The sequence below is a fragment of the Bacillus cereus group sp. N12 genome, assembly GCF_016483575.1.
Classification (GTDB): domain Bacteria; phylum Bacillota; class Bacilli; order Bacillales; family Bacillaceae_G; genus Bacillus_A; species Bacillus_A toyonensis.
Window position 1 is genome coordinate 1 of record NZ_JAEHBO010000007.1, and the last position, 57,671, is coordinate 57,671.

Consider the following 57,671-nt stretch of genomic DNA (forward strand, 5'->3'; position numbering starts at 1 on the left):
CGATTAATGAGTGAGCTTAACATTCAGTCTATTATTCGGAAGAAGCGTCGCTTCTTTAAAGGGAATTATTCTAATACTTTTCCAAATGTTTTAAACCGTGAATTCAAAGATCGCCAACAAAATGAAGCGCTTGTTACAGACATTACCTACCTACGATTTCAAGAGGGCTTCCGCTATCTTTCTGTTGTACAAGATATTTATAATAACGAAGTTGTTTCTTGGAAAATATCCAAGCGTAATGATAATGAACTTGTATTAGATACAATTGAATTGTTGGCACAAAAAAGAGATGTGCGTGGAACCATTCTCCATTCAGATCAGGGGTTCCAGTACACATCTTATGCCTACAACAAACGACTTTTAGATTTAGGTATCATCGGCAGCCACTCTCGCAAAGGAAACTGCCATGATAATGCCTGTATCGAGTCATTTTTCTCCCATTTTAAATCGGAGATGTTGTATTTGAATCATTTTAAAACAGAAGCGGATTTAATACAAGCAATTGAAGAATATATTTACTTTTATAACTATAAACGTTTCCAAAAACGACTCAACCATCGAGCTCCGATAGAATATCGAATCTCGATGGCTGCTTAGTCTTTTTAATACTGTCTACTTGACAGGGATAAGACCATTCAGCGTCGTCTTTTTTATAAATTTTACTTTCCTCCATTAAATGATGATAAGTCCCGTAATTAAACAAAAGTGTTAATATAATAAAAAAGGAGAAATGAGAAATGTATAGAAAAATCGTTGAGTATGATTCTAAAATGTTTTTAAAAATGTGGTGAGTGAAAAAAAAGAACCCTTTATAAAAGGGGTTCTAATGGTGAGTGAATCTATTAATTGCAATCTTGATAATATTCATCACATGAATCGTTATTCTCGTTACAGCAAATACAAAATGTTTTTTGGACAAATAAACTAACTATACTAGTAGAACCTTCCTGTTTTGTAAGAGTAAGACTTTGAAAATCTTCAACTTGAAATATTTTTGTTTGAACAGGTTGTAATGTTGTAGTAATTGGGCGACTAGATTTTCTTGTGAGAATAGTTACTTGAACGGGTGCACTCATGCCGACGACGAATAACTGAATTAATGTTTTATTATGATTGTTTGTAAAATCCTCGAATACAGTTTGTGGAGCAGTGGTTTCAAGGAAAACAGATACAGGTATATTTCCATTTGCATTTTCTGCAGAACCAGCAATTGTATGGGTTTCAATAAAACAGTTATTTTTTTGATCGTCCGAATGTGATTGTTTTTTATAATATTTTTTACCATCTTTATAAAAATAATTTGCCATACTTATGTTACTCTCCTTTCTTTGAGATATCAATATATATTATTAAACAAAAGGAAAAAGTGCTTGTACAAAAGGTTAACATCCGCTATCGTAAATAATTGAAAACGCTATTTGATATGTATATAATTTGAGAATGTTTTAGTTTTTAAGTAAAAATAAAGCACACATTAAAGTGTGCTCCTATGAAAGCTTTAAATTTGTATGACTAAATAGTCACCATACAATAAAATATGCTTATTTAATATAAATGTGTGTCGAATCTATAATAATATATTTCGGCTCACATTGCGTTTTTATTACCGAATTTGTGCAACCGTTAACGCTGCCGAACGAATGTCTACAGTACCAATTACTTCAACGGGTACAATTTGAATTAAATCACCAGGGTTTAAGTTAATGAGAATGACACCACTGGATACATCAACTTCACCAGTGCCAAAAATATTAGAACGGACTGCGGTTCCAGATCCTGCAATGATATTAGTTGATGAGTTTAGTGTCAAGAAAAATCGTGCTGCTTCCGGTGCTACGGGAACATTATCAAGGCTAATTGTTAGTGTATAACTAATTTGATATATACCAGCTATTTGAATTCTAATACCAGTTCCAATACTAATTGTATCATTTATTACGGGAACGGTAATATTAGGATTTGGCCCTGTACTAGGTAATAGTAGTGGGGTGAATAATGTTGCAAATTGAGGTGAAGTAGCATTGAAAGCAAAACCAAGGGCAGGTAGTGTACTAGGGGCTTGTGCACCACAATTAAAGTGCGTGAATTTACGACTAGATGAGAGCATATTTTCACTCCTTTCTTTCATTTAGATAACGTAAGTAATAATCTCACGTTTTGGACAAGCATAATACAATATATGAAAATTTATAGTACAAAGTGCAGAAGTGTTACTATTACGGATAATTTTTAATTTTATATAGAAAAAAGCAGCTAGCCGAATTAGCAAACTACTTGGTAGGTTTTTAAAGAGAAAACAGGAGAATATTGACGGGATATAGATCTTTATTCAGAGGGTTCAAATACCATTAAAGAAAAAAATATAGCATACCGCATTCCAAATCATGCAATCTAAATAATTGTAAAGGTTATATATTATAAAACCTATATAAATAGTCCTCTTGAAAAATTTTGAAATTGGCTAGCAATACAGGGGTAGGTGTAATAGTATCAATTTTAAATTTTATATAGAAGTCACTATTAGGTACATGAATGTATGACTCTCAATACATGGGGATTAAATTTTTTGTACAAGAATTTCATCTTGCGGGTCGTTGTTTTTAATAACTCGAAAGCGGTAGGAACATTATACTGCCAGCAAATTGAAAGTTTATAGATATGATATTAGAATATCCACCAAAAATAATTCAAAACGAATAAGATACAAAAAAGGTTACTATAAGAATACTTCATGTAAATTCATATAGTAACCTTTCTATTATGATAATACTTTCGTCATAAGTATATGTGGAATGCTATCTTCCATAAATACATTGGAAGAAGTTTGATAGTCTAATTTTTTATAAAATCCTTCAGCTTGTGTTTGCCCGTGTAGTTTCACTTTTGTAGCTTTTTTGCTACGGGCAATTTCTTCTAACGTTTGAATAATTACTTTACCTAATCCGTATGTACGATAATCTTTTAAAATACAAATGCGTTCTAGTTTTCCGGCACCATCAACAAATCGTATACGACCTGTACCTACAGGAAGCTCATTATAATAAACTAAAATATGTTTACATTCTTCACCGATTTCATCAAATGTATCGAATTCATCTTCAAGAGGAACACCTTGTTCTTTTACAAATACTTCTTTTCGAATGTGAAAGGCAGTTTCTAAATCTGTAAGTTTTGTTATGAGTTTGGATTGCAAATTGTTCAGTCCTTTCTAGTGTAATCAGTTTTTGTTTTCATAGTATATCATAATAAATAGCTATAAAGAGAAGAAGAAAATAATAAAAAGCCGACTTTAAAAAGTCAGCTTTCATTATAGTTCCTTTATCCCGTTTTTAGTACCGATAATCGCTTTCCTTGTCATATTTATAAACAATCCTGAATCAACTACACCAGTAATCATTTTTAATTGTTCGTGTAAATTAGCAGGATTAGATATATGATTAGGAAATATACAATCGATAATCATGTTATGATTATCGGTAATAAAGGTTTCATTATTTTTTATACGTAACGTTGTTTGACACCCTAAAGATTGAATTTTACTTTCGGTTTGTTTCCATGAAAAAGGGATAATTTCAACAGGCAATGGGAAATTACCTAAACGAGCCACAAGTTTTGATTCATCAGCAATAATAATGAGTTCTTTAGAGGAGGAGGCAACAATTTTCTCACGAAGTAATGCGCCACCGCCGCCTTTTATAAGCTGTAAATCGGAATCAATTTCATCCGCTCCATCAATTGTAAGATCAAGACTTTGTACGTCATTTAAAGAAATCAGCGGGATGTTTAGTTGCTTTGCTAAAGCTTCAGTTTCCTTTGATGTTGGAACAGCTTGAAAGTATAGTCCTTCTTGTACAAGTTGACCTAATTTTTGTATCGTCCAATATACGGTAGATCCTGTGCCTAGTCCAATGTTCATTCCATCTTTTACAAAGTTAGCAGCATATTCGCCAACAAGTTGTTTTAAATTCATCATTTTACTCCGCTGGGCGTGGACCGGCAGCTAATCCTGAATTTTCAACTGTAAGTACCGGACGAACGACTATATCTTTATGTACACGCATTTGACAAGATAATCGTAAATGATCTTCAATCCCTTTTTCTGTCATCGCATTTTTTTCATTCGCACTCGCTTCACAGAAATCACCCGCTATAATTTCTACTCTACAAGTTGTGCAACGTGCATTTCCACCACAACGATGAAGAATGTTTACACCGTTATCTTCAATTGCTAATACTAACTTTGTTCCTTCTTTCACATCAAAAGTGCCAGCACCTTCAATTGTTAATTTTGGCAAATTTGTTCCTCCTCACGTAAAATTGTACATAACATATTTATGACCGCGAATTATTGAACATAAACATTATTTTTTTATAAGTCCCGTAACTTTTTCGTTTCATCAATCGTTTATTAAGTAAGCGCTGAAAAGGAGTGGTTATTTTGTGCACAAAAGTAACGCAATTGTTTAAGAAAGATATCGATATGAATCATTCAAATATAAATTTTTTGATTGAAAATTATGCAGAGTTAAAAAGGTATTGTACGTTTTTAACGAAAAACAGATGGGATGGGGAAGATCTCGCCCAAGAAACAGTTTGTAAAGTTCTTCAAAAATATAGTAATAAAGATATTTGCATGACACTTGTATATAAAATAGCTAGAAATCGTTGGTTAGACCAGATAAAGTCAAAATCAGTTCATGAAAAAATAAGGGAACAAATTACTTTCGAAGAACCACATGAAAAAATTGCAAATTTGCATGAAATGGTAGGGAAAGTATTATCTTCATTAAATGTACAACAATCCACAATTTTATTATTAAAGGATGTTTTTCAATATAGTATCGCTGATATCGCTAAAGTATGTTCTGTATCGGAAGGAGCAGTGAAAGCTTCTTTATTTCGGAGTAGAAATAGGCTGAAAACTGTAAGTGAAGAAGGGCTTGAAATCGTTGAATTCACAGAAGATATTGATATTGTTGTAACGTCTATTCGTGAAGAAAGGCCGGAATTGTTAACTAAGCTTCTTCCAACAATAGATTTTACGAAGTTACCAACTAAACAACCTGTCTTATTACTCAGTGCGAAAAACTCTTCTTCCTACAGTTGTATGCTTTGTGCGGCATAACAATTATTGGAGGGATTTAAAATGAATGCAATTCCATATGTAGTAGAGCAAACGAAATTAGGAGAACGTTCCTATGATATATATTCAAGGTTATTAAAAGACCGAATTATTATTATCGGTTCAGAAATTAATGATCAAGTAGCGAGTAGTGTTGTAGCTCAATTATTATTTCTAGAAGCGGAAGATGCAGAGAAAGATATATATTTATACATTAATAGCCCAGGTGGATCAACGACAGCAGGTTTTGCAATATTAGATACAATGAACTTAATTAAACCAGACGTGCAAACGCTTTGTATGGGATTTGCAGCATCATTTGGTGCGTTGTTACTCTTATCAGGTGCAAAAGGAAAACGATTTGCATTGCCTAACAGTGAAATTATGATTCATCAACCGCTTGGTGGTGCGCAAGGGCAGGCAACTGAAATCGAAATAACAGCAAAAAGAATATTAAAGCTAAAGCATGATATTAATAAAATGATTGCAGAAAAAACAGGGCAACCGATTGAAAGGGTAGCACATGATACAGAAAGAGATTATTTTATGACTGCAGAAGAAGCGAAGGAATATGGGATTGTAGATGATGTTGTTACGAAAAAATAAGATAAAACAGGCTAGAGAATATGCGAATTCTCTAGCCTGTTTTATTAATCTTTTATCCATTCATCAACTAACGATTGATTCTTTTCAATCCATTTTCGTGCTGCTTCTTCTGGATCTTTCGTTTTATTTAGCATGACCATTAACGTACCAAGCTGCTCATCGTTCATTTTCCATTTATCAAAGTATTTCACAATATCCGGATGATCTTTTTCGAAACCTTTACGAACGGAGTAATAAATGTCATCTTTTTCACCATATACTTTCTTAGGGTCTTTTAAATATTTTAAATCAAATTCTGAAAAACCCCAATGAGGATTCCAAAGCGTAACAGCGATTGGTTTCTTTTTCGTATATGCCTTTTTTAATTCACTCATCATCGCAGCTTCTGAAGATTGGACAAGTTTTAGTTTAATATCATATTCCTTCATCGCCTTATTTGTTAAATTCATTAGGCTGCTGCCAGGTTCGATTCCGACAATTTTGTTATCTAGTTCATCTTTATGTGCATTTAAATCCTCGATACTGTTTATGTTTTTCAAATAAGAAGGAACGACAAGGCCAAGCCCTGTACCTTCATACCATTTTGATTTTAAGACAATGTCATTTTTATATCGATCATTTAATGGTTTATCCGTAACAGGCAGCCATACTTCTAAATTTGCATCAACATCACCACGAGCGACACCAGTCCAAATTGCAGCTTTTTCTAAATACATGAGTTCAACTTTGTAGCCTTTTTGTTCTAATAACACTTTCCACATGTTTGCAGTTGCAATATTTTCTTTCCAACTTGTTACACCAAGTTTAATTTTTCCTTTCGAATTTGCATTTGTTGCATTACATGAGGTGAAAATCATAGTAATAAATAATGCAAGGCATATAAGCCATATTTTCTTTCTCATTGAAAACCTCCTAAGAAACGTTTGCCTTTTTAAATAAATGTATAAGTAAGCATTCTTATTATGAACGGAAACGAGAATTTTAAAGAAATCTTATGAATGTCATTTTTATGTAATATTTCTTTGTAAAATCGCAACACTATGTAAATAGATGGGTAGAAAAGGAGTAGTGACATGGATAATACAAAGGTGCGTGTTGAAAACGTAACAAAAGTATTTGGGAAACACCCGCAAAGAGCCCTTTCTTTATTAAAAGAAGGAAAAAGCAAATCCGAAATTTTAAAAGAGACCGGAATGAATGTTGGTGTGAAAAAGGCAACGTTTGAAGTATACACCGGAGAAATTTTCGTTATTATGGGTTTATCCGGTAGCGGGAAATCAACGCTAGTTCGAATGCTAAATCAATTAATCAAACCGACAGCGGGGCATATATACATAGATGGTGAAGACATCGCAACGATGGGAAAAGAAGAGTTACGAAGAGTAAGAAGAACGAAAATGAGTATGGTGTTTCAGAAGTTTGCTCTATTTCCGCATCGTACTGTTTTACAAAATGTTGCATACGGATTAGAAATACAAGGAGTTCCAGTAGAGGAACGAGAGAAAAAAGCGTTAGAGTCACTTAAGTTAGTGGGACTCGATCATCATAAAGACAATTATCCAAGTCAACTTAGTGGTGGGATGCAACAGCGAGTTGGTATTGCGAGAGCACTTACGAATGATCCGGATGTTTTACTTATGGATGAATCATTTAGTGCATTAGATCCGCTTATTCGAAAAGAAATGCAAGATGAATTGTTAGAGCTACAAGATAAAATGGAGAAAACAATAATATTTATTACTCATGATTTAGATGAAGCACTTCGAATTGGAGATCGTATTGCATTAATGAAAGATGGAGAAATTGTTCAAATTGGAACGCCTGAAGAAATTATGATGAGCCCTGCTAATGAATTTGTAGAAAAATTTGTTGCGGATGTGAATTTAGGAAAAGTAATTACGGCGGAGTCTATATTAAAACGACCGGAGACTTTATTAATTGACCGTGGACCTCGTGTGGCACTGCAAATTATGAGAAATGCGGGCGTTTCTACAGTATATGTTGTAAACAAAAAGTATGAGTTTTTAGGTATATTAACCGCAGATGATGCAAGTAAAGCAGTACAAAAACAGTGGCCGATTGCTGATTTATTACTTAACGATATTCCGCACGTTTATTTAGATACTTTACTTGAAGAGACGTATGCAAAAATGGCAGAGATGAAATATCCGTTACCCGTTATTGATGAGAAGAAAAGGTTAAGAGGAATTATTAAACGTGAAAGTGTCATTCAAGCTCTTGCAGGTAACATTGAGGAAGAGGTGAAAGACGATGAATAGTATACCGCGTATTCCATTAGGGGAATGGGTCGACTCGTTTGTTGCAAGTTTATATGAGAACTTTGAAGGTTTGTTCCGAGGATTCTCGTATATTATCGGAGGATTCGTTGATTTACTCACTAATTTTTTAACAATAATACCAGCCATATTGATGATTATTATCCTATGTTTCTTCATTTGGTACACAACGAGAAAATTATCTTTAGTTATTTTTACACTCATCGGATTGTTATTTATTTTAAATATTAACTATTGGGCACAAACGATGCAAACATTAGCACTCGTACTTACGTCTGTTATTATTTCGATTATTGTCGGAATTCCAATCGGTATTTTAGCATCTCAAAATGAGCGTTTCTCAAAGTTTTTAAAACCAACATTAGATTTTATGCAAACAATGCCCGCATTCGTATATCTCATACCAGCGATTACATTTTTCGGAGTAGGTGTAGTACCTGGCATAATTGCATCAGTAATCTTTGCGATGCCACCAACAATCAGATTTACAGACTTAGGAATTAGACAAGTTCCGGAAGATTTAATTGAAGCAGCGAATGCATTTGGATCCACAGCATCACAAAAACTATTTAAAGTACAATTACCACTCGCAACTGGGACGATTATGGCCGGAGTGAATCAAAGTATTATGCTTTCGTTATCGATGGTTGTAACAGCGTCACTTGTAGGAGCACCAGGACTAGGAGTAGATGTGTACCGTTCTGTAACACAAGTTAATATCGGAATGGGATTTGAAGCGGGACTAGCCATTGTTGTCATCGCGATTATATTAGACCGCATTACACAAGGATTTCATCAAAAAAGAAAATAACAAAAAAACACACTTTATTATAAAAAGTGTGTTTTTTTGTTCGAAAAGATTACATACGAACAATAACAGAACCGCCAGCTGGTGCACAAACTTGATTTTTTTCTTGTTCCATTGATTTTATTAATTGATTATTTTCTTCGATTAATGAGATTAATTTCGCTAATTGGCTTTCAAGACTTGCGATGCGCTGCATCATATATTGAGAATCGTGATGCAGCGTATTTCTTACGGGATGGGGGGAGTAAGCATATTGTTGATTTATATTTGGATTCCAATGAGGATACATTTGAATCGTTCCTCCTTCAATGAATAACTGATCTTTCTTATAGTAAATGCCTATGTAGATGTAATGGTGACTTGAAAATTCTTTCATATAAAGAGGATTAAATAGGGGGAATGGAAAAGTAATAAAGTACATTTTTTGGAAATTTTCAAATGGGATAGAAAATATATTAGGAAATAGCAACATTCATGTAAATATTAAATTGGGAGAAATGATGAGAGGAGATGCTATTTTGGCTAATAATAAAAAAAGAAATAATGCAATGACAATTGGTGTCGCTATAGGCGTTGTAATCGGCGTAGTACCTGGCTTATTTACTGATAATGTAGTAATTGGAATTGCGATTGGGATTGTAATTGGAATGGGGATTGCGGTTTTGAAGAAGGAATGAGGTGCAAATTATTAAAATGAAATAATGTAAAAATTCCTAATTTAAAAGATTGAATTTTCGGAATGAAAAACCTGTTTTTCCTTTTTTTATGATATTATATATAAAAAGGATGGTGATGGATATGTCAATAAACAATCCAGCAGAACAAAACTGCTTCATTTGTGAAAAACATAAAGGAAACATTATAGTTCCAGGTGGCGCTATTTATGAAGACGATCTTATATACGTTGGACATGTCCATTGGGATACAGAAGAAACATATCTCGGTTACGTAATGATTGATATAAAAAGACATGTACCTGGTCTTGCTGAATTAAATGAAGATGAGGCGAAAGCATTTGGACTTATAACAAGTAGAATAAGTAAAGCGCTAACAGAAAACGAAGGTGCAGAACATATTTACACGTTTGTTTCGGGTAATGGTGTACCGCATTTACATATGCATATTATTCCCCGTTATCCGGATACACCAAGAGAATTTTGGTCGCCTACTGAAGTAGCAAATTGGACTGGTGCACCATATGGAGGTTCTGAAGAAATTAAAAAACTATGTGAAAGAATACGAAAGTATATGGTAAATGAGTATGTATACAACAAATAATAACCAATATTCATGGGTTGGAAATACGGAAATGTGTTTAGGGGAAATCTCAGTTAAGCAATATGATGACATTGTACTTGGTAAATACGGTGGGAATATAAGTGCCGGAGCAAAAAAGAATGAAGACGGTGCGTTAGTTTGGTCAAATGATGATTGGGAATTTGCAGCTATTTTAGACGGGCATAATAGCGCAGAAAGTGTTGATTTAGTTATACATACAATCGAAAAAGAATATGTAAATATAAAAATAATGATGAATGAACGAATTGAAACAGTTTTTCAATCAGTTGCAAATCATATACTTACAATTTTTCAATCCTCCTCATTTAAAGAAAAGTGCAAAAGAGTTAAAGGTGAAACAGCTTTTTTACTATGTGTAAGAAAAGAAAACTACATATGGTGGCTATCTATTGGAGACTGTCTCGTTTATGTATTTCATGATGAATTACATAAATTAGGGCAATACGCACTAAATCAACGTCATTTTTACGAATGGATTGGCAATGTAAATACATTTGAATTACCTGTACCTTGCTATTCATCAGGAATTCGTGAATTACGTACTGGCAACAATCGAATTGTAATGGTGACAGATGGGGTATTAGAATGTGGGGAACGTCGTTATGAAACGCCATTAAATCTGTATAACGATATGAATGAAAATAAGATAGAGCTTAAAGAAAATGTTCACAATGTTTTAGAACACGTGCATCATCAATTGGGGCGAGATAGTGCAACAATTATTAGTTGGGATGTTGAAAATAAAAAGAATGCTACGTATCCGAGTGATCAGCCGGAGAAAATGAAAGTAAGAAAATAAAAGGAGGGGGGTCCGTCAATTACAAAAATGGCTCTATTAATTTTATAGGTACTATCCATATTCGCTTATGAAAGAATAGCAAGAAAAAAGTTAAACATCCTGAAACAAAAAGGATGAGAAATAGATTGTTGTTGTACAATACATAAAACATGTCTTGATAAAACTACTACTTAAGCATAAAGAAAATGAAAACATTATCGAAACATGGAAAAATTATATAGTCTACTTTATTAAAAATATAATTAATTTAATAGGAGGGAATGCAATGGGCAACTCTACTATTTGGATTATAGTTATTAGTATGATAATTGGAGGGTATTTTTTAGAAAAGTTTTTAAGAAGAAAATTAAATATGCCAAAGGGCAATGTTTGGATATATAAGCATGTAAATAGTTTACATGTAAAATTAGAAATAGGTCTTTTTATCGTATATCTTATATTAAGTTTTATTTATCTGTTCAAAGCAGAAAATGCTAATATAGGAATTGTTGTACTTATTTATTTTGGAGCAATTTCCTTATTACGCGTATGGATGGAATGGAAGTATAACAGAGAGACAAAGGAATATATTCTTTCTATAATTGGATTCTTTGCATTTGTTTTTATGGTTTCAATGTTGTTTTATTTTGATCCTCTTTCTACATATTGATATCGTTTGGGTTTTTAATGATGAATATTTAATAAGAGTAGCCACCATTATTTATCTTGATAGTTACTCTTTTTATTTACATCTTCCTAAAACTCCTCAAAACAAGAAATTCCCACAATCTCCAAGGAAGAATCTTCTTCGCAAAAATCATAAATTTCACACTTTTTCCAATTGGATATCGTAAATTAGTACGCTTTGCTTCAGCAATTTCAACGATTTTATTAGCAACATCTATCGGGTTACCAAATGTATCACTACCGCTATTAATATGTTTTTGTATTTTATCCATATATTCTTTGTAAGGAGATGTTGTATCAGATTGGTTTCCAGCTAGTTGTTTACCAACCTCCCATATGTTTGTGTTATAAGAACCTGGTTCAAGTAAAGCAACATCAATTCCGAAAGGTTTTACCTCTAAGCGAAGGGATTCACTCCAGCCTTCTAATGCATATTTTGAAGATACATAAGGAGATAAACCAGGGAATCCAACTTGGCCGCTAATGCTGCTTATATTAATGATTTTTCCACTTTTTTGTTCTCTCATATATGGTAAAACAAGCTGAGTGATTGATATAGCGCCAAAAAGATTCGTTTCAAATTGTTTACGATATTCCTCTACTAGAATTTCTTCTACAAATCCTCCATTTGCATATCCTGCATTGTTTATTAGGAGGTCTACTCTATTAATTTCTTTTAAAAACAATTGGAAGTTATGTATAGAGTTTTGATTTGTTACATCTAATTGTTGAATTTTTATGTTTTGTTGTAAGTTTAGTTTAGTAGCTTGAGATAGTAAGTTTACTTGTTTTTCAAGGTTTCGCATTGTAGCAATGACAATATAGTCTTTTTTTGCTAGTTCAAGTGTCGTTAATAGTCCGAATCCACTGGAGGCTCCTGTAATAACCGCGATTTTTTTATTCATTGGTCGCTCGCTTTCTTTTTCTTTTATCATAACGAGTTATAGGAATAAAATCTATTAATGATACATGTTGTTTTAATAAGATTATATGATAAAGTGCTTTAGTTTTTTCATTTATATATGTATTGGAATGATTTAAAAAGGGAATTGTGTAGACTCAGCGTATATAGAGAAGTAAGTATTATATAAGCCAATGAAATGAGGGAAGAAAAATGGTCCATGTGAAAGACGTATTAGCAGATCAGTTGTTAGCAAATGCGAATGATCCTAGTTGGTATATGCCATTTTCAGATGCAGTGAAGGATTTATCTGAGAGAGAAGCTTTCTGGAAACCGAATGAAGAGAGTAATAGTATAGCAGAAATTGTACAACATTTACTGTATTGGAACTCAACGTGGCAAACTAGGTATAAAGAATCAAATGTTAATGCGGTACCCGCTATTGGTGACAATAACAAAAGCTTTATGCTATCAGATAATCAAACATTCGAAGAGTTAAGGGAAAAATTATTAGAGAAATTGTTACAATGGCAAAATCTCATTAATGAAGACAAGGTTGAAAGTGATGTAGTTGGATTTCCTGTATCCGCGAAGTGGTGGGAAGTGCTAGGTAATGTAACTACTCATAATGCGTATCATATTGGTCAAATTATTTACATCCGGAAACTACAAAAAAGTTTTGATAGTGAATAAGGGAATGATTCTCTAGTAAGGTGAACAAAAGTGGACAAAGCGAGACAGCTGTCTCGCTTTGTCCACTTTTTTATTTTTAAAAAGAAGAGAAAGTCTATTAAATCAAGGTTAGAGTTTGGCACGCTTCTTGCAATATAAAAGATGAACAAGAAAATAGGAGGGCTGGACATGTTAAAAACAACTGAAAGTAAAGGGAATGAAATTACGAAAGAACAAGCTCGCTGGATGTATGAAAAAATGTTAGAGATTCGTAAATTTGAAGATAAGGTACATGAATTGTTCGCGCAAGGTGTTTTACCAGGTTTCGTTCATTTATATGCTGGAGAAGAAGCGGTAGCAGTTGGTGTATGTGCCCACTTAACGGATAGTGACAGTATTACAAGTACACATAGAGGTCACGGACATTGTATTGCAAAAGGGTGTGATTTAAATGGTATGATGGCTGAACTTTTCGGGAAAGCGACAGGATTATGTAAAGGTAAAGGCGGTTCCATGCATATTGCCGATTTAGATAAAGGAATGCTTGGTGCGAATGGCATTGTAGGCGGGGGTTTCCCACTTGCTTGCGGTTCAGCATTAACAGCTAAATATAAAGGAACAAAAGATGTAAGTATTTGCTTCTTCGGTGACGGAGCAAATAATGAAGGAACATTCCATGAAGGGGTTAATTTAGCGGCGATTTGGAAGTTACCAGTTATTTTTATCGCTGAAAATAATGGTTACGGTGAAGCAACTACATTTGAATATGCTTCAAGTTGTGATTCTATTGCTGATCGTGCAAAAGCATATAACATTCCGGGAGTTCAAGTAGATGGAAAAGATTTACTAGCGGTATATAAAGCAGCGGAAGAGGCTGTTGAACGTGCACGTAATGGCGGTGGCCCAACTTTAATTGAATGTATGACATATCGTAATTACGGCCATTTCGAAGGAGAAGCACAAACGTATAAAACTTCAGAAGAAAAAGAAGAACATTTAAATGAAAAAGATGCGATTGTGAATTTTCGTAAGCATTTAATTCATGAAGGTTTATTAACGGAATCTGAACTTGTTGATATGGAAAAAGCAGTAGATGAAGCAGTGCAACGATCAATTGATTTTAGTGAAAATAGTCCATATCCAGAGGATGAAGAATTATTAAAAGATGTATACGTTTCTTACAAATAAGAGGAGGGTGAAAAATAATGACTAGAACAGTAAGTATGTCAACTGCTATCAATGAAGCGATGAAAATATCAATGCACCGTGATGAAAATGTAATTTTAATAGGTGAAGACGTTGCGGGTGGTGCACAGGTTGATCATTTGCAAGATGATGAAGCGTGGGGCGGTGTTCTTGGCGTTACGAAAGGGCTTGTACAAGAATTTGGCCGAAATCGTATTTTAGATACACCAATTTCTGAAGCTGGTTATATGGGAGCTGCGATGGCAGCGGCGGCAACGGGATTACGTCCGATCGCTGAATTAATGTTTAATGATTTTATCGGTAGTTGTCTTGATCAAGTTTTAAACCAAGGTGCAAAATTCCGTTACATGTTTGGTGGAAAAGCAAAAGTACCAGTTACAATTCGTACGATGCATGGTGCTGGATTTAGCGCAGCAGCTCAGCATTCTCAAAGTTTATACGCGTTATTTACGAGCATTCCAGGTATTAAAGTTATCGTTCCGTCCACCCCGTATGATGCAAAAGGCTTATTATTAGCGGCAATTGAAGATGATGATCCAGTAATCTTCTTTGAAGATAAAACACTTTACAATATGAAAGGTGAAGTGCCAGAAGGATATTATACAATTCCTTTAGGAAAAGCAGATATTAAACGGGAAGGCTCTCATATAACGATTGTCGCAATTGGGAAGCAAGTTCATACTGCGCTTGCGGCTGCGGAGCAATTATCGAAAAAAGGACTTGAGGTAGAAATTATTGATCCACGCTCTTTATCACCGCTTGACGAAGATACAATTTTAGCATCTGTTGAAAAAACAAATCGTCTTATCGTTATTGATGAAGCAAACCCAAGATGTAGTATCGCAACAGACATTGCAGCAATTGTAGCGGATAAAGGGTTCGATTTATTAGATGCACCTATTAAACGAATTACAGCACCACATACACCAGTTCCGTTCTCACCACCACTTGAAAAACTATATTTACCAACGCCAGAGAAAGTAATTGAAACGGTATCAGAAATGATTGGGGACCGTTCTTTATTGAATGTGTAATGAAACGATGAGAAGGGAGAGAGAAATATGGCTGTAGAAGTTGTAATGCCGAAATTAGGAATGGCGATGAAAGAAGGTATTATTACGAGTTGGAATATTAAAGCTGGTGATAATGTAGCAAAAGGAGAATTAATTGCTAGTATTAATTCTGAAAAAATCGAAACAGAAATAGAAGCACCCGCTGATGGAACGGTACTGGATATAGCTGTAAGTGAAGATGAAGGAGTTCCACCTGGTACTGTAATATGTTACATCGGAAAACCAAATGAACAGGTATCGGTAAATGAAACCGTAAATGCTACAGAAGAATCAATACCGAAAGTAGAACCTCAAAATGAACAACATCCTGAACCGTACGCGGAAGAAAGATCAAAGAAACAAAGAATAAAAATATCTCCTGTAGCAAAGAAAATGGCAACAGTTGAAAATCTTGAAATTTCCACATTAATAGGAACAGGTCCTGGTGGGAGAATTACAAAGGCAGATGTATTAAAAGTACTTGAAGAAAAAGTTGCTACCCCAGAAACGTTTGTAAAAGAAGAAAGTAAAATAATCCCTATTACCGGTATGCGGAAAGCAATCGCAAATCGGATGCAAGCAAGCCTCCAAAATAGCGCACAATTGACATTAACGATGAAAGTAGATGTTACGGATTTAGTTGCTTTACATAAAGAAATAGCGGAAGTTGTACAAAAACGGTACGATAACAAACTAACCATTACTGATTTCGTTTCTCGTGCTGTTGTATTAGCGCTTCAGGAGCATAAGGAAATGAACAGCACTTATATAGATGATGCAATCCATCAATTTGAACATGTTCATTTAGGTATGGCAGTGGCGTTAGAAAATGGCTTAGTCGTTCCGGCTATTCGCTTTGCAAATAATCTATCTTTAATAGAGTTATCTAAAGAGATTAAAAATGTGGCACAAAAGGCACGAACAGGTAGTTTAAGTAGTGATGGTATGAAAGGAACGACATTTACAATTAGTAATTTAGGAAGCTTTGGTATCGAATATTTTACGCCAGTATTAAATACACCTGAAACTGGTATTTTAGGTGTAGGTGCAATTGAACATGTTCCAGTATATAAAGGAAAGAAAATAAAAAAAGGTAGTTTGTTACCTTTAAGTTTAACATTTGATCATAGTGTACTAGACGGTGTACCAGCAGCTGCATTTTTACGCACAATTAAACAATACTTAGAAGAACCGGTAACAATTCTTTTATAAAGAGAAGGTGAGAGAATGAATAAATTAGTAGTTATTGGAGGCGGACCCGCTGGATATGTGGCGGCAATTACCGCAGCTCAAACTGGGAAAGATGTTACTCTTATTGATGAAGATGATCTTGGTGGAACTTGTTTAAATGTCGGGTGCATGCCTACGAAATCTTTGTTAGAAAGTGCTGAAGTATACAATATTGTTAATCATGCGCAACGTTTTGGTGTATTAGTAGACAAACGAAGTATATCAATTGATTGGAATCAAATACAGACGAGAAAATCACAAATTGTTGTGCAGCTCGTACAAGGAATACAATATTTAATGAAGAAAAATAAAATTAAAGTTATAAAGGGGAAAGGGAAATTTGAAACGGATCATCGTCTGCGAGTTACGCAGAGGAATAAGGAAGCGATAGTGGATGGAGAACAATTCATTATAGCGGCAGGTTCAGAACCTACTGAATTACCTTTTGCTCCATTCGACGGGGAATGGATTTTAAATAGTAGTCATGCGATGTCCCTTGAAAACATACCAGCTTCATTACTTATTGTTGGGGGCGGCGTAATAGGTTGCGAATTTGCTAGTATATATAGTCGTCTTGGAACGAAAGTAACGATTGTTGAAATGGCACCGCAATTACTACCTGGTGAAGATGAAGATATCGCAAGCATTTTAAGAGAGAAATTAGAAAATGACGGTGTAGAAATTTTCACAGGAGCTGCTTTAAAGGGATTAAACAATTATAAGAAACAGGCTTCGTTTGAATACGAAGGAAGTATGCACGAAGTAACTCCAGAATTTGTTCTCGTTTCTGTTGGCAGAAAACCTCGTGTACAAGATTTAGGATTAGAAAAAGCAGGAGTTCAATTTTCAAATAAAGGGATTACTGTAAATGAGCATATGCAAACGAACATAGCACATATTTACGCAGCCGGTGATATTATTAGAGGAATACAGCTTGCTCACGTAGCCTTTCATGAAGGAACGACAGCAGCATTACATGCGAGCGGAGAAGATGTGAAAGTAAACTATCATGCTGTACCTCGTTGTATATACACAGCTCCAGAAATAGCTAGCGTCGGTTTAAGTGAAAAAGGTGCAAGAGAACAATATGGTGATATTCTTATCGGAGAATTTCCTTTTACAGCGAACGGAAAAGCTCTTATTTTAGGAGAACAAATGGGGAAAGTAAAAGTCATTGTGGAACCTAAATATCAAGAAATTGTAGGGATTTCTATTATCGGTCCTCGTGCAACTGAACTAATTGGTCAAGGCACCGTAATGATTCATACAGAAGTTACCGCTGATATTATGAGAGGTTATATTGCAGCACATCCAACTTTATCTGAGGCAATTCATGAAGCTTTATTGCAGGCGGTAGGACATGCTGTACATGTTTAAATGAAAATATAATAAGCCACTATTCTCTAAATGAATGAGAGAATAGTGGTTTGAATTTTTACTATTTAATTTCAATAGCTGAAGTTATATCGTTCCAATCAGCAGCTAAATTAGCAGTTTTACCATACCAATCAGCGTGTTTAAATAAAACACCTTTTCCATATCCTTGTGTAGAAGTATGCTCCCAAAGTGTCGTTGAATAACTTGCAGAAGGTGACGCTGTACTTACAGAAGAAATTCTGTCGTTCCAGCTAGATGGTAAGTTTTTAAAGCCGCTGCTCCAGTAAATATATTGGCCACCTTTATCTTTATGTTCATAAAAATCAGTACTACCAGCACCACTACCTAAAGGATTAATTTTATTTTTAAGTACTTTTTTATCCTTTTCAATATAAGCATCCAATGTTTCTCTACTAGTAAAACCATAAGCTAGCCAATCTCCATTTTCATTTTGCTCTGGTAATACCATAGTAATTTGGATGTCTTTCTTATCCTGATCACTTAATTTTGCAAATGAAGTAACATTCTGTTCATCCACTTTTAAATAATCAAATGACTTAATTGTGTTACCTTTTTCTTCAGCACTTGCTACGCCTAGTCCGCCAGTTAATGCAAAACCCGCTACTAATGTTCCTGCTACTAATTTCTTCAACATATAACCATCCCTTTTTGTTTAGATTTTTGTACAGGTGAATTTTGTACAACTAAAATGTATTCTAATTTCTTATTTTTGTAAATATTCTGAAGTTTTAGAAATAATAGGCGGAATATTTACATTTTTACATTTTTTCTTTAGAAAAAATGGTTATTGGAATGATATAATAAGCGGATACATTGCTTTTCTTGGATGATAAAATGTTTTAGGAGAGATGTAATTGAAATATTTCACAAAAGATTGGTATAAAGAAATGCAAATTTCAGGATTTGTGCATTTCATAGAGTCAATAGAAGAATGGAAAGACATAGATCCCGATTATATACAAAGTTTGAAAGACGAAGTAGAAGAAAGGAAAGAAGATTTATTACACTATCTTCCTGAAACACTACATCCATACATTCATAACAACATGTTTGATTCAGTATATCTACCTAATGAATTAAAGAAACTTTTGTTAGAGTGGACAGCAGATTATGAGGCAAGAATGGAACGATTAGATCAATCATACTTAAAACATTTTAATTCCATTAAGAAAAAACTTCCGTCTCATGTCGCTCAGCTACATGAGATGTCACTACATGATAGTGTGATTAAAGTAGTAAAGAGAAAATCAGAAGATACTTTGTCTATCGTATTAGATTGCAGTGGTACTTTTAGTGAATTTGATAAACTTAAAGTGACTTTTATAGGAGTAACAAAGTGTTCTATGCCAGAAAACTTTGAAAGTGCTTGGTGGCTATATCATGAAATAGCTCTTACTGAAGATGGTTTTGAACTAGGTGTTTTATTTGACTATCCATTTAGAGAAGTGACGATTTGTGCAGCAGATGTATTCCTTGAGAAAAAATGATTAAGTTACATGTATATTAACTAATAATAAAGAGAGTTCCTTTAGATGGTATTTACAAGTTCAACAATAAAAAAACAGTCAATAAAGACTGTTTTTTTTATTTTGATGCTAGATTCTCAAGCTTCCAATATGTATTTGTTAATGGAGCAACTTTACTATCAATATACAAATACATGTTATTTAAGTCTTTAGGAGAAGTTTTCATTTCAAATACAACGTCAGTAGTTAAAGAAAATTTGTGTGGAACATTTTTATAGTGCTCGTCATCTATCGGATGAGCTTCACCTTCATATTTCTGACCAGTTTTTTCATCTTGTATGAAATATTTTATTTTCGAAAGATCAATAGTTTGTCCATCGTCTCGAACATTATTAATCATAACACGAGTAGTAAGGCGCCACTCTTTGTCTATTTTTTCAAATTTTGCATTTTCAACTGTTGCTCTATAGTATTCGTTTTTAACTATTTCTCCATAGTGCATTGCATTTTTTTCGAGAGTGCTTTTTTCTTGTTTTGGTGTAGTATTGCTATTACATCCTGTTAATATTCCTGTAAATAATAATGCTGTACAAGTTACTTTAATTAAAGATTTCATAGTAATTCCTTTCTGTATTAAAAAGTAAAACATAGGAATAATTTTACATGAGTAAGGAAATAAATAGAAGTCTTTTAGTAGAATATGCAAATGTGCATTTATTTTATGTAAAGTTAACAAAATAGAAAAAGAGAGAAAACCTGCATAAAGACGGAAGAAAAAGGATTGAAAATATTGTGAAACGGAAGAAACGTGCATATAATTAACATAAAGTTCAAATTTCTGAATCTTCAATAACGGTGGTGATAACATGTTTACTGAAGAACGTCGGGAGAAAATTTTAGAACTACTTAGTACAGATGGAAGAGTAATCGCAAAGGATATTGCGGAAAGATTTGATATGTCTATTGATTCTATAAGAAGAGATTTGTCTATTATGGAAAAGGATGGTTTATTAAAAAGAACGCACGGAGGTGCAATTGAACTTACGCGAGTGAGGAACTTAGCTGCGGAACCAGCTAAACGTTATAGTGATAGCTCAATATATGAGGACACAATTGCAAAGGTTGCGGCATTATATATACAAGAAGGTGATTCAATTTTTATTGGTGGGACTTCCATTCATAATGCTATGCTGAAATATTTACCGGAAGTATCATTTACAGTTATTACGAATTCTATAGAAATAGCGGGTCATCTAAGAGAATATAAGAATATTGATACGTATTTAATTGGCGGAAAAGTAAAACCTTCAGGAAATATTACTGATACACTTGCCTCTGAATTGATAAGTAGATTTTCTATTGATCTTTATTTCTCTACAGGTGGAGGCATTTCATTACAAGGTATTAGCACTGCAACACCTGAAGTTGCTTATTTTAGTAAAAGAGTAAGTGAAATTGCTAGAAGAAATATTTGTTTAGCTCCGCATAATAAACTTGGAATAGATTGTTTTATAAGAGGAGAGTCTCTAAAAGAAATTGACCTTATTATAACTGACGAAAAGGCTAGTAAAGAAACTGTTCAGGACTTTGAGAAACAAGGTAAACAAGTTGTAATAGCGCCATTATATTCATTTGAAAGGAGTTTGACATGATTGTAAAAGAGCAAAAGTTTCATATAAATGGATTAACTTATACAATTCGTTCTGCAGCTGAGAAAGATGCTGACCAGTTATCGAAAATTAGAGTTCAGATTGATGGAGAAACTGAAAATATGGATAGAGATGCTGGAGAGGGATTTATAGATGACCTAGGGTTTCAAAAAATAATAAAAACAGATAGTGAAGAGACGAAGAATCTCTTTTTAGTTGCAGAAGTGCACAATCGAATCGTTGGATTTTCAAGGTGTGAAGGATCAAATTTTAAGAGATTATCTCATAAAGTGGAGTTTGGTGTTTGCATTTTAAAAGAGTTTTGGGGATATAGAATGGGTAAGAGCCTATTACAACAATCTATTAAATGGGCTGACGAAAATGCAGTAAATAAAATATCTTTACAAGTATTAGAGACAAACGAGAAAGCTATTCATCTTTATAAAAAATTAGGTTTTGAAGTAGAAGGCATTTTGAAAAATGACAAAAGACTATTGGATGGAAAGTATTATAATACGGTAGTGATGGGAAGGTTTACTGATACTTTTCATAAAAGAGGTGAAGAAGTATGTTTTACAGAAGGAAGGACTATGTAGTGAAAAATGAATTCATAGAAGTATTTAATGATCATTTCAATAACACAAACTTACCTAATCAATTAAAGCATGGTTCTAGGCTAATAGGACGCTGGATGAAAGATAATAAGAATGGTACGTCTGAAGTATTTGCCATATGGGAATATGATAGTTATGAACAGTATAAAGAAATAGAATCGAAAATTAGAAGTGACGAGATGCATGTTAGAAGAATACATGAATGGTATGAAAACTATGGCGGGAAAGAATATGTTTTACAAGAGTACATAGTAGAGATGAAAAATGAAGAGTTAGTATGTAATGTAAAATAATGGGAGTTAAGACTAATGCAGGTCAGAACGAAATTATATATTAGTTTATCAGCCGCTATTTTATTTGCAATAGCCGTGATTGTTTTCTTTATAAATGGTAATCCACAAAAATGGTTTTGGTTATGTATTTTCTTTGCGTCCATTATACAAAATATAGTGCTACTAAAAAAGAATAAAGAAATGCATTAAAATATTCAAATTATTAACATATTTGTGTCGTCTTTCTAGTTGTATTGAAAACGCTTTTATTCAGTTTTATAATAAAAGTATGTTTTATAAAGTGAAACTTTAATCAGTGGAGGTGTTATTCATCCCTCACTAATTATTAGTTAAACCAATCAGGCTTTTACGGGCAGCCTGACCCCCACCTAACTTCTTTGCTCTAGCTGAATTTTGAGGTGGGGGTCTTACTGCCCGTTAATGCGGAATAAATCTCCAAAACAATTAAAAGGGAGATGATACAATGTTAGCTTCACCGTTTTACTTACATACATGGAAAAAGTTTATTGATAAAGGAGTCCTTGATTCGAACCGTATAAACGAAAGAATTTCAGAGTCATGGCATCGATGTAAACAAGCAAATGTGAATCCTCATATGAATAAAGGTCAGAAAATTTTGTCTTCTAATATTTTTCAAGAACAAAAGAAAAAGAGTGAAATTTTCCTTGATATAGCATTACCTCAAATACAAAATATGAGAAAAATCATTGATGAACTACAAATGATGGCATTATTAATCGATCCAGATGGTTATGTTCTATCCTTAAGTGGAAATAAACAAACGTTAAAGCGAGCGAAACATATTAATTTTATTGAAGGTGTAAAATGGACGGAAGCAGCTGTGGGGACAAACGCAATAGGAACAGCATTAGAAATTGAAGAAGCTATTATGATAAGTGGTACTGAACATTACTCCGTGGCATCTCATAGCTGGAGTTGTGCGGCTGCTCCCATTCATAACGATGACTTGAAATTAATTGGTGTTCTAGATTTCTCCTGTCCAATTGAATTTTCGCATCCATATATGCTCGGTATGGTAACTTCAATTGCACATGCGATAGAACGTGAATGTAGCATAAGAGTTCATCAAAATGAATTACACTTAATTCATCGTTTTTTAGATGTCATTGATAGTGATGAACAAGTAGTTATTTGTAATCATCGTGATGTTATCGTTTCTGCGAGTAAGAGCGTTCGGAAACGAGTAACTAATTGGTCAAGAATGAAACTTGAAGATTTAATGCGCTATGGATTGGAAACTAAATTAGAGATACCAGTATATAGTAATGAAAGAATGATCGGGAAATGTATGTATTTAAAGGAAAACAAACAAATGAATACATATTCTGCTTTCACATTTATAAAAGGAATTACTTTTTCAGGAGTTACCGGGACAAGCAAAGCATTTCAACACACACTAGAAGAAATTAAGCTTGTTTCACCGACTGATGCTAGTGTGTATGTATGTGGCGAGACAGGAGTAGGAAAGGAATATGTTGCGAGAGCGATTCATGAAAATAGTCCAAGAAAAGACGGGCCCTTTATAGCTGTTAACTGCGGTTCTTTGCCTAAAGAATTAATGGAAAGTGAATTGTTCGGTTATACTGAAGGTGCGTTTACAGGTGCGCGACGTCAAGGATATAAAGGGAAATTTGAACAAGCGAATGGAGGAACATTGTTTTTAGATGAAGTTGGTGAAGTACCATCAGAGATGCAAGTAGCCTTATTGCGTGTTTTACAAGAACGCACAATAACTCCAATAGGAAGTTCAAAAGAGGTACCAGTAAATATTCGTATTATTACTGCCACACATAAAGATTTACTACGGTTAGTAGAAGAAGGGAAATTCCGTCAAGATTTATATTATCGTTTGCACGTTTATCCGTTATATGTTCCATCGTTACTAGAAAGAAAAGAGGATATTCCATATTTTATACAACACTTTTGCGAACGGAAGAATTGGAATGTTGTATTTCCAAAGAGTATTTGCAATCAATTTTTACAACATACATGGCCCGGAAATATTCGAGAACTAGTAAATGTATTAGAACGCATTTACATTTTGTCGCAAGGACGGGAAATATGCGAAAAACAAGTCGCTTTTTTGATACAAACAATGATGGGAAGTGAAAGACAATCCCAGTTGCAAACAGAAAATAATGAAGAACATACATTAAGTTTCCGTGAAAGAATACAGCATGATAGTATGATTGAAGCGCTTCAAAAGACGAACGGAAATGTTTCGTTAGCCGCAAAACTATTGGATGTACCCCGTAGTACATTTTATAAACGAATGCAAAAATTTAATCTATAAAAGTAGATTTTTGTAATCTGCTTTTTCTTTTTGAGCTCATGTTCTGTCGGAATGTGCGCTTCCCAGGGAAATAATAAAATAGTTAGACGGGAAATTCCCTAAAGGAGGTTAGTATGTGAAGTATATTGAAATTGGTATCGGGAATAGATGGTTCGTTCGAACAGAGACCGAAAATACAGACGGTACTGAATTTGAGGAAAAAGGAATTGTGAGACCTATTTATTTTGAATCATTTTATGTCCGTGTTTGGTTTCGGAAAACGTGTTTTATTTTTGATACGAAAGAGGGCTTTAAGAAAGTAAGGAAAAGTAGAGCTGAGTATAAGTTTATTATTGGAATTGTGAGTAGGTTAAAACAATAAAATAAAACAGGTTGTATTTTTATGATTATAATAATCACATACATACTCGCAATTATTATAATAGGCTATTCTATTTATAGTTAGAATGATGATTTTAAGAAAAAATAGCACACTTTAAATATGTGAAGTGCGCTATTTATATAATCCCGTTGTATACATCTCCGTTAATGTATACACTATTTCTTCTAGTTTTACTTCTTTGTTATTTTGTACAATAGTCCAAAGAAACATTTCATTCATTGCGAACCAACCGCGTGCCACGAGCTCTTTATTTAATTCAGGATGCGCTAATCCACTTTCTTGAGAGTAAGTAATATCCTGCGAAATACTTTTTATAAAGCGTTCGCGAATCTCACCCCATTTTTGACGTATCTCTTTTGATAATCCGATTGCTTCTTCGACAACTTGCAAAATAGCTCGTTCTTCTTCTGCTAATTGTAGGAATGCTCTAACTTGATTTTGAATCAAGTCACGTGCTGCTGCTTTCGTTTGAGGGAAGAAAGAGCGTCCAGCAATATTATAAAAACGATTCATAACATCTTCCATTAACACGATAAGGAGATCATCTTTGTTTTTAAAGTATACATATGCTGTTCCATAACCAGTTTCTGCATGTTTAATAATTTGCGTGATTGTCGTTTTCTGAAATCCATTAGTAATAAAAATAGTGTAACCCGAATGTAATAGTTTCTTTTTTGTTTCTAAGGAGCGGTGTTTTCTTGTTGAAAGAGTAGTGTTTTTCAAAGAATCACCTCTTTATACTGAAATATCTGAAAATATAATTGTATTGTAAAAGAAGATAGTATGTAAAGTCAACTGACATAATATCATTGACGTTATATCAACTAAGGTGATATATTTCAATTAGTTAGAATAAAAAGAAAATTAAGAGAAGGTGACACCATGTATAAAGAACCATTTCAACCAACTTATGAGTATGCGCTTGAGTGTGATAAACATGATGAACTGAAAGATTTTCAAACTGAATTCTATAAAAAAGAAGGAACTATATATTTAGATGGAAACTCATTAGGACTACTTTCGAAAAGAGCAGAAAAATCGTTACTTACTTTACTAGATTCATGGAAAGAGTATGGCATTGATGGCTGGACAGAAGGCGAACATCCATGGTTTTTCCTTTCGGAGAAATTAGGTGAACTGACGGCACCTCTTATTGGAGCTTTACCAGAAGAAACTATTGTAACCGGTTCTACGACTGCGAATATACACCAAGTTATTGCGACGTTTTATGAGCCGAAAGGAATACGTACAAAAATTCTTGCGGATGAATTAACTTTCCCGTCAGATATTTATGCACTTCAAAGTCAAATTCGTTTAAAAGGCTTAGAGCCAGATGAGCATTTAGTAAGAGTGAAAAGCCAAGATGGTCGAACACTTTCTGAAGAAGATATTATTCAGGCAATGGAAGATGATATCGCTTTAATTTTATTACCTTCAGTTTTATATAGAAGTGGTCAAATTCTTGATATGAAACGTTTAACAGCGGAAGCTCATAAACGCGGCATTCATATTGGATTTGATTTATGTCATTCAATTGGTTCTATTCCACATCATTTTAAAGAGTGGGATGTTGATTTCGCTGTATGGTGCAATTATAAATATTTAAATGCAGGGCCGGGTGGTGTTGCAGGCCTTTATGTAAATAGTAAACATTTTAATAGACTGCCAGGATTGTCTGGATGGTTTAGTTCTAGAAAAGATAAACAGTTTGATATGGAGCATACATTAACAGCTGCTGATCATGCAGGTGCTTATCAAATTGGTACACCTCACGTATTAAGTATAGCACCATTAATTGGTTCTCTTGAAATTTTCAAAGATGCTGGTATGGAACGTTTACGTAAGAAATCTTTACATATTACGAGATACATGCTGGATTTAATTGATCATGAATTAAAAGATTTCGGATTTACAATTGGAAACCCGTTAGAGGATGAAAAACGAGGTGGACATATTTATTTAGAGCATGCGGAAGCAGCGCGTATCTGTAAAGCACTAAAGGCAAATGGAGTAATTCCAGATTTCAGAGCACCAAATGGGATAAGACTTGCGCCAGTAGCTTTATACAATACGTATGAAGAAGTATGGAATTCTGTTCAAATTTTAAAGAAAGTTATGAAAGAGGAAGAGTATAAACAATTTGAAAATAAACGAGAGGTTGTGGCATAAGAATGCAAACATCAAAGTGGATTGATATTTCACAGCCATTAAATAATGATATTGCAACTTGGCCAGGAGATACACCGTTCTCGTATGAAGTTTCATGGTCAAAAGAAGAGAGCGGTTCAGTAAACGTCGGAAAGTTAACGATGAGTATTCATACAGGTACTCATATTGATGCGCCTTTTCATTTTGATAATGACGGAAAGAAAGTAATAGATTTAGATGTTCAAGTTTATGTCGGACCTACGCGAATCATTGACGTTTCTAACCTTGAAAGCATCGGAAAAAAAGAATTAGAAAGTTTTCATTTAGAAGGTGTAGAACGACTATTATTACGTACATCTTCACATGGTAAAGCAGAAGAATTCCCAGATGTGATCCCACATTTACGTGCTGATATTGCACCGTTTCTTTCTGATAAGGGAATTCGTTTAATCGGAGTGGATGTACCATCAGTTGATCCGTTAGATGATAAAGAACTAGCAGCACATCATCAATTGTTTAAATATGGAATTCATATTTTAGAGAATGTCGTACTAGATCATGTAGCAGACGGCGATTACGAATTAATTGCATTACCACTTGCGTTAACAGATGCAGATGGAAGTCCAGTTCGAGCTGTCATTAGACCAATATAAGTAGAAACATATAAAAGGGGTGTTTGACTAATATGAAAGAAAACGAAAAGGTAATTATGGAAAAAGGGATTCACACGGATTTTAAGGAAAATATGACGTATGGTGAGTATTTACAATTAGATAGTTTACTATCTTCTCAAAAGAGATTATCAGACCATCATGATGAAATGTTATTTATCGTTATTCACCAAGCTAGTGAGCTTTGGATGAAGCTTATTTTACATGAACTAAATGCAGCAATTGAATCGATTAAAAACGATAAATTAGCACCGGCATTTAAAATGTTAGCACGTGTATCAAAAATTCAATCGCAAATTATTCAATCTTGGGATATTCTTGCGACATTAACGCCATCTGAGTATATTGAATTCCGTGATTCACTCGGTCAAGCTTCAGGCTTTCAATCGTATCAATATCGAATGATTGAGTACGCACTTGGTTATAAAACACCACATGCATTAAAGATTTATGAAAAAGATCCAGAATTACACGCTCGTCTTCATAAAGCGCTACACGCACCAAGTTTGTATGATGTTGCGATACAGGCGCTTGTTAAAGAAGGCTTCCCAATTCATAAAGATGTGTTGAATCGTGATATTACGCAGCCTTACGAAGAAGATGCAACTGTAGAAGCGGCTTGGATAGAAGTGTATGCGGACGTGAAGAAATATTGGGATTTATATCAGCTTGCTGAAAAATTAATTGATATCGAAGATTGGCTACAACAATGGCGTTTCCGTCATATGAAAACGGTAGAACGCATTATCGGAAATAAAATGGGAACTGGCGGATCTTCAGGTGTATCTTATTTAAAACGAGTACTTGATCAACAGTTCTTCCCTGAACTTTGGAATGTTCGTACGAAATTATAGGAAAAAGCTTGTCAGCTAATTATGGCTGATAAGCTTATTTTTTTATTTGAGCACAATTATGTTTTAATAAAAGGAACAAGATATAATAAATGAATTAACTATTTTAATGGAGGTAAGATTTTTGGATTTTAAGCAACTACAAAATAAATTTGAAAAGAAAAAAGTGAATACATTTCTTATTTATCAAAAAGGGGAATTAACAACTGAGTATTATAAAACACCCGAATGTGTAAATAACTTATATAAAATAAATTCGATTACAAAAAGTATCGTATCTTTATTAATTGGTATTGCAATTGATAAGGGCTATATAAATGATATACATACACCGATTACAGAGTGGATTGAAAATGTACCTGGGGAAAAACATGATTTAACGCTGTATCACTTATTAACAATGACTACTGGTGAGGATTGGAAAGAGTTTGGGAATGGAGTAGTATTCCCAAATGACTTTGTAGAATCAGAGAACTGGGTACATTACATATTAGAAAAGCCAATAATTGAAGAACCTGCTACAAAAATGAATTATAATTCAGGTTCTTCACATTTACTTAGCTATATTATTCAAGAAGCTACTGGGATGTCGACAGAGCAGTTTGCGAAAAGATATTTATTTGAGCCATTAGAAATTAGCGAATATGAGTGGCAACAAGATCCGCAAGGTATATATGTCGGCGGCTTCGGTATGAAAATGAAATCTACCGATTTATTAAAATTAGGAAAACTATGTTTGCAAAATGGATATTGGAATGAGAAAGAAATTGTATCAGCGAAATGGTTAGAAGAGTCAAGTAGGGCGCAATTTGAAACATATGAACATGTCGGCGCATATGGATATCACTGGTGGGTATTACATAACGAAAGATTTCACATACCGTATTGTATATATTTCGCTATGGGGTACGGCGGACAATACATCGTTATCATTCCTCAGTTAGAAGTAGTAGCTATTATAAGTAGTCATATGCCAAAACGTGGGCTCGTTCCATTAAAATTATTTATTGAGCATGTACAGGGAAATTCCAATTATATATAAGAAAAGGAGGGAATGTATGAGGGATGAAAAAACTTTATCTTTATTTAGACTATGTTTAAGTCTTCTAGCATGTAGTGCCATTATTACGCAATTCATACTCAGGGCACAATTGAAACCGTTCAATCCAGTTAATTTTTTTAGTTTCTTTACGATTGAAAGTAACATTTTAGTTGTATGTATTCTCCTTTTAAGCAGTATCGGAACAGCTACATTTGGTCGCTCAGAACAATTTAGTATACTTCGAGGTGCGGCAACGGTATAACTCATTTATTTTTTGCTATTAAGAGGATTAGAAGAGTCACTTCAAACGGCAATACCATGGGTAAATACAGTGCTACATTATATCATGCCGATTGCAATGCTTTTAGATTGGATTTTAAATCCACCTATTAAGAAAATCACTTGGAAACAATCTACAAGTTGGCTCTTATTCCCGTTTTTTTACGTTGTATATAGCTTAATACGTGGCCCAATCGTGAATTGGTATCCATATCCGTTTTTAGATCCAAGAATAGGTGGGTATGGTAAAGTACTTTTATACAGTATAGGGATAGCGGTTGTAATTGGCGCTATTTGTATATTGGTAAGATTTTTAGGGAATCGAAACTTTAGGAAAGAATTTTAGAAATGCAAGGAGCCCCACTGTTTCCGTTTTTAACAGTGGGGTTTCATTTTATCCCGCATTAACGGGGCAGTAAGACCCCCACCTCAAAATTCAGCGAAAGCAAAGAAGTTAGATGGGGGATCAACTGCCCGTAAAAGCCCGATTGGTTCAACTAATAATCAGTGGGAGATGAACAACCCCCCCACTGATTAAAGTTTTACTTTATCTACTCGTCTTCTGAAACGACAACTTTATAAATTTCTCTGTCTTCGTTTCAAATTCTACATCAACAAAAACACCATATTCTTTTCCATCTTCACGTAGCCACAATTTAAACTTTTCAACAGTTATTTGAACCGTTTTTGGTTTTCTACCTATATGAAGATAATCAACAATCTCTGCTTTCGGATATTGTTCTTTCGTCTTTTCTACAGCAAGTTTACCCCATTTTGCATAAGGCGGTTGTGCATGAACAATCGATGACCCGGTATATATATTTAAACATGTTGTTAATAAAAGAATGACGAATGCGATACGCTTTAACAATTGCTTCATAATGAACTCCTTTTCTCCTTTTTGTATATTGTTTACATATTCTTTCAACGATATAAGTTTGGATTTTTTTGTCTTCTTTACATAAAAGCGAGGCTTTTACAAAACATAACCAAGAAATCATTTCTGTAATTAAGGAGGGAAAATTATGCGCCAAAAAGCTATTTTTAAAATAGCAGTTTTACTTGCGTTCATAGGACTGTCTTTAATGGTCAGTAGTATACAACTAAAGAATGTAGAAGCTTTTTCTAATCAAGTCATTCAAAGAGGAGCATCTGGCGAAGATGTCATTGAACTGCAATCTCGTTTGAAATATAACGGGTTTTATACGGGAAAAGTGGATGGTGTTTTCGGATGGGGTACATACTGGGCACTTCGGAATTTTCAAGAGAAATTCGGATTACCCGTTGATGGTTTAGCTGGAGCTAAAACGAAGCAAATGCTCGTAAAGGCAACAAAGTATGATAAGTCAACTGCTAATAAAGGGACGACAACGAATAAAGGAAATAGTGGTGGCTCTGCACAAGAGAATAAACCATCTCAAAATAAAGGGACAAATGTTCCGAACGGTTATTCTCAAAATGATATTCAGCTTATGGCAAATGCAGTATACGGGGAATCACGTGGTGAACCGTATTTAGGACAAGTTGCAGTAGCTGCTGTTATTTTAAATCGTGTTACAAGTGCGTCATTCCCCAATACTGTTTCAGGTGTAATCTTTGAGCCTAGAGCATTTACAGCGGTAGCAGATGGACAAATATATTTAACGCCAAATGAAACAGCAAAAAAAGCGGTTTTAGATGCGATAAACGGATGGGATCCAACAGGAAATGCTTTATATTATTTCAACCCAGATACTGCGACAAGTAAATGGATTTGGACTCGTCCACAAATTAAAAAAATTGGTAAACATATTTTCTGTAAATAGAGCGGAGGTGGGATAATGTTAAGAGGTATTATCATTGTATTATTAACAGTTGGTGTAGTTGGAACAGGATATTGGGGCTATAAAGAGCACCAAGAGAAAAATGCGGTTTTAATTCGAGCGGAAAATAGTTATCAACGAGCATTCCATGATTTAGCATACGAAGTTGATTTATTACACGATAAAATTGGTACAACACTTGCGATGAATTCACGCTCATCTTTATCACCTGCATTAGCAGATGTATGGCGTTTAACATCTGAAGCTCGTTCAGATGTAGGACAACTCCCGTTAACATTAATGCCGTTTAATAAAACGGAAGAGTTTTTAGCAAATATCGGTGATTTTAGTTACCGTGCAGCCATTCGTGATTTAGAAAAAGAGCCGTTAAATGAACAAGAATATAAAACGTTGCAAACTTTATATTCAAATGCGGGAAATATACAAGATGAACTAAGGAAAGTACAACATCTTGTTTTGAAAAATAATTTACGCTGGATGGATGTTGAAATGGCACTTGCATCAAATCGCGATCCAGCAGATAACACAATTATTGATGGATTAAAAACTGTAGAGAAAAACGTAACATCATACTCTTCTACAAACTTCGGACCGACCTTTACAAGTGCACAAAAAAATAAAAAAGGTGGATTTGAAGCAGAAGGAAAGGCAATTTCTAAAGATGAAGCAGCAAAAATCGCAAAATCATTTTTAAATTTAAAAGGAAATGAAAAAGTCGATGTAGAGAAAAGTGGAAAAGGTGCGAAAGAATCATTCTATAGTGTGAAGATTAAAGACTCTGCAACGAATAATGAGTTTTACATGGATATTACCGGAAAAGGCGGATATCCAATTTGGGTAATGAATAATCGAGAAATTAAAGAACAGAAAATTAGTTTAAACGATGCAGGAAGTAAAGGATTGACGTTTTTAAAGGATCATAAGTTTAATAATATGGAGCTTTATGATAGTTCCCAATATGATACTATCGGCGTGTTTACTTATGTAGTAAATGAGAATGGCGTACGGATCTATCCGGAAGCAATCCAAATGAAAATTGCTTTAGACGACGGATCTATCGTTGGATTTTCTGCAAAAGAATATTTAGCATCACATCAAAAACGAACAATTCCGTCTGCCAAGCTAACTGCAGCAGAAGCAAGGAAGAAAATTAACCCTGATGTGAAAGTGATGGAAGAGCGAAAAGCAGTCGTAGTAAATGATTTGCATAATGAAGTACTTTGCTATGAATTTGTTGGAACGTTAGGGAAAGATACGTATCAAATTTTCATCAATGCGAATAGCGGAGCAGAAGAAAAAGTGAAAAAAATGCAAGCTGTTGAAAAAATTTATGATTAAACCTTAATAGTAAAGTGGTGAAAAGAATGAAAATTCTAATATATGTGTTGATGCTTTGCTTTTTTATAACTGGATGCAGTATTGGAAAAAAAGACAATCCAAATGAAAAGCCAGAACAAAAAAATGTCTCAATGAAAAATGTTAATTATACAAACAAATCAAATAAGCCAAATGAAAAAGCAGCGGATCATTTAGCATCTTTAGCGGCAAGTGTGCCAGGTGTGAATGATGCAACAGCAGTAGTTGTTGGAAAATATGCTATTGTAGGTATTGATGTAAAAGCGAAACTAGACCGAACTCGTGTTGAGTCAATTAAGTACTCTGTTGCAGAAAGTTTAAAAAACGATCCGGATGGTGCGAATGCAGTCGTTGTAGCTGATGTTGATACGTATGAACGGCTGAAACAAATTGGAAAGCAAATTAAAAAAGGGAAAACTGGCGAAGGTATACTGGATGAATTAGCAGCAATTGTTGGCCGCGTGATGCCACAAGTTCCGAATGATATGATTGAAAATAGAGAAACGAATCCAATTAAAGATAATGACAAGCAATTACCAAAAGATGAAGAACAAGAACTAAGAAAAGAACAGAATGACCAATCTAATAATCATTTGAATAAGTAAAATGAGCCTCGTACTAAATTGTACGAGGCTTTTTAAATATAATATTAAATATTCAGTTTATTTTTAAGGAAATATATGGTTTAATTATTGTGGGAGGGACAACTGGTATGATGAAAAAAAGTGCATTTATTTTATGTGGTTTCTGCCTAAGTTTCAGTATGACAGCGTGTGAACAAAAGAAAGAAGTGAAAAAGCAAACAGCGACTTCTTCTACTGTGATGGAAAGTCAGAAGAAAGAATTTATCAATATAAATCATTTCTCAAAAATAGATGAAGGAATGACTTATACAGAAGTGAAAGATTTAATCGGTTTTGAAGGAAATTTACTTATAGAAGAAGGGGTAGAACATTCTACACAAATTAAACAAATTTTTGCTTGGAAGGGGAATAATCCAAATTCATTTGTTGAAATTACATTTTTGGATGGAAAAGTGCATTCTAAATCACAGCAAGGTTTAAGTTAATTTGATAAAAATGGGAGAGTATAGCATGAACATACATACTGGGGAAATACAATTAGTTCCGTATAAGGAGACGTATAAAGAAATTATACAATCATTTACTTTACCAAGTGAACAAGTTCAATTCACATCAGATCCAGGCGAATTATTGAAAAAAGCAAAAAGCGATCGCACAAAAAATGTAATTGTTATTTTAGATTACAACGGGGTACCTGTTGGTCTTTTCGCATTACAAACAGGCGAAAGAGTACAAGAGTTCACAGAGAATGAAGATGATTTACTTTTAACATCATTTTCTATAAATTATAATAAACAAAGAAGAGGATACGCTAAAAAATCATTGGCATTATTACAAGATTTTGTAAAACGTTATTTTCCAATAAAAAATGAAGTTGTACTTGCTGTAAATGAAAAAAATATGCCAGCACAAAAGTTATATGAAAAAGTTGGCTTCGAAGATAGAGGCTTTAGAAGAATGGGACCGATTGGTCAACAAATAATAATGCATTTACCTATAATAAAATAACGGGATAGAAAACTTACTCTTGAACATTCATGTAGTAAGTTTTTTTTATTTTGTGTTATGTTAGTAAAAACGAAAGTAGGTATCCAAAAAAGATAAAGGTTTCAACATATATAGTTGAAAGGTCAATGAATATGCGAGGAGTAATGATATGACAATTTATATTGCGTTACTAAGGGGAATCAATGTAGGTGGACATAAAATAATCAAAATGGCAGATTTAAAACGATTGTTTGAATCAATAGGATTAAAACAAGTGAAAACATATATTCAAAGCGGTAATATCGTGTTTGAATCTGAGGAAGATATAAACGCTCTAAAAGTAAAAATTGAATTTGAAATTAAAAGGGAATTTAATTTTGATGTTCCAGTCATCCTAAAAACAAATGAAGAATTTATAAACACTATAAAATATTCCCCTTATAAGGCGGATGCTTTGTTAGAAGGAGAAAGTATACACGTTGCATTTTTAGCTCATCCATTTTCTGAAGATGAGAGGAAGCAGTTACTTATGTACAAAAGTGAACTTGAAGATTGCTATATAGATGAGAAGGTTGTATATTTGTATTTCAAAAATAGCATTCGGAATTCTAAATTAATGAACCAATTTCAGAAGTTACATAAACCAGCTACAGTCAGGAATTGGCGAACTGTTAATAAATTAAAAGTAATTGTAGAGGGTATGTAAATATAAAAAGATGAGGTTTTCTATATATAGAAAACCTCATCTTTTATTTATATTGTTTTGCAACTATGAGTTCGACAATAGGATAAATAAAGAATGAAGAACAAAGTGCGATAAACAGTGGTAGGTTTTTAACTCCATCTAAATTGGAACCCATAGAAAAACCTTCCGAGAAGAGTAATAGAAGGAACAATACAACTACAAGTACAAAATACGCAATTTTAAAGCTTTTATATGTAATTTGCTGTCCCATTTCATCCTGACTTTCTTCTGATACACCCTGGGGATCTCCCCATGTAATATGATTGATGAGGTAGCTAAGTATTAAAGCGCTTGTAAAAATTGTTCCACCTAAAATTACACCTCCATTGATGTATTTATAAGCTCCGTGTATAAGTACTCCGACTAATGATAAAACAATTGTTATTAAAATGAATTTTTTACGATTCATATTAGAACAACACCCCCACGATTGTAAAAAATTCTTTACATTTATAGTATAAAATTGGAAAAGGTTCATGTCAAATACTTTTTACAAGCAAGGCAAATGTATATAGTATTTTGTTTTAATGATAAATAAAAAATTACATTACATTTGAATGTAAAAGAATAGGCTCGCATATATTTGGAAGGGATGTCAGATTAATTTAGGGGGTAGTTATGTCTATACTTTTAAAAGCTGGTGCAGATGCAGGAAATAACGGTTTGAAGTTAATGGTGAAAGGGCAAGACCCTATTTTTATTCCGAGTATTTATTCTTTATATATAGGTGAGCCTACAGGATTGTTAGATGAGGGAGATGTGTCATTATCTGAATTAGAAAATCATATCGATGTGACCATTAGTTCTCCATCGCTAATGTTAAATAATGTACGGTACATCGTTGGAGAAAAAGTGATTCAAGATCAATTAAAAGGTACTGAAGTGGAGAAGAAATCGAATAAGTCGACGGATGAGCTAATGGTTATTACAATACTATCGGGTTTAGCAGTAAGTGCTATGCGTCAAAGTCCAACTTCTAGTCATATTAACATTCGATATGATTTATCTGTCGCTCTTCCTATGCAGCTTATTACACAAGAAATAGCTGCCGAAAATGCAAAACGTTATATGGGAAATCACAAGGTTGTTTTCCATTATCCGAACGGTCGTGATGTTACTATTAATGTTTCTATTGAGTTTTGTAAATGCCTGCCTGAGGGCGCTTCTGGGACGTGGGGCATTGTATATGATGAAGAAGGAAATGTTGTGAAACATAAAATAGAATGTGAACAAAATCAAGTTTCAGAAATTGATTTTGTTGATAAAACTTTATTGTCTTTTGATATTGGTGCGGGGACAACAGAAGAAGTTGTTTCGTTAGGGGTAAATTTCCGTCCGCAATTAAGTAAAGGATTATCGTACGGTGTAAAAGAAACGTTACTACAAATTATTACGAGATGGAACCGGAAGTATCCAACAAAGACGATTGATAGTATTACAGAATTCAATCAAATTTATTTAAATGATAAACATCCTAGGAATGCATTATTAGTTGAGGAATCACAACCAGCATTATTAGGTTTAGCTGCGCGCGTCGCAACTGATATTATTAATAAAATTGATGATATGAAAGACGATCCATACGTGTTTATTTATGGTGGGGGCGCAGTTATCATTAAAAATAGCTTGAAAATGATTTTAAAACAAAAAGGGCGTTTAACAAATGTTATCTTTGTAGATAATCCACTATTTACAAATGCAAGAGGATTATTAGTCTACACTTGTTCGCCAAAGTATAGAGAACATAAACAAAAAGAGTTAGGGTTTACAAACTTAACGATAAGTTAGTTGGTGGAAACATGCGATCTAGGCGATATAAACGTGGTGATCGAGTGAAAATCAATATTCATAAATCAGTATCACCTGAAATGCTTGCATGGCTTAATAAACAATCAAACCCAACTAATTTCTTTTTCTTTGCAGCACAGCAATTATTTAAACAAGTAGGAGATATTGATGTGTCAAAAACTTTACCAAGTAGCCATGTTTTCTCATTATATATGGAGCCCTCATCCTTATTAAAAGTCGAAGTAAATCCTTTTAAAAACGTACCACTAGAAGCGAATAAATCCACCGAAAGTGTAAAAAAAAAATCATGGGAATCTGTTGATCAATTAGATTGTCCATTTTTTTAAACATAGAAAAATATATGTAAGCCCATCACTATACATATGGATACAGTGATGGGTTTTTGTTAGTGTACCACTAGTCCAATAAATAGAAGGGGCACAATACAAATTTGTGCCCCTTCTATTTATTATTTATCTATATTTTAGATGTATGTTCTGTTACTGCTTGAATAATGTTTTTCCAGTCATCAGGATGATTTTCATGTCCTGCTCCTTCAAGAGTTAAAAGTGCTGAGTTTGGAATTTCATCAATAAGTGCGAGACCATGTTCAAATGGTAGTGCTGTATCGTCAGTTCCGTGAATTACTAATGTGGGTGCTTGTATGGAGCTAAGTACACCTTCATAAGCATCATCACCTTGAAGTAAAGCGTGATTAAACATACTTAATAGATTGTTAGCCCTTTCTATTTCGAGTTTTACTTGTGTATAAACTCTGTTTTCATCAAATGAACGTTTTGAGCCGCACAATAGACGAGAGCCTGTAACTAAATACTCTGTCACAGCGTTTTGATTTGACCAATCTAAATTTGCACCATTTGCGTGATGTATTAAAATTCTTTCATCCATCGGAGGTAAATCGCGAGTGTTGTTATCTGAGCCTATAACACTTGTTGCTAGTAAAGTTAACGTTAAAATTCTTTCAGGATGTTTTACAGCGGCAATTTGAGCAATCATGCCACCTAATGACATACCAAATAAGTGCGCTTTATCAATATGATAGGCATCCAGCACTCCAATTGCATCTTCAGCCATAGTTGTTACCGTATAATTGGAAGTTCCAGGTTCGTATGTAACAGAGCGTCCTACATCACGGTTATCAAAGCGAATGACAAATTTCCCTGTGTTAGCTAACTGTTCACAAAATTCTTCATCCCAATAAACCATTGAACACGTAGCTCCCATAATTAATAAAATTGCTGGATTATTAGGATTTCCAAAGCTTTCTGTACAAATATCAGTCCCGTTTGTTTTAATCATCTTTTCGGTCATAGTGTTATCTCCATTTCTTTTGGATTTAATTATAAACATAGAAAATAAAACTCTGTATGATTCTAAGATGTACACAAAATTGAATTTGGAACTCACATTAATTAATAGCGTAGCATAAATACCACCTCTAAACCTGTTTATTGTCATTCAAAGCAAAAAATTTTGAAAAATAATTGTAAGTTATTAAAATAAACAGCAAGGAGGAGAGGAAATGAAAGCAATTGTTATTGATCAATATGGTAGTGTTGAAGAACTAAAAGAAAGACAAATTTTAAAACCAGTTGTTACATATAACGAGGTATTAATACGCATTCTCGCAACATCTGTTAATCCAGTTGATTGGAAAACTAGAAAAGGAGACTTACAACAACAATTGCAATTTTCATTTCCAATTACTTTAGGGTTAGATGTAGCTGGAGTTATCGAAGAGATTGGAGAAGAGGTAGAAGGTTTCAAAATAGGAGATAAAGTGTTTACGAAACCTGAAAATATAGGGAAGGGATCTTATTCTGAATTCATTGCGGTAAAATCAGATTTAGTAACTTATATGCCTACTAACCTAAGTTTTGAAGAGGCAGCTTCTATTCCACTCGCAGGACTTACTGCTTGGCAAAGTCTTGTAGATTACGCAAAAATAAAAGAAAATGACCGAGTATTTATTCGCGCTGGAGCTGGTGGTGTCGGAAGTTTGGCAATCCAAATTGCAAAATCATTTGGAGCTTTTGTTGCAACTACTGCAAGTAGTAAAAATGAAGAATTTTTAAAGGATTTAGGAGCGGATCTCGTTATTGATTATAAAAAAGATAAATTTGAAGAGCTACAATCAGATTTTGATATTATATTAGATACAATCGGTGGCGAAGTACAAGAAAAAAGTTTTCAAATTATTAAACCTGGCGGTGTTCTAGTTTCGATTGTTCATGAACCAAATTATAAAGTGAAAGGGATAAAATCAGGATTTTTATGGCTAAAACCAAGTGGAAAACAATTAGAAGAGTTATCAAATTTAATTGTACATGGAAAAATCAAACCGATCATAAGTAAAGTTGTGTCACTTAATGAAGAAGGGGTTAGAGAAGCTCATATTTTGAGTGAAGGGCAACATGTTAGAGGTAAGATTGTAATTAAAGTGGAATGATGATAGCCGCTGTATATTGACTTGTAGTGAATAAAGATAAATTGGAGTACTCCATAATTTTATAATACCCCAAAGTACTTTTATTTTGGGGTATTAGCTTTTCTTAGTTTGATGGGCTAGTGAACATACTTTTAAAAATTAAAGTTTCGTATTGTATCATGTAATTTCTCTAATCCAATCGCCATATCTTTTTCATTTAACATGGAATAGCTAATTCTTAATTGGTTATTATTTGTATCGTTATTTAATAGACAAGCTGTTCCAGGTAAAAAAGAGACATCTGCTTCATTTGCTTTTTGTAATAAGTTAAAAGGATCAATTGTATTAGGAAGTGTAATCCATAAATTAAAGCCGCCATTTGGTATTTTAAAGTGTATTTCTTTTAGTGGCGATAATATAGCGATTGTTAAATCGCGTCTAATTTGTAAAGCGGTGCGTAATTTTTCTAAATGATTTTTCATACGTTCTGCACGTAAGAAAGGAAGTAGTGCTTTTTGCGTTAATAACGGGCTACCGATATCCATCGAACCCTTCACAGCATATAACCATTCAAAAATAGGCCCATCGGCTATAAGTGCAGCGATACGTAGTCCAGGTGCTAACGTTTTACTAAAACCTTTTAAATATATTACATGACCATTCGTATCAAAACTTTTGATTGGAGGAGGAACTATAGCATCCTCAAAATATATTTCTCCGAAAGAATCATCTTCAATTATAAAAAACTCATATAACTCCGCTAGTTCTATAAGTTCCAATCTCCGTTCTTTACTCATTACTGTACCTGTTGGGTTTTGAAAAGTAGGATTCACATATAACAAAACAGGATTCTTTCTTTGACAAAGGTCATCTATTAAATCTGAGCGAATGCCGTTTTTATCAAGACTAATAGGTATAATCTGCACTCCTTTGTTGAGAAAAACATCAAGTGCTGCGCCATAACAAGGGCTTTCTACTAATACTATATCTCCAGGTTTTAATAATGTTTGAGCGATCAAATCAATTCCTTGCTGGGCACCACTTGTAATTAATAATTGAGAGGGGTCTGTCACTAATTTCTGATGTTCTTTTAGATAATTAACTATTTCAACTCGAAGTTCATAATCGCCTTGAATAGGTCCATAAGTTGCTAGTAACATCGGATTTTTATCCAGCAATTTGTGCATTTCGTCTGCTAGAAATGGATTTGGTAATAGACGTGGATATAAAATCGCTTGTGAAAAATCATAATATTTTCGGTGTTGATTCATTGCATATTGAGAACGCATAACATTAATAGTTTTCGTTTGTTGCCATTTATAAGGAATAGTTTTGAACTCTTTCTTTACACGTTTATATATATAAGCGCCTTTTCCTTGCTCGATGCGTATATATCCTTTCGTTTCTAGCTGCTTATACGCCTTACGAACAGTCAATAAGCTAATTTGTAAATCTTCGGCCATACAACGTAATGATGGAAGGGAGTCACCATATGAAAGCATGCCACTTTGTACTCTTTCAACAATTTGCATATATATTTGTTGATAATACGGTATGTTGGATTCTTTCCGTATTACAATCTTCATGGCTTCACCTTGTTTCTTTTTTATTTAATTAAAGCGAAAAAAATAAAGAGAATCAACTACAATTTGATGTAACTGTTATAAGCATAGATACACTGTTATACACGAAACCCTCTATACTCATGTTAAGAGTAAAAAGGAGGAAGAAAAATGGTCATTTTTAATTATATTTTAGTATGCATTATTTTCGGCACAACATTTTTAACGATAAAAATCGGAATTGAAGCAGGAGCGCCTCCATTATTTTCAGCAGGAATTCGTTTCTTTTTAGCAGGAGTAATCTTGATGTTTATATTTAAGTTGAAGCGAAAAGAAATTATGCCGCATGTATTTTCAAAACGTATTATGTATGCTGGCTTTTGTTTAACGTTCATGACATTCGCATCTTTGTACTGGGCTGAACAATATATTTCTTCTGGGTTAGCTGCTGTACTTTCTGCAACAGGTCCTATGATGATTTTATTATTACAAGCAAGAAGAAATAAGAAAAAATTGCAAAAGGAGCAATTTTTCGCTTTAATTATTGCGTTAATAGGTGTTGTTTTTGTTTCTTTACCAGGAATACATCAAGAAGTAAGTTTCATATGGAGTATTGCTTGTATTATTTTAGTAGTAGGGGAGTTATTTTACGGAATAGGTTCTATTCGCTCAAAAGAAATACTTTCGGATTTACGAAGTGTATCACCATTTCTTATTAATGGTATTCAAATGTTTTATGGAGGGATTTTGCTACTAATCGTATCATTCATAGTAGAGCAGCCGAATGTAACTGTATTAACCTCATGGAGCGTACAGTGGCCTATTTTATACCTCATATTTATCGGATCAATTGGTGGGCACGGATTATATTACTGGCTTTTATCAAAAACAAATCCTGTATTCCCATCGACGTGGTTATATGTATCACCATTAATAGCAATTATTGTAGGATATATTGTATTAGGAGAACCATTAAATCCTGCAATGGGTATAGGTGCTTGTTTCATATTGATAGGTGTATTTTTGGCCAATCGTTCAACACTACGGACTTATTTCAAACAAGGACGGTTATTAGAGAAGGAAATGTAGTTGGATAATGTAACGGCCCTGTATATTACCGGGCTAGTAAAATCAAAAACACAGCTGGGAAAATAACCAACTGTGTTTTTATAATTAATTCACTTTTTTAATAAACCCTTTGTAATGACGTTTCACAAGTTGACTTTCTAACGTCTTCATCGTTTCTAGTGCTACACCGACGATAATAAGTAAGCTTGTACCACCAATTTGAGCAGAAGGTGGTAACGTAGCAATTTTCGTAAATACGAGTGGTAATATTGAAATTGCACCTAAGAAAATTGCACCGATAAATGTTAAACGGTATAAAATTTTGGTTACATATTGCTCTGTCGCTTTACCAGGACGAATACCAGGAACATAACCGTTTTGCTTTTTCAAATTCTCAGCCATTTGTTCAGGATTTACTTGAATAAATGCGTAGAAGTATGTGAAAGCAACGATAAGACCGACATAAAGCGTCATTCCAATTGGATGTGCAAAATCAAGGTTTGCGACTAACCATTTGGATACGCCTGAATCAGGGAAGAGCTGCGCAATTGTACGCGGCGTCATTAAAAAGGCTGAAGCAAAGATTACTGGAATTACACCAGCACTATTTACTTTAAGTGGTAAATGAGTGTTTTTTGCTCCTTGATATGGATTGTTTCCTGATACAGCTTTAGCGTATTGAATGGGTATTTTACGAACAGCTTGTTGAATGTAAATGACACCAACAACAATCGCTAAAATTACGAGTCCAATTAAAACCATTTTTATTATGTGCATGAATAATTGATCGCCTGCATTTTGAAATTGTTGCAAGTAAATTTGATTAGCAACATTCGGAATTGCCGCAACAAGTCCTGCGAAGATAATCATTGAAATCCCATTACCAACACCATTAGCGGTAATTTGTTCACCTAACCAAAGTAAAAATGCAGTACCTGCTGTTAAAACTGTCGCAATAAATAAGTATGTAGTCCAGCTTTGATCTGTTATTAATTGCCCACCTGCTATATTATTAAAACCATAAGACATCCCAATGGATTGTATGAATGCAAGAATGATTGTAAAGTATCGAGTAAATTGAGCTGACTTCTTACGGCCCATTTCACCTTGCTTTGCCCATTCCGAAAATTTAGGTATAACGTCCATTTGTAGTAATTGTACTATGATGGAAGCTGTAATATATGGTGTAATACCTACAGCGAAGATCGAGAAGTGTTGCAATGCTCCTCCACCAAATACGTTTAGCATACCTAAAACGTTGGCTTGATCTTGTACCTTTAATACCTCTGCGTTAGTATGAGGAACTGGAATAAATGTGCCAATTCGAAAAACAATTAGCATCGCTAGTGTAAAAAGAATTTTGTTTCTTATCTCAGCTACTCTCATGAAATTTGAAATCGTACGAAACATTATGTCGCCTCCTATATTTTTATCAGTTCAAAACTGATTATTATATCCCGATGAAGTAACCACAAACCTCCTTCCGCATTAAATTCATTTGACAAATGGAATTTCATACATTTTGCAGTTTTCACGGATATAAAAATATAAGGTGTTATACGAGCGACCTATTATCTTTTCGTAATCATTCAATACCCATAATATATCGAATAAATTAACAAATGTACATACATACGCATGAAAAATGAATAAATAGGGTGATTTTTTACATTTACTTAATGCTAGATTGATAATTAGGAACGTTTTACGTAGTTGTATCGAAAGGATTCAGTGGAAAGTATTATGGTGTAGCTGTAGCACATGAAAACCTCAAGGATTTTGAGAAAACGCATATATTTCGTCGTGAATTAGAGAAACTATTAAAGCAAGAAAAGATTTGATTGAAATAGTAGTGAAGGAAAATCTTTTTTCTATAGAGAATATTTCTAACGTAGGAATCTAAGTATGTAGGTTCTAATGAAAGGAGAATTCACATGAATACATTTGTAAATGACAAGTTTGATGAAACGAGAAAGCAATTATTTGAGGAAATTACTTTGTTAAGTGATGCTCAATTTAATAGAAAACCAGATCAGGATAAATGGAGTATAGCACAAGTTTGTCATCACTTAGTTTTATTAGACGAGAGAGTTATAACAGTTATTTCGTCAGGATTAAAAAAGATGGATAGTATCCAAAATGAGCGTAAAGAAATTCACGCTATTGTATTAGATAGATCGATAAAATTTATAGCTCCAGAAATGATTGAACCAAGTATAGAAACATTTGAAGTACAGCAAATGATTGATTTGTTAAACAACGCTAGAAAAGAATTGATGCGTTTCCTGCGTACAATAGAAGATGAATCTATATTAGCGAAAAAATCAGTGATGCATCCAGCTCTTGGAGAATTACTTCTAGATCAGTGGATAGAACTGATCTATTTGCATGAACAGCGTCATATAGAACAAATTAAAGAGATAAAATTGCTTTGTGAAGTTGAAAAGTAAAAATCATTATCTTTTTATTGGGCGATTTGGGATAGTATCAAGGGTTCGAGTGATAAAATTCAAATCCTGATTAAAATTATGATGAATGTAGTTGAACGCAACTAATAAGCAGAAGAAAATACGAAACTAGCAGATCTTACTCCTGAAGAGGAAACGAACATTCGAAAAAAAACTGAATCCGATTTGCTGTATAAGTGGAACCCCGTCTTAAATGAAGAGCGGGGTTATTATTTTTGGAAGTGATCTCAGTATTTTCATATAGAAGGAAGTAAATTGGTAATGAAATCCGAAAATGAGTTATATGTCCAAAATTTTGAAAGCACATATACATCTACCGTTGGTTTAGCGCTCTTCACACGTTGGAGGAAGAAGTATTTTGTTAGAAAACGATAACATACTATTCTGTTAGGGGAAATATGCATTTGATTCTCTATATTTTCACAGTAAAACCACCTCCAAAATTATCTTTTGTAGTTGAATTTTTCCGAATAATAAGTTACATTTTTAAAGTTCAAGCAACTTTATGCCAGTACAAAAAGGGGAGAAATATTGTTATTATGCAAAAAATGAAATGGAAGAACTATGTATGCTATTTTATTATTCTTATGCTTCTTGTAACAGCAGTAACAGTCAAACCAGCTATTTCTAAGGCTGAGGAATCTGATGTTAACATTACATTGTTAGGTACTGCAGATATTCATGGTAGATTTATGCCTTGGGATTATGCGCTTGATGGAGCAAATATGAGTGGAAGTTTGACGCAGCTTTATACCGTTATAAAGAAGGTACGTCAAGAAAATCCAAATACCATATTAGTAGATGCCGGGGATACAATTCAAGGAAACTCAGTAGAATTATTCAACGATAAGCCACAATCGCCAATGATGGTAGCGATGAATACAATGGGATATGACGCCTGGGCATTTGGAAATCATGAATTCAACTTTGGATTAGATACATTGAAAAAAGTTAGTGAGCAATATAAAGGAAAGACGTTAGCAGGAAATATTTATAAGGAAAATGGAGAGCGTTTTCTTCCTGCATATACGATTGTTGAAAAAGGTGGAATTAAAGTGGGGATTATTGGTATGAATACACCAATGATTAGTGATTTTGAAAAAGGGACAGATCATTTGGATGGTTTAGTAGTGAAAAATCCAGTAGAAGAGACAAAAAAGGCAATTAAAGAATTAGAAGGTAAAGTAGATGTAATGGTAGGGGTTATGCATATGGGACTAGAAAATGAGAATGGAATCCCAGGTACTGGTGTTCAAGATATTGCGAATGCTTGTCCGGAACTAAGCGCTATTTTTGCGGCTCATATGCATAAACTTGTAAAAAAAGAAGTTGTAAATGGCGTAATTATTACAGAACCAGATAAATATGGAACGCATATTTCACGTATTGACCTTACTTTTACAAAGCAAGATGGAAAGCTTGTTTTAAAAGATAAAACAGCTACCGCTATACCTGTAAAAAATGCTGATGGAACAACAGTATTATCTGATTCTGCACTTGAAGAAACATTAACACCTTTTCATGAGTATGCAAGAGGAGATGCAAATGTTGTAGTTGCTCAATTAAAGGGGAGAAACCTTGTTCCTGAAAATGAAATAAAGGGTATTCCAAGTGTGCAGATTCAAGAGACACCTTTATCAGATTTCTTTCATGAAGTTATGCTCCATTACAGTAAAGCGGATGTAGTAGCCCATCAAATTGATAATGATTCTGCCCGTTTGGATATAGGGCCTATAAAGAAGAAAGATATTGCGTATAATTATCAATATGCTTTGGGAGAAATTACAGTTTACAAGATAACTGGAAAAGATTTAAAAGACTATATGGAATGGGCAGCAGGATATTTTAACTCATCTCGTGCTGGAGATGTGACAGTTAGCTTTGATAAAAACCGTCGCGCGTCTAAATACAGTACGAACGATTTCTTTGGAGGCGTAAAATACGAAATTGACTTAACAAAACCATATGGAAGTAGAATTACAAATTTGCGCTCTATTCGTACAAATAAACCAATCAAAATGAGCGATGTTATGACGCTAGGAATGAATGCGTATAGAATGGAGGCTCTACAGGCAAAAGGGGGAGCTTTAGAGGGACGTAAATTTGAACAAACTTGGTCATCTAAACAAGAGAATGCATTCGGAGAAACAGGTGGAACCATTCGTAACCTTGCTATTACATATTTAAAAGAGGTAAAGAACGGTGTATACACGCCAAAAGTTATGCGTAATTGGAAAATTACTGGTGTAGATACACATTCTTCAGAGCATAAAGCTGTAGTTGATCTTGTAAATAAAGGGATTTTAGAAATCCCAAAAACAGAAGATGGAAAATATACAAATATAGCATCTATAAATACTAAAGATTCAATTACTAAAGAAGAGATTGTAGCACTCTCACAAAAAGCTAATATTAATCCAAATCAGTTTAATCATACAAAGACAAAAGGTGAACTTTATAAAAAACTTAGTAGGGTTACTAAAAAATATAAATTATAAGGTTTCTTATAGTAATTGTTATTTTAATAACATTAAACCCACTCTTACAATAGTAAAGAGTGGGTTTTTATGTTGTTATTTAGATGTAACTGTACTTTTATTAGAATAAATATAGGTAATTAATAACTAACCAATTGGATGAGCGCTGCCAAAAAGGACTCTTTTTTTATTCAAATTAATGTACATATGTGTTCCGTTCATTATTTACAATATTGACCACAATTTATGTAATTTTGCATAATATTACATAAATTTTGTATTTTCTCTTTTTTTCGACATGAATAGACAGTATACTTTGTACAAGCTTTCTATTTCAAAAATTATACGAGGTGAAAAAATGAAAAACACAAAGACATTAACTAAGGTAGCATTAACAACAGGATTAGCTTTAACAGCTGTGGCACCATATGGAATAGGTCATGCAGAGGAAACAGATCAACTACAAGTTCAAATTCAGGAAGAATCGTTCCGTTCGGGTGAACTGACACAACCGTCACAAAAGACACCAGAAAATGTAGTAAAGGATGCACTTAAGGAGAAAACAGAGCAAGCTCTGTCCCAAAAACAAGTCAATGGAGAAGCAGGAGTAGATTATAAAGTCCTTCAAAAACGTGGTTCGTATGATGGAACTACACTTGTACGTATGCAGCAAACATATGAAGGAAAAGAAGTATATGGCCATCAATTAACTGCACACGTAGATAATAAAGGGGTTATTAAAAGTGTTTCAGGTGATAGCGCGCAAAATTTAAAACAAGAAGAATTGAAAAAACCTATTAATCTATCAAAAGATGAAGCAAAACAATATATTTTTACGAAGTACGGGAACGATATCAAGTTTATTTCTGAACCAGAAATTAAGGAAGTTATTTTTGTTGATGAAAATAATGGACAAGCTAGCAATGCATACCAAGTTACATTTGAAGCTGCAACACCAAACTATGTTTCTGGAACTTATTTAGTAAATGCGCAAAATGGCGATATGTTAAAAAATATGGTACAAGAATCTAACTTAAAAGCAAGTGAAAAACTAGTTGGAGCCTTAAAGGAAAGTAAAAAAAGCAGTCTTACATCATTAACTGGAACAGGAAAAGATGATTTAGGTATTTCTCGTTCATTTGGTATTTCTAAACAAAGTAATGGCAAATATGCGCTTGCTGATTATACAAGAGGGCAAGGTATTGAAACTTATGATGTGAATTACAAAGATATTACTAAAGAAGAAAGCTATTATCCTGGTACATTAGCAACTAGTACTTCAACAACATTTAACGATCCAAAAGCAGTAAGTGCTCATTACTTAGCAACAAAGGTATTTGATTTTTATAAAGATAAATACAAGCGTAATAGTTTTGATAATAAGGGACAAAAGGTAGTTTCAGTTGTACATGCTTGGGATTCTGAAGATACGAATGATCCGAAAAATTGGCAGAATGCATTAAGTGCTAATAATGGAAGTATGCTTGTATATGGCGATCCTATCGTTAAAGCATATGACGTAGCTGGACATGAATTTACACATGCTGTTACTTCTAGCGAATCTAATCTTGAATATTACGGTGAATCTGGCGCGATTAATGAGGCGCTATCTGATATTATGGGAACATCTATTGAGAAATACGTAAATAACGGAACATTTAACTGGACAATGGGAGAACAAACCGGATCTGTTTTCCGTGATATGGAAAACCCAGCTTCTGTGCCATCTTCACTTGGAGTACCTTATCCAGATGATTACAGTGAATTTAACGATTTTAATGGCTGGGATCAAGGCGGCGTTCATTTTAATTCAAGCATTATTAATAAAGTTGCGTATCTCATTGCAAAAGGCGGAACTCATAACGGAGTAACTGTTAAAGGAATTGGTGAAGATAAAATGTTTGATATTTTCTATTATGCAAATACAGATGAGTTAAACATGACTTCTAATTTCAAAGAATTGAAGTCTGCATGTATTCGAGTGGCAACTAATAAATATGGTGCGAATACAGCTGAAGTTCAAGCAGTTCAAAAAGCATTTGATGCAGCAAAAATTAAGTAATTTAGAAATATAGTTATCATTCGTATATTAATACATTATGAAAAACAGCTAATATCATTTTAAGGATATTAGCTGTTTTATTATGCAGCAATGCATTATTGAACATAAACTTACTAAGCGATAATTAGGCTGTCTATCTTCAATACGTTGCGAAAAATATATAAGGTTAAAAGTATATAAAAACAGAAAATTAATAATATATTGACCTCTTAATAGAAAGTGCTATAGAATGAAAGCGATAACAAACGATTGCTTTAAAATGATTTCCCTGATCTTTTAGTATTTACAAATATATGAAGGCATAAAGAAATCTATTTTTTTAAGTTTTAATGCAAACGTTTTCGTATTAAAAGATCATTGAAATACAGACGTGAAAATAGCCAATATGGGGGTGAAGTACAAGAGATTTCTAAATTAATTTAAGCAGTGTAATTTAGACGCGCATAATAAATCGCTCGTACTATTTAAAGAAAGGGTGTATGTGGTGCAAATGACAAAAAGATTAATTAACAAATCAGTTTTATTCCTTACTATAATCGTTATGTTATCATCTGTTTTCCCTTTTCAGAGTGTGAAGGCAGTTTCAAATTCAAAAACAACTGAAATTATCATTCATTACAAAGAAAAGCTTGGAAATACAAAAGACTGGAATCTTTGGTTATGGGGAGAAAATGCGAATGGTACATCTTATGAATTTACTGGTGAAGATGAATTTGGAAAATACGCTAAGATAAAAATAGACGGTGACTATAATCGTGTAGGATTTATAGTTCGAACAAATGAATGGGAAAAAGATGGTGGGGATCGTTGGATTGAAAATATAAAGGACGGTCGTGCTGAAGTATGGATTCTTTCGGGTGATGAAAAAGTATATAACTCTAAGCCTTCATCGGATCTCTCAATTCAAAAAGCAACTATTGATAGTTTCCATGAAATTACTGTAACGACTAATGTCCCGTTTAATATTAAGGAAAAGAAAATTGAAATTGAAGGCATTAAAATTAAGAATATTAGTCCTTATGATATAAACAGTGGAGATATTACTAATAAGGTTAAAATAATTACGGAACAGAAAATTGATTTAAAACAAACATACAAAGTTAAAATAGAAAACTTAGCTGATACGAATACTGAAATTGGTAAAGTCATTCGTAGCGAGGAATTTGATAATTTATTTTATTATAGTGGTAACGATTTAGGGAATACATATACCGCGCAACATACAAAGTTCCGTTTATGGGCTCCTACTGTAAGCGAAGCGAAGTTAGTTACATATAAAAACTGGAACGATAAAATAGGTGCTGAAATAAACATGCAGCAAAGTGACAAAGGAACTTGGACTGCAGAACTAAAGGGGAACCAAAAAGGGCTCTTTTATACGTATAAAGTCAAAATTGGTGATAAGTGGACTGAAGCAGTTGATCCGTATGTGCGTGCTGCTTCTGTAAATGGGGATAAAGGTGCGGTTGTTAATTTAGAAGAAACAAATCCGAAAAAATGGAAAGCAAACAAAAAGCCAAAATTTAAAAATCCGGAAGATGCTATTATTTATGAGTTACATGTACGCGATCTTTCCATCCAACCTGAAAGTGATATTAAACAGAAAGGGAAGTATTTAGGTGTAACAGAAAAAGGAACAAAAGGGCCAGAAGGTGTAAAAACAGGACTTGATCATATAAAGGATCTAGGTGTTACTCACGTTCAGTTTTTACCGATATTTGATTTTGCTTCTGTAAATGAAGAAACTTTAAATGAACCGCAATACAACTGGGGATATGACCCGAAAAATTTCAACGTTCCAGAGGGCTCCTATTCTACAAATCCTTATGAGCCGACTGTTCGAATAACTGAATTAAAGCAAATGGTTCAAACACTGCATGATAATAATCTTCGTGTGGTGATGGATGTAGTATATAACCATATGTATAGTGCTGCTGAATCTAATTTTCATAAGTTAGTTCCAGGTTATTATTATCGTTACAATGAAGATGGAACATTTGCAAATGGAACTGGAGTAGGAAACGATACTGCTTCAGAACGAAAAATGATGAGGAAATTTATGGTTGATTCTGTAACATACTGGGCAAAAGAATACAATTTAGATGGATTCCGTTTTGATTTAATGGGCATTCATGATTATGAAACGATGAATGAAATACGTAAAGCTGTTAATCAAATTGACCCTTCTATTATTCTGCATGGGGAAGGTTGGGATTTAAATACACCTCTTGCAGCTAAATTGAAAGCAAATCAAAAAAATGCAGAAAAAATGAAAGGGATTGCTCATTTTAACGATAATATACGTGATGGATTGAAAGGTAGTGTATTTGAGGAAAAGGAAAATGGTTTTATAAATGGAAAGGAAAACATGGAAGATCGTATTAAAAAAGGTATTACGGCAGGTATTGACTACGATACAAATTCGTCTACCTATCAAGATCCGGAACAGGTATTAACTTATGTGGAAGCACATGACAATCATACATTATGGGATAAACTTGAGTTAACTAATCCAGGTGACAGTGCAGAAGTGCGAAAACAAATGCACAAATTGTCTTCTTCAATTTTATTAACATCACAAGGAATTCCATTTTTACATGCAGGGCAAGAGTTTATGCGCACGAAATATGGTGATCATAACAGTTACAAATCTCCTGATTCAATTAACCAGATGGATTGGTTACGCCGTGCAGCATATAATAATGAAGTAGATTATATGAAGGGCTTAATAGATTTACGCAAAAAGTACCCAGCTTTTCGAATGACATCTACTGAGCAAATTAAAAAGCATATATCATTTATAGATGCTCCCAAAAATGTTGTGGCTTATTCAATAGATGGAAAGGGCAATGGGAATAAAAATGAAAACTTTATGGTGGCACACAATGCAAATAGAGAGGCTGTTGACATAACGCTTCCATCGAAAGGTCCTTGGAAAGTACTAGCAGATGGTAAGCAGGCAGGTAGTAAAACAATTTATGTTGTCCATAATAATAAAATTAAAGTTCCTGCATTAAGTTCATTCGTTTTAAAAACAGCGAAACCGATTAAATAAAAGCAAGTCATGTGGAAGTATATACTGAATTTAGTACATGTAATAAGGATTGTACATGCAAAAAGCGAAGTGACGATTATGCTCACTTCGCTTTTAAAGTTAAATTAGTATAATTTCACATACTGTAATTATATTACAATTTAATAAAAAAGATAAACAAAAAGAGAAGAACTCACCAGTGTTCTTCTCTTTTTTATATGTAATATTGCATAAACAGGGTAAACAATAATATCTGGTGAATAAGTAGCGCTTTTCCATATGGCGAGTTATTTCATAGTTACTTCCTAAATTCTATATCATTTTCCAATCATGCAAGGTTAAGGGAGATGACAATAGAAAGATTTAAAAATGAGCTCAGTATAAAATAAAACATTATAAGTATATAATCCTGTACTTAGTAATCTCTTACTTTAAAGCATCACATTGGGAAAGTGTGGGGAGTTCAATTGATTCTGAATAAAATTGATAGTATCAGTTGCGATTTTTTTACGTTTAAGAACAATCCCAGCATGCCCACATGTATAAATATATCGAGTAGGTTTTTCCCAAGATGCCCACAAGTAGTCCGTATCCTCACGGTGCACATATAGATCGTGCTTGCCTGAAATTAATAAAATATTTTCTTTTTTCACTTTTGGTAATGCTTGACTCGGTTCAGTAATTTTCCAATAATCTATTAAATCATTATACGTTACACCATGATGTTCCAAATCTTTTCTAATGAATTTACCTGGATTTGTCTTCCAAATTGAATATGAAAGTCGATTCGCGTAGAAAATGGATGCCAATACATCAATGTCTGATTCAACAAGAGCTGTTAGGTTTGTAATAACCCCACCTAAACTGATTCCTATTAAAATCAAGGGACCATTTTTATTTGCTTTAATCCATTTAATCAAAGTTCGTAAATCAGCTACCGCTTGTCTAGTGGCTTGTACAGTTCGTTCAATATTAGCACTTACCATGTACTCTCCACTGAATAGGGATTGGTTGGGTTTTCTTTCAAAATGATAGGGTAGAGTAAAATAATACATATTCCACTTCAAGTTAGTCATATGGTCGTGAAATATTTTTTTTACACGTTCGTTAGAATCCATTCTCCAACCGTGAACGAAGATGACATGAGGTGCATCTTCGTTTTCATGTAAAAATAATTCCCCAGTTACAGAATCGTTGCGTGAATCACCAGATTGAACCGAGCTTTTATATTTGAACTGTCCAACCATGTATTCCTTTTCTTGCTTTGCATGCTTAATGTTAAAATGAATATTAGATGGTTGTACTTTATAAAAAAATTCTATGTCCTTTATATCTAGTGCGGTGTTAGAAAGAGAAGTATATTGAAACTCTCCACTTCTTTTTTTGTGCAAATCATACAAGGCGTATCGATCAATGAGTTTTGAAAAAATCAAATTAACTTCCTCCAAAATACATATTATTTAAAACATGGACAAAATTTATGTTTTATTTATGCTGTATATTAAATTAAAGATATTCTTTTTACCTAATATTACGTGCTTGAAGTATAAAACCAGGTGATGAATTTGTATATTATAAAACTAATAATATAATAAAACCATAAATAATTTATACTACAATTTAAAAAACAAATTAATATTCTCATTCATATGAGAGAACATTAACTTGCTTATTTACGTATCAAAAGATACACCGTTTGAAGTGATGTAATTTATATGATAAACAATGTGTCAATTTGTATATTTTATACAGTGATAGTTACTATAGTTTTCGAAGCTGATAGTCAATGAACCTTACAATATGCGTCTTTTTGCTATATAAATAACAATATTCATTAAAGAAAAAGTTTTAATCCTTCATGAGAATCTTTAAATCCTAATTTCTTATAAAATTGCAACGCTTCCTGTCGTTCTTTATCTGTTGTTAACTGTACTAAATGACATCCCCGCAATGTAGCACGTTGAATAGCCCATTTAATAAGTTTAGTTCCTATACCTTTACCACGTTTTGATGAGACTGTCCGTACCCCCTCAATAGTAGCTCTCCAACCCCCTTGACGTGCAATGTAAGGCGTAAATGTAATTTGTTGAAGACCAACAATCTCCGTCCCATCACACGCTACAATCAACTCATTATTTGGATCACAATCAATAGCATGAAATGCTCTTATATAACTATCAGGGAGTGGTGTTTCATAGCGCTCTCTTTTATTGCCTAAAACATCATCAGCAAGCATTTTTACAATATCATCTAAATCATCTGCCGTAGCAATCCTAAATGTTATAGTTTCTGTCACTATTAAAAAACCTCCTTAATGTATGCACTTGTTACTTTTATTTTACTTGTTTAAATACAATAGGTTAAATTATAAAATATTATGAGTCTCTATAACTTTTTCTTATAGATAACATAAAAGCCTAACTTATAAAATGATATGTTAGGCTTTTTAACACAATATTATTATTAAAAAATCCGACCAACTCATTAATAGATTTTCATATTTAACAAACACACATATAACCATTCAAATAGGGTGCTTTTAATTTGCTCTATAGAAATTACATAATAAGCATAGATTTTTATGCTCTCATTCAATGAATCTTAACCAATAAGACTACCTCCTTACCAATAGTTCTTGACTAAGTCATTGCATAACTACACATAAACTCCTTATATCTCTAGATAAACTACCGATTAGCTCCATATAGACTCTAGATAACCTATATAGAATATAAGTTATCAAGGAGGTAAGAAAAAAATGAACTTTATGAAAAGAGCAATTCTCAGTATGAAAAAAAGAGTAGGAACATCATTAATTTTGATGGCAGTCTTCCTAATTGTTACAAATTTAGTGTTGGCAGGATTTACAATCCAAAATGCATCAAAAAAAGCTGCGGATGCAGCAAGAAAAAAACTAGGTGCAGATGTTACTTTAAGTCTTGATTTTGACAAATTAGGTCAACAGGCTCAGGAAACTGGAGAGATGCCTAATCCACCGAAGCTCAACACGAAAGAAGCAGATCAATTAGCGAAGTCAAAGTATGTAAAAGACTATAATTACATAAGCAATACATTCGGAATCTCGGATGGACTTAAACTAGTAGGAGCTTCAGAAGGAGAAGAAGAAGGAAAGGGTAAAGCGGGAATGGCGGCTGTACGAGGCGGTTCAAGCTCCGGTACAGAAATAGATATGAATGCTTCCTTTATGATTGAGGGAGTTCGCAAGACTGCATTACAAGAAAGCTTTAAGAACGGAAAAAGTAAAATCATTGATGGGAAACCAATTACAGAACAGATGAAAGATCAGAATGTAGCTTTAATGGAAAAACGATTAGCGGAATTAAACAATTTGAAAGTAGGAGACAAAGTTAAAGTGCAATCAGGGGATAAGAAGGAAACCCTCGAGGTTGAAATTATCGGTATTTACGAAACGAATGAGCAAGCAATGGGTCAACAGGCCCCTCCTATAATGGATCCAGCTAATAAACTATATATGCCGCATTCAACTATGAAAAAATTTGAAGTAGATCAAGGTATAAGTAGCATTCAAGTCGTGTATTTCTTGAAAGACCCACAAAACATTGAAGCATTTAAAAAAGAAGCAAAAAAATCTAAGATTAATTTTAATTACTATAAATTAGATGCACATGATTCATTGTACAAACAAATGATTGGGCCTATCGAAAATATCTCATCTACTTCTCAAATGATTATTTATATTGTATCAATTGCAGGTGCGATTATATTAGGATTAATCATTATGTTATCGATTAAAGGACGTCGTAAAGAAATGGGGATTCTATTGTCCATTGGAGAAAAAAAGTGGAAGCTGATGGCGCAGTTCGTAGTAGAAGTAGTATGTATTGCTATTTTATCTTTTGGATTATCCATAACAACAGGAGCTAAAGTTTCTCAATATATAGGGGATAATTTACTTTCAAGTGAAGTTGCTACAGCAAGCGAAGAAACAAACAACCCGCAAAATGGGACTGTAATGATGTCTGGACCTGGTGGAACTGTACAAAATCAAAAAGAGGATCCGATTGATAAAATTGATGTAAGTATAACAGGAGAAGATGTAGGCAAAATGGGAGGGATAGGACTAGCTATTGCTATATTAGCAACGCTTCTTCCAGCATTATCAATTCTACGTTTAAATCCAAAACAAATTCTTTTAAAAGATGAATAAGGAGGATCGATATGGAAACGATTTTACAATTTAAAAATTTGGATTATTATTATGAAAGTAATGGGAAAAATGTAGCGATACTAGATAATGTTAATTTTTCTTTTCAAAAAGGGCATTTCTACACAATTTTAGGACCATCTGGATCTGGTAAAACCACAACTCTGAGCTTAGGTTGCGGACTGGATGTCCCTAAAAATGGTTATGTCCTGTATAATGGAAAAGATATTCGAAAAATTGGTTTGGATCGATACCGCAATCAACATGTATCTGTAATTTTCCAATCTTATAATTTGATTACCTATATGACTGCTCTTCAAAATGTCCTAACAGCAATGGAAATTACAGGTGTTAAAGTGCAAAATAAAACTGCAAGGGCATTAGAATTATTAGAAAAGGTAGGACTCACAGAAGTAGAAGCGAAACGTAACGTTCTGCAACTAAGTGGCGGGCAACAACAGCGTGTAGCAATTGCTCGAGCATTATCTTGTAATGTTGATTTACTGATTGCGGATGAGCCAACAGGAAACCTCGACGAAGAAACGGCAATGGATATAATAGAACTGTTTCAAGAACTTGCACATAAAGAAAATAAATGTATTATTGTTGTGACGCACTCACAGGAAGTTGCTAAAAAATCTGATCGTGCAGTTTATTTAAGTAAGAAGAAGTTAGTAGTAAATGAAATTTAAAATAAACACTCTAGGTTTTTAATTCACATAATATTAAAAAAATATTTCTTCAAATATTAATAATTGATATACAATAAAACCAAGCCATAATCAAAATGGTCTCCCTGTATTGAATGTTAAGATAGTTTGTTGTTCCTTTTTTAACAATATTAAAAAAAGAACTTGTAGAATATTCTACAGGTTCTTTTTGTTATGACCGGTTAACTATATCAATGAGGAATTATATATGAAAAACAGGACATTACCTAGATATATGATCTAAATACCGTCCTGTTTAATTGTTTATCTGTATAGTTATTGAAGAATTAAACCTACAATCATAATGAAACTAAATACTATCATCCAACCAAACGCACAATAGCCGAAAATTCTAATCCATTTAGGTAATTGATTCATGTTAACTTTATTTGTGGGAATTCCTTGCATAGAAAACATCATTTTTTGATCTCTATCCCTATTATTTTGTTGTTCATACATAATATCATCACCCTTCAAGAACAATTGTGTTTATAGTATATCAGTCTGGAGATAATTAAGCACAGAATATTCGACAACTATAGTGAATAAACGTGTATTCCAGTGCTGCATACTAAATTTCAAAAAACTAAAATTGGATTACTCAAAA

The 57,671-nt window shown here is 33.6% G+C and carries 60 protein-coding genes and 1 pseudogene; 42 read left to right on the forward strand and 19 right to left on the reverse strand.

Translation table 11 applies throughout. The features are described from left to right. On the forward strand, positions 1–597 hold a 597-nt coding region (locus tag JDS92_RS05570; RefSeq protein WP_199631632.1), incomplete at its 5' end, for an IS3 family transposase. Positions 598–842: 245 nt separating this feature from the next. On the opposite strand, the gene JDS92_RS05575 is transcribed toward JDS92_RS05570, so the two are convergent. From JDS92_RS05575 to JDS92_RS05595, 5 genes are all read right to left on the reverse strand, one after another. Then, positions 843–1,307, reverse strand: coding sequence for a hypothetical protein (locus JDS92_RS05575; protein ID WP_000024959.1), 465 nt, complete (start codon positions 1,305–1,307; stop codon positions 843–845). 296 nt (positions 1,308–1,603) lie between these two features. After that, on the reverse strand, positions 1,604–2,107 hold the full coding sequence (gene exsF, locus JDS92_RS05580) for an exosporium protein ExsF (protein WP_000953228.1): 504 nt from the start codon (positions 2,105–2,107) through the stop codon (positions 1,604–1,606). A gap of 651 nt (positions 2,108–2,758) precedes the next feature. Next, positions 2,759–3,193, reverse strand: coding sequence for a GNAT family N-acetyltransferase (locus JDS92_RS05585; protein ID WP_001190886.1), 435 nt, complete (start codon positions 3,191–3,193; stop codon positions 2,759–2,761). A 114-nt stretch (positions 3,194–3,307) separates the two neighbouring features. Beyond that, complete coding sequence (gene rpiA, locus JDS92_RS05590) at positions 3,308–3,970, reverse strand: ribose-5-phosphate isomerase RpiA (protein ID WP_098711329.1); 663 nt, start codon at positions 3,968–3,970, stop codon at positions 3,308–3,310. A gap of 4 nt (positions 3,971–3,974) precedes the next feature. After that, a complete protein-coding gene (locus tag JDS92_RS05595; RefSeq protein ID WP_001125383.1) occupies positions 3,975–4,295 on the reverse strand; it encodes a 2Fe-2S iron-sulfur cluster-binding protein in 321 nt (106 codons plus the stop codon). Positions 4,296–4,438: 143 nt separating this feature from the next. On the opposite strand from JDS92_RS05595, the gene JDS92_RS05600 reads away from it, so the two are divergent. Beyond that, positions 4,439–5,125, forward strand: coding sequence for an RNA polymerase subunit sigma-70 (locus tag JDS92_RS05600; protein ID WP_098711328.1), 687 nt, complete (start codon positions 4,439–4,441; stop codon positions 5,123–5,125). Positions 5,126–5,146: 21 nt separating this feature from the next. After that, on the forward strand, positions 5,147–5,728 hold the full coding sequence (clpP, locus tag JDS92_RS05605; protein ID WP_000991620.1) for an ATP-dependent Clp endopeptidase proteolytic subunit ClpP: 582 nt from the start codon (positions 5,147–5,149) through the stop codon (positions 5,726–5,728). A gap of 44 nt (positions 5,729–5,772) precedes the next feature. On the opposite strand, the gene JDS92_RS05610 is transcribed toward clpP, so the two are convergent. Further along, positions 5,773–6,630, reverse strand: coding sequence for a glycine betaine ABC transporter substrate-binding protein (locus tag JDS92_RS05610; RefSeq protein ID WP_001227651.1), 858 nt, complete (start codon positions 6,628–6,630; stop codon positions 5,773–5,775). Between the two features lie 171 nt (positions 6,631–6,801). On the opposite strand from JDS92_RS05610, the gene JDS92_RS05615 reads away from it, so the two are divergent. Next, a complete protein-coding gene (locus JDS92_RS05615; RefSeq protein ID WP_000370617.1) occupies positions 6,802–8,007 on the forward strand; it encodes a quaternary amine ABC transporter ATP-binding protein in 1,206 nt (401 codons plus the stop codon). Further along, positions 8,000–8,836 (forward strand): ABC transporter permease, encoded by an 837-nt coding sequence (locus JDS92_RS05620; protein ID WP_001084771.1) that lies wholly within the window; start codon positions 8,000–8,002, stop codon positions 8,834–8,836. Before JDS92_RS05615 ends, JDS92_RS05620 begins: the two co-directional genes overlap by 8 nt. Positions 8,837–8,885: 49 nt before the next feature. Here the strand turns inward: JDS92_RS05620 and JDS92_RS05625 are convergent, their stop codons facing one another. Next, positions 8,886–9,122, reverse strand: coding sequence for a hypothetical protein (locus tag JDS92_RS05625; protein ID WP_000283217.1), 237 nt, complete (start codon positions 9,120–9,122; stop codon positions 8,886–8,888). Positions 9,123–9,333: 211 nt separating this feature from the next. On the opposite strand from JDS92_RS05625, the gene JDS92_RS05630 reads away from it, so the two are divergent. The 4 genes from JDS92_RS05630 (at position 9,334) to JDS92_RS05645 (ending at position 11,580) form a co-directional block, all read left to right on the forward strand. Beyond that, positions 9,334–9,510: a glycine zipper domain-containing protein gene (locus JDS92_RS05630; protein WP_001213777.1), complete on the forward strand. Its 177-nt coding sequence runs from the start codon at positions 9,334–9,336 to the stop codon at positions 9,508–9,510. Between the two features lie 115 nt (positions 9,511–9,625). After that, a complete protein-coding gene (locus tag JDS92_RS05635) occupies positions 9,626–10,111 on the forward strand; it encodes an HIT family protein (protein ID WP_106080549.1) in 486 nt (161 codons plus the stop codon). Further along, the gene (locus tag JDS92_RS05640; protein ID WP_098711327.1) at positions 10,089–10,931 is read left to right on the forward strand and encodes a PP2C family serine/threonine-protein phosphatase; all 843 of its coding nucleotides are present in this window, start codon (positions 10,089–10,091) and stop codon (positions 10,929–10,931) included. The genes JDS92_RS05635 and JDS92_RS05640 overlap by 23 nt, the downstream gene beginning before the upstream one ends. A 265-nt stretch (positions 10,932–11,196) precedes the next feature. Next, the gene (locus JDS92_RS05645) at positions 11,197–11,580 is read left to right on the forward strand and encodes a DUF4181 domain-containing protein (protein WP_000528453.1); all 384 of its coding nucleotides are present in this window, start codon (positions 11,197–11,199) and stop codon (positions 11,578–11,580) included. 76 nt (positions 11,581–11,656) lie between these two features. Here JDS92_RS05645 and JDS92_RS05650 read toward each other — a convergent pair whose 3' ends face one another. Continuing rightward, on the reverse strand, positions 11,657–12,502 hold the full coding sequence (locus JDS92_RS05650; protein ID WP_206772960.1) for an oxidoreductase: 846 nt from the start codon (positions 12,500–12,502) through the stop codon (positions 11,657–11,659). Between the two features lie 209 nt (positions 12,503–12,711). On the opposite strand from JDS92_RS05650, the gene JDS92_RS05655 reads away from it, so the two are divergent. From JDS92_RS05655 to lpdA, 5 genes are all read left to right on the forward strand, one after another. After that, positions 12,712–13,191: a DinB family protein gene (locus JDS92_RS05655; RefSeq protein ID WP_000233795.1), complete on the forward strand. Its 480-nt coding sequence runs from the start codon at positions 12,712–12,714 to the stop codon at positions 13,189–13,191. A 168-nt stretch (positions 13,192–13,359) separates the two neighbouring features. Further along, on the forward strand, positions 13,360–14,358 hold the full coding sequence (acoA, locus tag JDS92_RS05660) for an acetoin:2,6-dichlorophenolindophenol oxidoreductase subunit alpha (RefSeq protein ID WP_070173311.1): 999 nt from the start codon (positions 13,360–13,362) through the stop codon (positions 14,356–14,358). Between the two features lie 17 nt (positions 14,359–14,375). Continuing rightward, the gene (gene acoB, locus JDS92_RS05665; protein ID WP_000198876.1) at positions 14,376–15,410 is read left to right on the forward strand and encodes an acetoin:2,6-dichlorophenolindophenol oxidoreductase subunit beta; all 1,035 of its coding nucleotides are present in this window, start codon (positions 14,376–14,378) and stop codon (positions 15,408–15,410) included. 27 nt (positions 15,411–15,437) lie between these two features. Beyond that, on the forward strand, positions 15,438–16,640 hold the full coding sequence (locus JDS92_RS05670) for a dihydrolipoamide acetyltransferase family protein (protein WP_199631633.1): 1,203 nt from the start codon (positions 15,438–15,440) through the stop codon (positions 16,638–16,640). 15 nt (positions 16,641–16,655) lie between these two features. Then, positions 16,656–18,035, forward strand: a complete 1,380-nt coding sequence (lpdA, locus tag JDS92_RS05675; RefSeq protein ID WP_098711325.1) for a dihydrolipoyl dehydrogenase — start codon at positions 16,656–16,658, stop codon at positions 18,033–18,035. A 61-nt stretch (positions 18,036–18,096) separates the two neighbouring features. On the opposite strand, the gene JDS92_RS05680 is transcribed toward lpdA, so the two are convergent. Continuing rightward, entirely contained in the window at positions 18,097–18,690 is a 594-nt protein-coding gene (locus JDS92_RS05680) for a hypothetical protein (RefSeq protein WP_000914451.1), read from the reverse strand. A 220-nt stretch (positions 18,691–18,910) separates the two neighbouring features. Between JDS92_RS05680 and JDS92_RS05685 the strand changes: the two genes are divergently transcribed. Then, positions 18,911–19,543 carry a DUF4085 family protein gene (locus JDS92_RS05685; RefSeq protein ID WP_098711324.1) on the forward strand — a complete coding sequence of 211 codons (633 nt, stop codon included), beginning with the start codon at positions 18,911–18,913 and terminating at the stop codon, positions 19,541–19,543. A 97-nt stretch (positions 19,544–19,640) separates the two neighbouring features. Here the strand turns inward: JDS92_RS05685 and JDS92_RS05690 are convergent, their stop codons facing one another. Further along, positions 19,641–20,138, reverse strand: a complete 498-nt coding sequence (locus JDS92_RS05690; protein ID WP_087969368.1) for a hypothetical protein — start codon at positions 20,136–20,138, stop codon at positions 19,641–19,643. A 250-nt stretch (positions 20,139–20,388) separates the two neighbouring features. On the opposite strand from JDS92_RS05690, the gene JDS92_RS05695 reads away from it, so the two are divergent. The 6 genes from JDS92_RS05695 to JDS92_RS05720 all read left to right on the forward strand — a co-directional run bounded on the left by JDS92_RS05695 (position 20,389) and on the right by JDS92_RS05720 (position 24,753). Beyond that, complete coding sequence (locus tag JDS92_RS05695; RefSeq protein WP_000493647.1) at positions 20,389–21,174, forward strand: DeoR/GlpR family DNA-binding transcription regulator; 786 nt, start codon at positions 20,389–20,391, stop codon at positions 21,172–21,174. Then, the gene (locus JDS92_RS05700) at positions 21,171–21,767 is read left to right on the forward strand and encodes a GNAT family N-acetyltransferase (protein ID WP_199631634.1); all 597 of its coding nucleotides are present in this window, start codon (positions 21,171–21,173) and stop codon (positions 21,765–21,767) included. Before JDS92_RS05695 ends, JDS92_RS05700 begins: the two co-directional genes overlap by 4 nt. Then, entirely contained in the window at positions 21,740–22,078 is a 339-nt protein-coding gene (locus JDS92_RS05705; protein ID WP_199631635.1) for an NIPSNAP family protein, read from the forward strand. The genes JDS92_RS05700 and JDS92_RS05705 overlap by 28 nt, the downstream gene beginning before the upstream one ends. A 15-nt stretch (positions 22,079–22,093) precedes the next feature. Next, the gene (locus tag JDS92_RS05710) at positions 22,094–22,267 is read left to right on the forward strand and encodes a hypothetical protein (protein WP_001198096.1); all 174 of its coding nucleotides are present in this window, start codon (positions 22,094–22,096) and stop codon (positions 22,265–22,267) included. Between the two features lie 274 nt (positions 22,268–22,541). Continuing rightward, positions 22,542–24,392, forward strand: coding sequence for a sigma-54-dependent Fis family transcriptional regulator (locus JDS92_RS05715; RefSeq protein WP_199631636.1), 1,851 nt, complete (start codon positions 22,542–22,544; stop codon positions 24,390–24,392). Between the two features lie 115 nt (positions 24,393–24,507). Then, positions 24,508–24,753: a DUF3977 family protein gene (locus tag JDS92_RS05720; RefSeq protein WP_000873854.1), complete on the forward strand. Its 246-nt coding sequence runs from the start codon at positions 24,508–24,510 to the stop codon at positions 24,751–24,753. 132 nt (positions 24,754–24,885) lie between these two features. Here the strand turns inward: JDS92_RS05720 and JDS92_RS05725 are convergent, their stop codons facing one another. After that, entirely contained in the window at positions 24,886–25,497 is a 612-nt protein-coding gene (locus JDS92_RS05725; protein WP_000799616.1) for a TetR/AcrR family transcriptional regulator, read from the reverse strand. A 159-nt stretch (positions 25,498–25,656) separates the two neighbouring features. Here JDS92_RS05725 and kynU point away from each other — a divergent pair, with 159 nt between their 5' ends. From kynU to JDS92_RS05750, 5 genes and pseudogenes are all read left to right on the forward strand, one after another. Then, complete coding sequence (kynU, locus tag JDS92_RS05730; protein ID WP_199631637.1) at positions 25,657–26,943, forward strand: kynureninase; 1,287 nt, start codon at positions 25,657–25,659, stop codon at positions 26,941–26,943. Between the two features lie 2 nt (positions 26,944–26,945). Then, a complete protein-coding gene (kynB, locus tag JDS92_RS05735; RefSeq protein WP_001194976.1) occupies positions 26,946–27,575 on the forward strand; it encodes an arylformamidase in 630 nt (209 codons plus the stop codon). Between the two features lie 32 nt (positions 27,576–27,607). After that, positions 27,608–28,447, forward strand: coding sequence for a tryptophan 2,3-dioxygenase (gene kynA / locus JDS92_RS05740; protein ID WP_000661947.1), 840 nt, complete (start codon positions 27,608–27,610; stop codon positions 28,445–28,447). A gap of 121 nt (positions 28,448–28,568) precedes the next feature. Then, positions 28,569–29,486 carry a serine hydrolase domain-containing protein gene (locus tag JDS92_RS05745; protein ID WP_199631638.1) on the forward strand — a complete coding sequence of 306 codons (918 nt, stop codon included), beginning with the start codon at positions 28,569–28,571 and terminating at the stop codon, positions 29,484–29,486. Positions 29,487–29,502: 16 nt separating this feature from the next. Beyond that, positions 29,503–30,111, forward strand: a pseudogene (locus JDS92_RS05750) (Pr6Pr family membrane protein). Between the two features lie 201 nt (positions 30,112–30,312). On the opposite strand, the gene JDS92_RS05755 reads toward JDS92_RS05750, so the two are convergent. Continuing rightward, entirely contained in the window at positions 30,313–30,645 is a 333-nt protein-coding gene (locus tag JDS92_RS05755) for a YqzG/YhdC family protein (RefSeq protein ID WP_000811610.1), read from the reverse strand. Positions 30,646–30,790: 145 nt separating this feature from the next. Between JDS92_RS05755 and sleB the strand changes: the two genes are divergently transcribed. The 6 genes from sleB to JDS92_RS05785 all read left to right on the forward strand — a co-directional run bounded on the left by sleB (position 30,791) and on the right by JDS92_RS05785 (position 35,221). After that, the gene (gene sleB, locus JDS92_RS05760) at positions 30,791–31,570 is read left to right on the forward strand and encodes a spore cortex-lytic enzyme (protein ID WP_001249051.1); all 780 of its coding nucleotides are present in this window, start codon (positions 30,791–30,793) and stop codon (positions 31,568–31,570) included. A 15-nt stretch (positions 31,571–31,585) separates the two neighbouring features. Continuing rightward, positions 31,586–32,926: a germination protein YpeB gene (ypeB, locus tag JDS92_RS05765; protein ID WP_000943731.1), complete on the forward strand. Its 1,341-nt coding sequence runs from the start codon at positions 31,586–31,588 to the stop codon at positions 32,924–32,926. 26 nt (positions 32,927–32,952) lie between these two features. Further along, entirely contained in the window at positions 32,953–33,549 is a 597-nt protein-coding gene (locus JDS92_RS05770; protein ID WP_000698005.1) for a YhcN/YlaJ family sporulation lipoprotein, read from the forward strand. Positions 33,550–33,656: 107 nt separating this feature from the next. Beyond that, a complete protein-coding gene (locus tag JDS92_RS05775) occupies positions 33,657–34,013 on the forward strand; it encodes a hypothetical protein (protein WP_000976449.1) in 357 nt (118 codons plus the stop codon). Positions 34,014–34,038: 25 nt separating this feature from the next. Next, a complete protein-coding gene (locus JDS92_RS05780; RefSeq protein WP_098711318.1) occupies positions 34,039–34,536 on the forward strand; it encodes a GNAT family N-acetyltransferase in 498 nt (165 codons plus the stop codon). A gap of 148 nt (positions 34,537–34,684) precedes the next feature. Continuing rightward, a complete protein-coding gene (locus JDS92_RS05785) occupies positions 34,685–35,221 on the forward strand; it encodes a DUF1697 domain-containing protein (protein WP_098711317.1) in 537 nt (178 codons plus the stop codon). Positions 35,222–35,264: 43 nt separating this feature from the next. Here JDS92_RS05785 and JDS92_RS05790 read toward each other — a convergent pair whose 3' ends face one another. After that, complete coding sequence (locus tag JDS92_RS05790) at positions 35,265–35,669, reverse strand: DUF2178 domain-containing protein (RefSeq protein ID WP_199631639.1); 405 nt, start codon at positions 35,667–35,669, stop codon at positions 35,265–35,267. A 209-nt stretch (positions 35,670–35,878) separates the two neighbouring features. Here JDS92_RS05790 and JDS92_RS05795 point away from each other — a divergent pair, with 209 nt between their 5' ends. Together JDS92_RS05795 and JDS92_RS05800 are read left to right on the forward strand one after the other, a co-directional pair. After that, positions 35,879–37,048, forward strand: coding sequence for a ParM/StbA family protein (locus JDS92_RS05795; protein WP_000025613.1), 1,170 nt, complete (start codon positions 35,879–35,881; stop codon positions 37,046–37,048). Positions 37,049–37,059: 11 nt separating this feature from the next. Further along, a complete protein-coding gene (locus tag JDS92_RS05800; protein ID WP_001257766.1) occupies positions 37,060–37,395 on the forward strand; it encodes a hypothetical protein in 336 nt (111 codons plus the stop codon). Between the two features lie 130 nt (positions 37,396–37,525). On the opposite strand, the gene mle is transcribed toward JDS92_RS05800, so the two are convergent. Beyond that, entirely contained in the window at positions 37,526–38,380 is an 855-nt protein-coding gene (gene mle, locus JDS92_RS05805) for a BCA family alpha/beta fold macrolide esterase (RefSeq protein ID WP_000136872.1), read from the reverse strand. Between the two features lie 211 nt (positions 38,381–38,591). Here mle and JDS92_RS05810 point away from each other — a divergent pair, with 211 nt between their 5' ends. Then, positions 38,592–39,518, forward strand: a complete 927-nt coding sequence (locus JDS92_RS05810; protein ID WP_199631640.1) for an NADP-dependent oxidoreductase — start codon at positions 38,592–38,594, stop codon at positions 39,516–39,518. Between the two features lie 131 nt (positions 39,519–39,649). Here JDS92_RS05810 and pdxR read toward each other — a convergent pair whose 3' ends face one another. Further along, positions 39,650–41,083, reverse strand: coding sequence for a MocR-like pyridoxine biosynthesis transcription factor PdxR (gene pdxR / locus JDS92_RS05815; protein WP_000706565.1), 1,434 nt, complete (start codon positions 41,081–41,083; stop codon positions 39,650–39,652). A 147-nt stretch (positions 41,084–41,230) separates the two neighbouring features. Here pdxR and JDS92_RS05820 point away from each other — a divergent pair, with 147 nt between their 5' ends. Then, on the forward strand, positions 41,231–42,148 hold the full coding sequence (locus JDS92_RS05820) for a DMT family transporter (protein WP_098711315.1): 918 nt from the start codon (positions 41,231–41,233) through the stop codon (positions 42,146–42,148). An 84-nt stretch (positions 42,149–42,232) separates the two neighbouring features. Here JDS92_RS05820 and secY read toward each other — a convergent pair whose 3' ends face one another. After that, on the reverse strand, positions 42,233–43,537 hold the full coding sequence (secY, locus tag JDS92_RS05825) for a preprotein translocase subunit SecY (protein WP_000490108.1): 1,305 nt from the start codon (positions 43,535–43,537) through the stop codon (positions 42,233–42,235). Positions 43,538–44,061: 524 nt separating this feature from the next. On the opposite strand from secY, the gene JDS92_RS05830 reads away from it, so the two are divergent. From JDS92_RS05830 to pulA, 4 genes are all read left to right on the forward strand, one after another. After that, positions 44,062–44,577 (forward strand): DinB family protein, encoded by a 516-nt coding sequence (locus tag JDS92_RS05830; RefSeq protein ID WP_001091625.1) that lies wholly within the window; start codon positions 44,062–44,064, stop codon positions 44,575–44,577. 557 nt (positions 44,578–45,134) lie between these two features. After that, complete coding sequence (locus JDS92_RS05835) at positions 45,135–47,093, forward strand: bifunctional metallophosphatase/5'-nucleotidase (RefSeq protein WP_199631641.1); 1,959 nt, start codon at positions 45,135–45,137, stop codon at positions 47,091–47,093. Between the two features lie 337 nt (positions 47,094–47,430). Then, a complete protein-coding gene (locus JDS92_RS05840) occupies positions 47,431–49,134 on the forward strand; it encodes a M4 family metallopeptidase (protein ID WP_097958944.1) in 1,704 nt (567 codons plus the stop codon). Positions 49,135–49,618: 484 nt separating this feature from the next. Then, positions 49,619–52,189 (forward strand): type I pullulanase, encoded by a 2,571-nt coding sequence (gene pulA / locus JDS92_RS05845; protein WP_199631642.1) that lies wholly within the window; start codon positions 49,619–49,621, stop codon positions 52,187–52,189. 410 nt (positions 52,190–52,599) lie between these two features. On the opposite strand, the gene JDS92_RS05850 is transcribed toward pulA, so the two are convergent. Together JDS92_RS05850 and JDS92_RS05855 are read right to left on the reverse strand one after the other, a co-directional pair. Further along, the gene (locus JDS92_RS05850) at positions 52,600–53,601 is read right to left on the reverse strand and encodes an alpha/beta hydrolase (protein WP_097958940.1); all 1,002 of its coding nucleotides are present in this window, start codon (positions 53,599–53,601) and stop codon (positions 52,600–52,602) included. A 401-nt stretch (positions 53,602–54,002) separates the two neighbouring features. After that, complete coding sequence (locus JDS92_RS05855) at positions 54,003–54,464, reverse strand: GNAT family N-acetyltransferase (protein WP_000140903.1); 462 nt, start codon at positions 54,462–54,464, stop codon at positions 54,003–54,005. Between the two features lie 462 nt (positions 54,465–54,926). On the opposite strand from JDS92_RS05855, the gene JDS92_RS05860 reads away from it, so the two are divergent. Both JDS92_RS05860 and JDS92_RS05865 read left to right on the forward strand, forming a co-directional pair. Beyond that, complete coding sequence (locus tag JDS92_RS05860) at positions 54,927–56,357, forward strand: ABC transporter permease (RefSeq protein WP_199631643.1); 1,431 nt, start codon at positions 54,927–54,929, stop codon at positions 56,355–56,357. An 11-nt stretch (positions 56,358–56,368) separates the two neighbouring features. Then, positions 56,369–57,046: an ABC transporter ATP-binding protein gene (locus JDS92_RS05865; protein WP_000447845.1), complete on the forward strand. Its 678-nt coding sequence runs from the start codon at positions 56,369–56,371 to the stop codon at positions 57,044–57,046. A gap of 294 nt (positions 57,047–57,340) precedes the next feature. On the opposite strand, the gene JDS92_RS05870 is transcribed toward JDS92_RS05865, so the two are convergent. Further along, a complete protein-coding gene (locus tag JDS92_RS05870) occupies positions 57,341–57,523 on the reverse strand; it encodes a hypothetical protein (RefSeq protein WP_000273228.1) in 183 nt (60 codons plus the stop codon). Positions 57,524–57,671: the final 148 nt, after the last annotated feature.

Bases quoted from the DNA above. Each gene is read 5' to 3' on its own strand.
- JDS92_RS05840 (WP_097958944.1), top strand. From the start codon at position 47,431: ATGAAAAACACAAAGACATTAACTAAGGTAGCATTAACAACAGGATTA.
- JDS92_RS05790 (WP_199631639.1), bottom strand. From the start codon at position 35,669: ATGAATCGTAAAAAATTCATTTTAATAACAATTGTTTTATCATTAGTC.
- JDS92_RS05710 (WP_001198096.1), top strand. From the start codon at position 22,094: ATGCAGGTCAGAACGAAATTATATATTAGTTTATCAGCCGCTATTTTA.
- JDS92_RS05800 (WP_001257766.1), top strand. From the start codon at position 37,060: ATGCGATCTAGGCGATATAAACGTGGTGATCGAGTGAAAATCAATATT.
- clpP (WP_000991620.1), top strand. From the start codon at position 5,147: ATGAATGCAATTCCATATGTAGTAGAGCAAACGAAATTAGGAGAACGT.
- JDS92_RS05670 (WP_199631633.1), top strand. From the start codon at position 15,438: ATGGCTGTAGAAGTTGTAATGCCGAAATTAGGAATGGCGATGAAAGAA.
- JDS92_RS05780 (WP_098711318.1), top strand. From the start codon at position 34,039: ATGAACATACATACTGGGGAAATACAATTAGTTCCGTATAAGGAGACG.
- pdxR (WP_000706565.1), bottom strand. From the start codon at position 41,083: ATGAAGATTGTAATACGGAAAGAATCCAACATACCGTATTATCAACAA.
- JDS92_RS05645 (WP_000528453.1), top strand. From the start codon at position 11,197: ATGGGCAACTCTACTATTTGGATTATAGTTATTAGTATGATAATTGGA.
- JDS92_RS05770 (WP_000698005.1), top strand. From the start codon at position 32,953: ATGAAAATTCTAATATATGTGTTGATGCTTTGCTTTTTTATAACTGGA.
- JDS92_RS05695 (WP_000493647.1), top strand. From the start codon at position 20,389: ATGTTTACTGAAGAACGTCGGGAGAAAATTTTAGAACTACTTAGTACA.
- JDS92_RS05810 (WP_199631640.1), top strand. From the start codon at position 38,592: ATGAAAGCAATTGTTATTGATCAATATGGTAGTGTTGAAGAACTAAAA.
- JDS92_RS05705 (WP_199631635.1), top strand. From the start codon at position 21,740: ATGTTTTACAGAAGGAAGGACTATGTAGTGAAAAATGAATTCATAGAA.
- JDS92_RS05775 (WP_000976449.1), top strand. From the start codon at position 33,657: ATGATGAAAAAAAGTGCATTTATTTTATGTGGTTTCTGCCTAAGTTTC.
- JDS92_RS05620 (WP_001084771.1), top strand. From the start codon at position 8,000: ATGAATAGTATACCGCGTATTCCATTAGGGGAATGGGTCGACTCGTTT.
- JDS92_RS05610 (WP_001227651.1), bottom strand. From the start codon at position 6,630: ATGAGAAAGAAAATATGGCTTATATGCCTTGCATTATTTATTACTATG.
- JDS92_RS05700 (WP_199631634.1), top strand. From the start codon at position 21,171: ATGATTGTAAAAGAGCAAAAGTTTCATATAAATGGATTAACTTATACA.
- JDS92_RS05630 (WP_001213777.1), top strand. From the start codon at position 9,334: ATGAGAGGAGATGCTATTTTGGCTAATAATAAAAAAAGAAATAATGCA.
- secY (WP_000490108.1), bottom strand. From the start codon at position 43,537: ATGTTTCGTACGATTTCAAATTTCATGAGAGTAGCTGAGATAAGAAAC.
- kynU (WP_199631637.1), top strand. From the start codon at position 25,657: ATGTATAAAGAACCATTTCAACCAACTTATGAGTATGCGCTTGAGTGT.
- JDS92_RS05785 (WP_098711317.1), top strand. From the start codon at position 34,685: ATGACAATTTATATTGCGTTACTAAGGGGAATCAATGTAGGTGGACAT.
- JDS92_RS05830 (WP_001091625.1), top strand. From the start codon at position 44,062: ATGAATACATTTGTAAATGACAAGTTTGATGAAACGAGAAAGCAATTA.
- JDS92_RS05625 (WP_000283217.1), bottom strand. From the start codon at position 9,122: ATGTATCCTCATTGGAATCCAAATATAAATCAACAATATGCTTACTCC.
- kynB (WP_001194976.1), top strand. From the start codon at position 26,946: ATGCAAACATCAAAGTGGATTGATATTTCACAGCCATTAAATAATGAT.
- JDS92_RS05715 (WP_199631636.1), top strand. From the start codon at position 22,542: ATGTTAGCTTCACCGTTTTACTTACATACATGGAAAAAGTTTATTGAT.
- acoA (WP_070173311.1), top strand. From the start codon at position 13,360: ATGTTAAAAACAACTGAAAGTAAAGGGAATGAAATTACGAAAGAACAA.
- rpiA (WP_098711329.1), bottom strand. From the start codon at position 3,970: ATGAATTTAAAACAACTTGTTGGCGAATATGCTGCTAACTTTGTAAAA.
- lpdA (WP_098711325.1), top strand. From the start codon at position 16,656: ATGAATAAATTAGTAGTTATTGGAGGCGGACCCGCTGGATATGTGGCG.
- JDS92_RS05635 (WP_106080549.1), top strand. From the start codon at position 9,626: ATGGATATGTCAATAAACAATCCAGCAGAACAAAACTGCTTCATTTGT.
- JDS92_RS05795 (WP_000025613.1), top strand. From the start codon at position 35,879: ATGTCTATACTTTTAAAAGCTGGTGCAGATGCAGGAAATAACGGTTTG.
- JDS92_RS05650 (WP_206772960.1), bottom strand. From the start codon at position 12,502: ATGAATAAAAAAATCGCGGTTATTACAGGAGCCTCCAGTGGATTCGGA.
- JDS92_RS05870 (WP_000273228.1), bottom strand. From the start codon at position 57,523: ATGTATGAACAACAAAATAATAGGGATAGAGATCAAAAAATGATGTTT.
- exsF (WP_000953228.1), bottom strand. From the start codon at position 2,107: ATGCTCTCATCTAGTCGTAAATTCACGCACTTTAATTGTGGTGCACAA.
- acoB (WP_000198876.1), top strand. From the start codon at position 14,376: ATGACTAGAACAGTAAGTATGTCAACTGCTATCAATGAAGCGATGAAA.
- JDS92_RS05835 (WP_199631641.1), top strand. From the start codon at position 45,135: ATGCAAAAAATGAAATGGAAGAACTATGTATGCTATTTTATTATTCTT.
- JDS92_RS05640 (WP_098711327.1), top strand. From the start codon at position 10,089: ATGAGTATGTATACAACAAATAATAACCAATATTCATGGGTTGGAAAT.
- JDS92_RS05755 (WP_000811610.1), bottom strand. From the start codon at position 30,645: ATGAAGCAATTGTTAAAGCGTATCGCATTCGTCATTCTTTTATTAACA.
- JDS92_RS05575 (WP_000024959.1), bottom strand. From the start codon at position 1,307: ATGGCAAATTATTTTTATAAAGATGGTAAAAAATATTATAAAAAACAA.
- mle (WP_000136872.1), bottom strand. From the start codon at position 38,380: ATGACCGAAAAGATGATTAAAACAAACGGGACTGATATTTGTACAGAA.
- JDS92_RS05820 (WP_098711315.1), top strand. From the start codon at position 41,231: ATGGTCATTTTTAATTATATTTTAGTATGCATTATTTTCGGCACAACA.
- JDS92_RS05690 (WP_087969368.1), bottom strand. From the start codon at position 20,138: ATGAAATCTTTAATTAAAGTAACTTGTACAGCATTATTATTTACAGGA.
- JDS92_RS05655 (WP_000233795.1), top strand. From the start codon at position 12,712: ATGGTCCATGTGAAAGACGTATTAGCAGATCAGTTGTTAGCAAATGCG.
- JDS92_RS05860 (WP_199631643.1), top strand. From the start codon at position 54,927: ATGAACTTTATGAAAAGAGCAATTCTCAGTATGAAAAAAAGAGTAGGA.
- kynA (WP_000661947.1), top strand. From the start codon at position 27,608: ATGAAAGAAAACGAAAAGGTAATTATGGAAAAAGGGATTCACACGGAT.
- sleB (WP_001249051.1), top strand. From the start codon at position 30,791: ATGCGCCAAAAAGCTATTTTTAAAATAGCAGTTTTACTTGCGTTCATA.
- JDS92_RS05680 (WP_000914451.1), bottom strand. From the start codon at position 18,690: ATGTTGAAGAAATTAGTAGCAGGAACATTAGTAGCGGGTTTTGCATTA.
- JDS92_RS05865 (WP_000447845.1), top strand. From the start codon at position 56,369: ATGGAAACGATTTTACAATTTAAAAATTTGGATTATTATTATGAAAGT.
- ypeB (WP_000943731.1), top strand. From the start codon at position 31,586: ATGTTAAGAGGTATTATCATTGTATTATTAACAGTTGGTGTAGTTGGA.
- JDS92_RS05615 (WP_000370617.1), top strand. From the start codon at position 6,802: ATGGATAATACAAAGGTGCGTGTTGAAAACGTAACAAAAGTATTTGGG.